Source organism: Bacillus cereus group sp. Bce041, from assembly GCF_052646455.1.
Window position 1 is genome coordinate 1 of record NZ_JBQXON010000012.1, and the last position, 57,671, is coordinate 57,671.

Genomic DNA, 57,671 nt, shown 5'->3' on the forward strand with positions numbered 1-57,671 from the left:
CATAAAAGAATTAAGGCAAAATTAAAGGGTATGAGCCCAGTACAATACCGGGCTCATACCCTAGAGGCTGCCTAATGAAACGACCTGTCTAACTTTCGGGGGTCACTTCATAAAAGGTGGCTTTTTATTATGAAAATAAAAATGTATGTAAATTCTGACTTTTCTTATTTACATAGGATGATTTTAGTTGTATCCTTCATAGTAACGGTTATATGTAATGGGAAAATATAGGGATAAGGAGATGAAGTTATTCATGGTAAAAATTCATCCGAAAACACGTATTGGTCATGTTGAATTTAAAGTGAAAGATTTAGAGCGTCAAATTGCTTTTTATGAGAATGTTGTAGGATTAGAGGTAATTAAGCAAGAGGGGAATAAAGCATATTTATCTGGAAAAGGTGGAAAGAATGCGTTACTTGTTCTTGAAAAGTTAGAGGACGGGGTACTGCAAGAACCGCGTACGACTGGTATATATCATGTAGCCTTTTTAGTTCCGACTCGTGAAGCTTTTGCTTCTGCGCTATTTGGGGTTCTTCGTAATAAGAATGTAATTGACAGCCCGGCTGAGCAAGAAGGGCGTTATACATATTCAAATGAAATTTTACCAATTTCAAGGTTTAATAGTGCAAGTGATCATACATATAGCGAAGCTTTTTATTTGCAAGATTTAGAGGGGAATGGTATTGAAATTTATGCAGACCGTCCGCGCGATCGATGGGGAGAAGGGCCAGGAGGAAGTACACCACTTGATTTAAAAGAATTGGCAACATTCGTTGATTATGAGTTTGATGGTTTGCCTGCTAATACTGTCGTTGGGCACGTACATTTACGAATAGCTGATGTAGAGAAATCACATGAATTTTATGTGGAAACAGTAGGTTTTGAAGTACAACAGCGTGAAGAGGATTGCTTATTTATTTCAGCAGGGGGATATCATCACCATATTGGTGCAAATACGTGGAATGGAGTAAACAATCCACACCCACCAGTACATGCAACTGGGCTAAAGGTGTATACGATTGTACTACCGTATAAAGAAGCGTTAGATGAAGTGAAAGAAAGATTAATAGAAAAACAACATGAAATAAATGAAACTACAAATGGGTTTGTGGTGGTAGATCCAAGTGGTATTACAGTGCAGTTTGAAATAGAAGCAGTGTAAAATAAGCGAGAAAGTGTATAATCACTTTCTCGCTTATTTGTGATCATTCATAGCTCAATCCAATATCTTCTTACTACATTCCCATCTTCCTCAGTGAAATCATCATCACGAAGCCCGCCGTTATGTAAAATCGTTTTTTCAGAAGCGGTATTCACTGCGTCGCAAACGACAAGTACTTTCGTGATGTCTAATTCCTTCGTTTTTTCTAATGATAATGCTAGTAACTTCGTAGCATAACCTTTTCTTCTTTCAGAAGGGCGAATGCCATAACCAATATGACCGCCAGCGTTAAATAAATGTTCGGTTAAACTATGACGTATATTAACAGCTCCCACAATTTTATTTTCATCTGTAACAAGCCAATATGTAGAGTCTGGTACCCAAGTTTCAGGGATATTTATTCCGTTATGCGCATCGAGAAGTTCTTGAACCATAGCTGGGAAGTTGGCAGGATTTTTTGAGATAACCCACGGGATCATTGTTTCACCGCTATCTTTCCATTCGTTATAGAAATCTAAGTATTCTTCTTGTAAATCAGTAGTAGGTGTAAGTAACGAGACGTTCATTGTTAGTAAGCTCCTTTATTTATGTATTTTTTATAAAAAATTATGAAACAAAATGAAAGCGTTTTCTAAAATTTCTCAACCTAATTTCATGCAATCCACCTTTGGTTTTTTAGAAAATTAGTGAAGGTTTAAAATCAGGAGTTATTTATTTTATGTTAATATTTAAAATATTAACATAAAACAGTCGGAGTATTAAGTGTATTTTAGTGGTATTCTTTCATGGTGATAAATGGATGTTTGTGATAATTTTTGTTTTATCTATCTATAATGAATGAAAGGGGGAAGTGCCCGTGAGTGTAGATTTTGATTTTATTATACGAATCGGTGTTGCTGGCTTGTTAGGAGCAATGATTGGTATTGAAAGAGAAATTCGATCGAAAGAAGCTGGATTAAAGACTCATTTCCTCGTAGCGGTAGGAAGTGCGTTAATAATGGTTGTTTCGAAATATGCCTTTTCAGATATTGTGTATGAAGAGCATACGTCTCTAGACCCAAGTCGGATTGCAGCACAAGTCGTTAGTGGAGTTGGTTTTTTAGGTGCAGGCACAATTATTATTCAAAAGCAGGCGGTGAAAGGATTAACGACCGCGGCTGGTTTATGGGCTACTGCCGGTATAGGATTAGCAATTGGAGCGGGAATGTATGTAGTAGGCATTGGAGCGACGATTCTCGTTTTAATTGGTTTAGAAATTGTAAGTCGTATTTTTAAGGTGCAATTTCTATTTCCACAAAATATAACAGTGCAAATGTTTGTAAATAAACATGAAGCGATACAACAAATATTAGAAACACTACAAGTGAAAGGCATCCCAATACTCTCATATGAGGTGGAAGCTTCACAGCAAGGTACAGAAACTGTTTATAAGGTAGGAATGCAGCTGAAAAATATATCGTCAGAAGAAAAGAATGAGTTTATTCAGCATATGCAAACATTACCGGAAGTTACGTTTATAAAGTTAAAATCATAGTGTTGAAAACGAGGATAGATGTAGCAGAAATTTTGCTATTATCTATCTTTTTTTGATCTAAAATGCACGGAAAGTCAAGCGTTAATTTTACATGAAATGAATATATGTGTGAACGTTACCTTATTTTTTCTCAATACAGGACAAAAAGTAAAAATAGTAAAATAATGGAGCGGGACACTAAAAATGTAAGGTAGGGGAGAGCATGAAAAGCTATTCAAAGAAAATGTTAGTAGGGGTAAGTTTTGCTAGTTTAATGTTAGGGAGTTTTCAAGGGGTCAGTTTGGCAGAAGATACTAAGGGAGAGCAAGTTTCTTATCGAAATGTGCTCAAAATGGAGCCAGTCGGTGTACAACTACCAGTACAAGAATTAGCTCATTCATCGAAAGTGCTCGAAAGCAAGTCTTTTGAGAAAAGGCTACAATTTGCCGATTTATCACAAAGACCACCTGAGGTGAAAAAAGAAAGTAAGCAATTAGCTGTAGCGAAAACTTATACAATTGCTGAATTAAATCAATTAAGCAATCAGCAGTTAGTAGATTTACTTGTAACAATTGATTGGGAGCAAATTACGGGGCTATTTCAGTTTAATACAGACAGTCTAGCATTCTATCAAAATGATAGTAGGATGCAGGCGATTATTGATAAATTGAAGCAGCAAGGACAAGCCTATACGAAGGATGATTCAAAAGGGATTGAGACATTAGTGGAGGTATTGCGTTCAGGATTTTATTTAGGATTTTATAATTCGGAACTTAGTAAATTAAATGAACGGAGTTATCATGATAAATGCTTACCTGCATTAAAAGCGATAGCTAACAATTCAAATTTCAAGCTGGGTACATTAGAGCAAAATAGAGTGGTATCATCATACGGAAAGTTAATAGGAAACGCTTCGAGTGATGTGGAAACGATAACATCAGCTGCAAAGATTTTTAAACAATATAATGATAATTTTTCTACATTAGTAGATAATCTTTCAGCTGGAAATGCTATTTACGATATTATGCAAGGTGTTGATTACGACATTCAATCGTATTTGTACGATACGAGGAAAGCACCGAAAGATACAGTATGGTATCAGAAAATAGATAGTTATATTAATGAACTAAGTCGTTTTGCATTAATGGGAACGATTACAGCAAAAAACGGTTGGCTTATTAATAATGGCATTTATTATACAGGTAGACTCGGTACATTCCATAGTACAGGAACGAAAGGGTTACAAGTTGTAACAGATGCGATGAAAATTTATCCGTATTTAGGGGAGCAATATTTCGTAGCTGCTGAGCAAATCGCAACGAATTATGGCGGAAAAGATGCAAATGGTAAAGTGGTGAATTTAGATCAAATAAGAGAAGATGGAAAGAAAAAATATTTGCCAAAAACGTATACGTTTGATGATGGGGCAATTGTTTTAAAAGCTGGAGATAAAGTGACAGAAGAAAAAGTAAAACGTTTATATTGGGCGGCAAAAGAAGTGAAGGCACAATTCCATCGTACGGTTGAAAGTGATCAACCTTTAGAAAAAGGAAATCCTGATGATGTACTAACGATGGTTATTTATAATAGCCCAGCAGAATATCAATTTAATCGTCAATTGTACGGTTATGAAACGAATAACGGTGGTCTTTATATAGAAGGAACAGGTACGTTCTTTACTTATGAGCGTACGCCAGAAGAAAGTATTTATAGTTTAGAAGAATTATTCAGACACGAGTTCACGCATTATTTACAAGGTAGATATGAAGTACCAGGGTTATGGGGACAAGGGAAAATATATGAAAATGAAAGATTATCTTGGTTTGAAGAAGGGAATGCTGAATTTTTTGCAGGGGCAACGAGAACGGATAATGTTGTACCGAGAAAGAGTATTATAGGAGGATTATCTTCAAATCCAGCAGAGCGTTATACGGCAGAGCGAACGTTAAATGCAAAATATGGAACGTGGGATTTCTATAATTATTCCTTTGCTTTACAATCGTATATGTACAATAAGAGATATGATATGTTCGATAAAATACATGATCTTATTAGGAAAAATGATGTAACAGCATATGATGCATATCGCTCTACATTAAGTAAAGATGCGAATTTAAATAAAGAATATCAAGACTATATGCAAATGCTAGTTGATAATCGTGAGAAGTATAATGTGCCATTAGTATCAGACGATTATTTAGCGAATCATGCATCGAAGCCAGTTTCAGATATTGCAGCAGAAATAACAGCGGAAGCAAAATTGAAAAATGTATCAGTGAAGAAAAATAAATCACAGTTCTTTAATACATTCACACTACAAGGAACATATACAGGAACTGCAGCAAAAGGAGAATATGAAGATTGGAAAACAATTACACAAAACGTTAATGATACGTTAAAACGTTTAAGTGTAAAGGAATGGACAGGCTATAAAACAGTAACAGCATACTTCGTAAATTATCGCGTGAATGCATCAGGACAATTTGAATATGATGTTGTGTTCCATGGTATTGATACGGAAGAAGGGGCAGAGAATAAAGCACCAGTTGCGGTTATAAACGGTCCGTATAGTGGAAATGTAAATGAAGCAATTTCATTTACAAGCAACGGATCAAAAGATGAAGATGGGAAAATTATTTCATATAAATGGGAGTTTGGTGATGGAGCAGTAAGTAATGAGCAAAATCCAACTCACGTATATACAAAAGAAGGAGCGTATACGGCTAAATTAACAGTAACAGACGATAAAGGAGCAACTAATACTGCTACAGCGACTGTAACTGTTCAAAAGAAAGAAGATAACAGTGTAGAAAAAGAACCGAATAACTCATTCCAAACAACAAACAAACTGCAGTTAAATCAAGTTTTACGTGCTAGTTTAGGAAATGGCGATACAAGTGACTTCTTTGAAATTAATGTGGAGAATGCTAAAAACCTTCAAATTAACGTAACGAATGAAAATAATATCGGAATGAACTGGGTACTTTATTCTGAAGCAGATTTAAATAATTATGTTACGTATGCTCAGCAACAAGGGAATAAACTAGTAGGTAGTTACTACACGTATCCAGGGAAGTATTATTTACATGTGTATCAGTATGGTGGTGGAACAGGGAATTATACGGTGGAAGTGAAGTAGTAAAAAGGGAGTTGTCTTTTTCAATGAATGGCACAAGGTCTGTACTTTAATGAAAAAACAACTGCAGGAAATGTCCCTAATGATAATAACAAATTAAGTATCGCGAGATATTATATTTACATTAAACAAATCTAATCAGTAAATGAGATAAAATCGATGAACTAGTATTTCATCACGATGTAAGAAAAGTTATAAATATTAAGTGTTTTTAATTGAATTAAACTAAAGGATCAGAGTATATCTGTAACAATAGATAAGATCTGATCCTTTTATGTAATTAACTAAATAGAAAATTGTTATCACGTTAGCAAGGGATACTAATAGAAAAACGTGTCCCTTTACCTAATTCACTCTCTATCTCTATATCTCCGTTTAATTCTCTAATAATACTATAAGCAATCATAGTACCAAGCCCAGTTCCTTTTTCTGTTGTTGAATAGAATGGCAAAGCAATTCGTTTTATTTGTTGAGATGACATCCCAATTCCTGAATCAATAATATCAATTATGATATTTTCTTTTACTTTTTGTATATTTATTTGTAATAATCCACCATTTTTCATAGCCTCAATTCCGTTTTGGATGATGTTGTTTAGACAGAGTTTGAATTTTTCGGGGTCCCCATTTATATAAAAGGAATCTGTACTATTTTGTTTGATTTCAACTTTGTATGACAGAGCGAGTGGTGAAATAGTATCTTTCACCTGATTTAAAATGTGATTAATATCTATTTTCTCTTTTAGGGTGTTCTGTGGTTTGGTTAAAGATAAATAGTTATTAATAGTAGATTGTATTTGCTGCATTTCAATTAACATGATTTCTAAGTATTGCTCCTGAGATAGCTTAGAGGCATGTTTTTCATTTAATAATTGAGTGAATCCATGTACCGTGGTTAGTGGGTTGTGGATTTCGTGTGCAATTGACGCTGCTAGTTCGCTAGCTATATAAAATTTTTCAGCCCGTTGCAGTTTTTCTTTCATTTTATATTTCTCAATCATTTCCTCTATAAAATAAACTGATAATAATACTGTGAAAATATTAATGACTATATAATTTAATAAAAATTCTATGAGAGTAGAGTCTATTTTACCTCCTGTATTTATTTGAGTTACAATACCGCAAATAGAAAGTGAAGCTGTACATACTAAAATAAGAAGTAAGCTTAATAATATCTTTTTTTCTTTAAAATACATAGGTAATAAGTAACGAAAGAGCATTGTTATACCCAAAATAATAGTGAAGATAATAAATGATGGAAGAACGCCATTTCCTCCTAAGTAAAACCGGTAAGAAAGATATAAAATTCCTATAAAAACAATGTTTTTTGTATTTCCATATAGAAAAACTAATATAATAGGAATAAAACGTAAATCATAAATAAATCCCACATGTAAATGAAAAGGAAAAGTCATACAAAAAATAATAGCAATGGAGGAAAGGATAGAAAATAACATATTATTACATGTTATTTTTTCTTTAAACTCTAGCCAGAGTACGTGATAGCTAAGGATACAAATTATTATAATAAAGGTATTTAATAAAAGAGTAGAAATTCCCATAGTTTTGCATCTCCGATAGTTTGTAAGTAGAATTATGTATGAGTTGGACAAAGATGTTTAGTATTAGTAGACTTTTTATCTAAAAAGGAAGGGTACTTGAAAAGTGCTGTTATATTACTCGTATTAAAATCGATAAGGAAAATAGAAAAAATAATAGATAAAAAATCTATTTAAATTCATGTGCATATGAAATTATAAACTAACTTTTGTATAGGTAAAATTGGGATTGAGTTACTGATAAAATAAGGTTCTTTAAGTATGAATATTCTGTGAAAATGATATGTGTGGTGACTCCTGTTTTGTAGCCTTCGTTATATTAACATGGAATATATCAAATTACAAAGTGAAATTTTAGAAAAATTTTATTAGTACATTTTATCTGAAATAGAAATGCTATTTATTTGAGTATTTTGGTACTTCCTCGTATAAAACTTTGTTAGAAAAAGATTTTAAAATTTATAAGTTTTTTATGAAGTGTAATATTGTAGCTTTATCTATGTGGCTTTCTCAATAACTATTAAGGCGGAAAGTTAAAATATATAGGTTTATAGATATGAATTATTACATAAAAACGCACTTAAAAAAGGATGTATGATGGTAATAGAATACAAACATCAAGGGGGAACTTAAAATGAAGTTAAATAAACTAGTGCTTAGTTGTGGAGTAGTTTCAGCATTAACACTTGGTGTGTTAGGGAATAATACTTATGCTGAAGAAGTACACAAAACGAATGATCCAATTCATGTAGTTGAACATGTTTCTGCAGACTTATTATTAACCCAAACAATGGATTATAGTGGCGAGGCTGTAACTTCTTTCGTATATGATGGGAGTACTGACTTAAGCTTTTCTATGAAAAATAATGGTCAAAATACAATGGGATATAGTGTAAAAGGTCCAAATACAGAGCTAATTGTTGGTGGTTATATAAAACCTGGAGAACAACAAATTAATGTTACAAATGTACGGAATGCTTTATCTCCATTGCCGAATGGAACATATAAAATTTACGTTTCAAATGATGATGGTTCTAAGGGGCAATTCCAAGTTTCAGTAAGATCTATGAATTAAATTTAAAACGCTTTGTTTTTAAGTTAATTTAATCTTTACTTATTGGAAAGAAGCTAAAGTGAATTGAGAATTACCGATAAAAATGAAAACGAGCACCTTATCTAATTGTGAGAGGGTGTTCGTTTTTTGCTATTAAACAGAAAATAATTATAAATATATTTTGATATTCCCATTGCTAACCTACTAGATTGTGTCAACTAGAGAATGTCTACTATAAAACATATTAAAATAAAGATGATGTAACATTCCGCTAAATTATATGGGGAGATAGAAAAACCACCCTTATATGAGTGGTTTTAGTAATTATTTTTAGGTTATACATTTAAAATTAGGCTAAGTTATAGAAATAATAAACATTTAATCCGTTGTTATTATTTTGGTTCTGGATAATGATTGTAGTATGAGATTCTAATAAATTCTTGGTAGACATTTGTTAATTTTGCATCTCTAAGAGCATCGTTGAATTTTTGAATACGTACACTCCCTTGAGCGTAGCCTCCACCTGGAGTATAAGGGTTTCTTGCTTCAAAGTCATCCAAAAATACTTTTAATTTTTTATAGTCTTGAGATTGATAGAAAGCCACGGCCTCTTCAGGAGTGACATCAAAGTAAGAGGATGACGTTGAGTTATAAGAAGCTGCTTGAGCAGTAGGTGCCTCTAGCATAGTTGCAGCTCCACCGAACATAGTAAGCGCCATAGAAGATACAATAATTTTTTTAAACATAATAAAACCTCCATGTAGAATATTGGATTAATAGTAACCATGTAATCATTATAGTTACAGTGAAAATGATTATCAAATGCAATATTGCATAATATATTCCGCTATTTTGGGGCAGTAAGACTCCCGCCCAAAAATTCAATGAAAGCAAGGAAGTTAGATGGGAATCGGGAGGATTAAAGTTTCACTTTATTCTTTGAACGAGAAGTCACCTTTATATTTAAATGGAGGAGTGTAATAGATTAGAAGAGGTGTATAAGTTACTCAGGTTAACAAGAAAATGAAGAAGATATTTTTAATAGGGGAAAGCTTAATAACTGGAGTAAAGGAATTGCTATTTATATATTTAACATACATATTTGTCTTTTAAATTGTAGGCGTGTTTTAGAATTTGTATATAGTAAATTCGTTAAAAAACTTGATAAATAATAAAATGTGTAAATTTTTTGACTATTTCATTAAAATTATTTAATATTTGTAATTTATTGTTTTATAATGATAAATGGGTCGATCGTGAATGTTTTAGATATTGCGATATATACTCGGATTAATTTATTCTAGGGAGGTTACAAAATTGGGTAAGAGAGTCATTATAAGAGTTTTTACATTATTATCAGTACTGGCATTATTCCTTAATGTATTTTTACCTAGGGCTAGTGCAGAGGTTATGACGCATGAGAAATATTCAATGGACTGGAGTTATAGTAATAGTCTAGGTAAGTACATTCGCACTGAAATGATTAAAAATTCAAGTGGTCAAATTGCTTATTGCTTAACCCTTGGATTAAAATCACCAAATGGTGAAGATCTTCCTGAAATGGGGAAAACAGATAATGTAGTATATAGAGTCTTATTAAATGGTTTCCCGCAAAAAAGTGCTGAACAGCTGGGAGTAGCTAATAAAAATGAAGCGCATTATGCAACGCAACTTGCGGTTTGGAATGCATTAGGTCAACTCGATGTAAATGAATTAAAACATGAGAATAAAAATGTTGAAAAAGCAGCTAAGGCTATTATTAGTAATGCTAATAATAGTGAAGAGACTCAAGATGTTTTTATGAATGTGATTCCTGCTGAAAAGCAAAAAGCAGAATTAAAGGGTGAATTCTTCGAAACAAATCTATATTCAGTACAAACAAATGCTAAGAGTGGTTCTTATAAGGTAGTAGCGAAAAATGCACCTAATGGAGTTAGAATTGTAAGTGAAAATGGAGAAGTGAAAGATCAGCTTTCAGTTGGAGAAAAATTTCGTATCCAAATTCCTAAGAATACAAAAACGGGTGAATTTAATTTAAGTGTTGCTGCTAATTTAACTAAAGTTCAAGCAATTGCTTACCGTGGTACGGATACTGTTCAGAATGCTACAGTACTATTAGAGAGAAATGAAGAAAAGCTTAGTAGTGATCTTGCAGTAAATTGGGAAGCAGCTGGTTCTTTAAAAATTAAAAAGGTTGGAGAAAATGGAGAAGTTTTAGCTGGTGCAGTATTTGAGGTCTTTAATGTAAATAATGAATCAGTCGGAAAAATCACGACTGGTGCTGATGGTATGGCAGAATTAAACAACTTACCAATTGGTACTTACACATTAAAAGAAATTAAAGCACCAACAGGCTATGTTTCAGATGATAAACCACAAACTATTGAAGTTAAGACAGGAGAAACAGGAGCTGTCCAAATAGTAAATAACAAAGTAAAAGGTAGCATCGAAATTAAAAAGCTTAGTGATTCAGGAAAGATTTTACCAAATGTTGAATTCACAGTCTTCACTGAAGATGGAAAAGAAGTGAAAAAAGTAGTAACAAAAGAAAATGGAATTGCAAACGTTGAAGGTCTTACGTATGGTAAATATTATTTCTTAGAGACAAAAACACCTAATGGATATATTGGAAATAAAACAAAGTATCCTTTTGAAATTAAAGAGCACAATAAAACACTTACTTTTACAGTGGAAAATACCGAAGTGAAAGGTAGTGTAAAATTACTAAAAGTAGATAATGAAGATATTAGTAAAAAATTAGAAGGTGCAGCATTCGAGCTAAAAGATGCAAGTGGAAAAGTAGTTGGGGAATATAAGACAGATAAAAATGGTGAGATTAACGTCAAAGATTTAGCGTATGGTAAATATTCATTTGTAGAAAAGGCTTCTCCAAATGGTTACGTTCTTGTTAAAGAACCAATTATGTTCGAAATAAAGGAACATGGAAAGATTATTGAGCTATTGGCAGTTAATCATCTTATCAAAGGTGATCTAGAAATTACAAAGGTAGATGTAGCTGATGGAAATAACAAGCTTCCAAATGCAGAATTTACGATTTATAACGAAGCAGGAAAAGAAGTAGTAAAAGGAAAAACAGACGATAAAGGAATTGCTAAATTTGAAAAGTTACCATTTGGAAAATACACATATAAAGAAACTGTTGCACCAAAAGGTTATGTATTAAATGAAGAAACGTTCTCTTTTGAAATTAAAGAGAATGGTCAAATCATTAAACACATTGTCAAAGATGAAAAGATTCCTTCAATAGAAACAAAAGCTACTGATAAAACAGATGGTACAAAAGAAATGCACACGTCTAAGTCTGTAACAATCCAAGATAAAGTGGAATTCAAAGACCTACAAGTAGGTAAAGAGTACACTTTAAAAGGTAAATTAATGGATAAAAAGACTAATAAACCATTCGTTGTAAATGGTAAAGAAGTAACAGCTGAAACGAAGTTTACACCAAAAGAAGCAAATGGTTCTATTACATTAGACTTCACATTTGATGCAACTGGTTTAGAAGAAAAAGAAGTAGTAGTATTTGAAGAGTTACTGAAAGACGGAAAAGTTGTTACGACACATGCTGATATCAATGATAAAGGTCAAACAGTTAAGTTCGTTAAGCCATCAGTAAAAACAACTGCTACAAACAAAGCTGATGGTGGAAAAGAGATTCATTCAAAGGATTCTATCACAATCCAGGATAAAGTGGAGTACACTAACTTAGTTGTTGGTAAAGAGTACACTGTAAAAGGAAAATTAATGAACAAAGCTATTAACAAACCATTACTAATTGATGGTAAAGAAGTAACAGCTGATACTAAATTTACTGCAAAAGAAAAGAACGGTTTTGTAACATTAGACTTTACTTTTGTTGGTGCTGAACAGCAAGGAAGAGAAGTAGTTGTGTTCGAAGACTTATTACATGAAGGGCAAGTAATTGCAACTCACGCTGATATTAACGATGTAGGTCAAACAGTTCGATTTGTAGAGCCTTCTATTAAAACGACAGCAACAAACAAAGCTGATGGTTCTAAAGAGTTAGACGCTTCTAAAACTGTAACAATCCAAGATAAAGTGGAATACAAAGACTTAATCGTGGGTAAAGAGTACGTAGTAAAAGGTAAACTAGTGGATAAAGCAACAAACAAGCCATTATTAGTTGATGGTAAAGAAGTAACAGTAGAATCTAAGTTTACTGCTAAAGAGAAGAATGGTTCTATCACATTAGACTTCACTTTCAATGCTTCTGCATTACAAGGTAAAGAAGTAGTAGTATTTGAAGAACTGTATCAAGATAATATATTAGTAGCTATTCACGCTGAAATTGAAGATAAGGGACAAACAGTGAAATTTAAAGAGGGAAAATCGGAACAACCAAAACCAGAACAGCCAAATTCAGGTAAAAATACGCCAACACCAGAGCAACCTAACGAGCAAGTAAAAGAACAACCACAACTTAAGAAAGAAATTCAATCTAAAATTGGATGGTTACCGCAAACAGGTACTAATCTTACAAGTTGGATCTCTATGGCTGCAGGAGCATTACTATTAATTGTTGGTGGAGTGATTTTCTTAAAACGTAAAAATGCATAGAAATTAAAAAATAAGCACATCTGTTTTTATAACAAGATGTGCTTATTTTTATCATTTTAGCCAAGAAGACTCCTATATTTAAGTGTGAATGGCATTTAAAATAGCAACTTTATTTGTAGTAAATAATACATAATTTTGTTTTACTGTTTTAATTAAAATACGGTCTGTTGTCCCATAAGCTGTTCCAATACGTATTACATCTATTTCTTCAACACCAGCATAGGTAGCATCTTCGGTAACCTCAATCACATCACGTAATGGAATTGTAATCTCCGCCAATTGCCATGAAATAATTAACTCTTCATTTGTTTTTTTTACATTAATGCCTAGCATTATACCAAGACCCTTCAATAATAATATGCTACACTTCTAATCTTATTATATAAATTTTTAGATTTTTTATCTATATGTAGGAATAGAATTTATTTATATCTGTGAGCATTTTAATGATGTCAAACAAATAGAAGGATATACAGTCTTTCTGTTAAGAACTATATATAAACAAAAACAGACTTTAGAAGAATATATGGATCTACAAAAATAGAATTGAAGAATTAAACTGGCTATCAATAGACGTGAGATTGTAAAGGGCAGGGGATATAAATTAAGGTGTTTTTTTATTTTTTTGGTGAAGAGGGAAGGTATCCCTCTTCTTTTTTCATTCCTTGTAAAATTTGAGGATGTCTTAAGGGGGTGAAAAGATGGATTGTGTGGGTGTATTAATAAAGGCTACTTTAGGTGGCTTCTAGAGATGTTTTTTGAGGGAATACAATATTATAAGTTGTAGTATTCATTGCAGCAATTGACTATAGTATAGGAGCATTCACGTTGGGATATAACAGAGAATTATAGAGTAAAGTAGGATTCAAAAGCATTGTTAAAAATGTGGTTATTATAAGTTGTTTTTCTATCAAAATAATTAGCTTTTGTTCAAAATTTAAGATTATTATTTTATTATATGTAGTAACTATTTATATTATTTAATAATTACTTGGTTTACTATTAAGGTGATTATCTTACAAAAGTGTAAGGTTATTTTAATTGACACTCATATATATAAGTAACTATACTGGTTACACGATGTTGGTAATTATATTTAATAATCTCTATCTATAAGTGTATGTCCGAGGATTATTTTTGGAGTAATAGTTCGATTTTAAATTCATTATCTGCTATATAGTAATGCGAAGAACTTAATCTATCCTTTATTCAAGGTCGTATTATTTAAAGATTAATTATAAATGATATATTTACCAAATTGTAATAACTTGATAGAGGTGTTACATTTTGAAATACAAATTAATTGCTACAGGAATTCTTGCTGGAAGTCTATTATCCTACTCATCTAATACATTTGCAAATACTCATAAGTTCCCAGATGTTCCTGCATGGGCGGACAAATCCGTTAATTATTTAGTTGATAAACAGGTATTGAATGGCTATCCAGACGGAACTTTCGGTTCAAATGACTCATTAGACAGAGCTTCGGCTACAAAAATTATGACAAAAGTTTTAGGTCTACAAATTGACTCTAATGCAAAACCATCATTTACAGATTCACAAAACCACTGGGCGACTCCGTATATTGCTGCTGCTGAAAAAGCTGGTATTGTTAAAGGTGAGGGTAATGGAATCTTCAATCCATCCGGAAAAGTAACTCGCGCTGCTATGGCTACGATGCTAGTAAATGCATATAAACTACAAAGCACACCAAATCATAATGAGCAGGTTAAATTTGAAGATTTAAAAGGGCATTGGGGAGAAAAATATGCCAATATTTTAATCGGTTTGAAAATTTCCAATGGTACTGAGAACGGTTGGCAACCAAATAGATTTATAACACGTGCTGAAGCTGCTCAACTTACTGCAAAAACAGATATGATGCAACATCGTCAAAAAAACCCATTAGAAAGCAAAACAATTATTATTGATCCTGGACATGGTGGCGAAGATCCTGGGAAATCCACAAAGGGATTACCTGAAAGTAAGATTGTACTAGACACTTCTTTACGTCTACAACAATTACTTGAAAAGCATACACCATTTACAGTTTTATTAACTCGTCAATCTGATAATAGACCAGGACATGATCAAAAAAGTTCTTTACAGGAACGTGTTAAATTTGCTAAGAAAAATCGGGGTGATATCTTTATAAGCGTACATGCAAATGCTTTTAATGGTAATGCAAAAGGGACAGAAACATATTACTATAAATCTTCTAAATCTGAAAAAACAAATCCTCATGTGGAAGAAAGTCGTGTTTTAGCGGAAAAAATTCAAACACGTTTAGTAGAGGCACTTCAAACACGAGACAGAGGAGTTAAACATGGAGACCTTCATGTTATAAGGGAAAATGACATGCCAGCTGTGTTGACGGAACTGGCATTTATAGATAATGGTATTGATTACAGTAAATTATCTACGGAAAATGGCAGACAAATTGCAGCAGAAGCCATTTATGAAGGAATTTTAGATTATTATGAATGGAAAGGAAATAATGTATCTGAATATAGGCTGTAATAAGTAATTGAAAATATAGTAATTCTCGAAATGAAGAATTCTATAATTTTTTTAATTTTTTTAAACAACAATTTTAAATTTGTATTTAAAATTGTTGTTTAAATCGTTATTTTATGTTTTAATAATGTTGATAATAGTTATCAATAATAGTGAGAGGAAGATTAGTGAAATATGTGTTTTTAGTTAGTGTCATAAAAGTTAATGAATTTCTATATTGTATGGCTATAAATCTATCTCTATTTTTGTGAACTAGAAATAATATATTTATATCTTTTAAATGTTTAAGAAGGAGTGGCTGTCTGTATGAAAAAAGCAAAAGAAATAGCTAAATGCGTTGCGGTAGCGTCCGTTATTATGTCTGGATCATTTGGTTTACAAGCAACATCTGCATTTGCAGATTCTAAAGGAACTGTAGAAAATCTTCAAAATGGTGGGAAGGTCTATAATAGTTTTAAAACTACTTATGACATGAAGCAAAATATCAAAAATTCAATAAAGGTTTCTTTTATTGAGGATCCTTACGCAGATAAAAAGATTGCAATTGTTACCACTGATGGTAGTAATATAGATGCTAAATATACAATTAATAGCGGATACTATAACGCAGGTTTAAAATGGCCATCAGCCTATCATACTGAAGCAGAAATAACAAGTGGTGATAGTGCTCAATTCCATAAAGCTGCCCCAGTTAATACAATGACTTCAGCAAAGGTCACTTCGGAGGTAGGGTATACACTTGGTGGAAGTGTTAAAGTAGGAGTAAATGATAAAGGGCCAAATGCCGATGCAAGTATCACAGGTAGCTTTGCTTGGAAAGAAAGTGTATCTTATGATCAAGTAGATTATAAAACGGTATTAGAGACCCACACAGATAAAAAATTAAATTGGAAAGTAGGATTCCAATCATTTAACTTCCCAGAGTGGGGAATTTATAATCGTGATTCATTCAATACTTTCTATGGTAATCAACTATTTATGAAATCACGTAGTTATAATGAAGGAACGAATAATTTTGTTTCAAAAGATACAGTACCAGCTTTAACAGGATATGGTTTTTCTCCAAACGTAGTAGCGGTTATTACTGCTGATAAAACAGAAACTACATCAGATTTAAAAATAACAAATCGTAGAATTTCAGATCAGTACAATATCGAATGGGTAAGTTCAAAATGGTGGGGAACAAATAATAAAGATACATATAATGAATTCTTTACGAACCACTATAAATTAGACTGGAAAAACCATCAAGTTACTCTTGATAACCAAAAAGCCCTTGAAGAACAAATGAATAGTATCAACAGCGTGAATGATAAACTTAACAAAGGAAAAGGGAAATTATCTCTTTCAATGAATGGAAATCAACTTAAAGCTACATCTAGCAATGCTGGTTATGGTATCAGTTACGAAGATAAAAATTGGGGTATCTTTGTAAATGGTGAAAAGGTCTATACTTTTAATGAAAAATCAACTGTAGGCAATATCTCTAATGATATTAACAAATTAAACATTAAAGGACCTTATATCGAGATTAAACAGATCTAGTCAGTAAATGATGGCCGATTGATGGATAATTATCTCATCAATATACGAGTTTATTTTAAATCTGTATAATGTAATGAAAGGACCAAAGTTTATCTATAAAATAGATAAACTTTGGTCCTTATTATTTTTTTGTTTGCACACGAAGTTAAGATAATATTAGATGTTTTTTGTCCAGACTTTCACTCGATTAGAAAAGAGCGTAAAGTATTTGAAAGCTATTGATATTACGCAAGGGGATATTGTTTAAAGTAATCAGAACTTCATCGGTTGTTAAGTTACCACTTTAAATATATAATTAAATTTCATTAAAAAGATACTCTATTCAAATTCCTTATTGGGTTTTTGAAGTGAAATATATACTATTTGAGGTGTGTGAAATGGGGAAATCTCGAGAGCAGACAATGGAAAATATTTTAAAGGCTGCTAAGAAAAAATTTGGAGAGCGTGGCTACGAAGGTACGAGCATACAAGAAATTGCAAAAGAAGCGAAAGTGAATGTTGCTATGGCCTCGTACTATTTTAACGGGAAAGAAAACCTATATTATGAGGTATTTAAGAAATATGGTCTTGCTAATGAGCTACCCAATTTTCTTGAGAAGAATCAATTTGATCCTATCAATGCCCTTAGAGACTATTTAACGGTTTTTACTACACATATAAAAGAGAACCCTGAAATTGGATCATTGGCATATGAGGAGATTATTAAGGAAAGTGCACGATTAGAAAAGATTAAACCGTATTTCATAGGTAATTTTGAACAGTTAAAAGAAATATTACAGGAGGGTGAAAAGCAAGGAGTTTTTCATTTCTTCTCCATAAATCATACGATACATTGGATCACTTCTATTGTTTTATTTCCAAAGTTTAAAAAGTTTATTGATTCTTTAGGGCCAAATGAAACGAATGATACAAATCATGAATGGATGCCAGAAGACTTAGTGGACAGGATTGTTACTGCATTAACAGATAAACCTAAAGTGTAAAATTATAAAGAAGTATAATGTATTCTTTTTATTGAAAAAATACAAACCTTTTGGAAGTGAACCTAGTAGTATTAATTTATAGATTTATATACTTTTATGAAAATAAATGAAGTAAATTCAATTTAATCTTATTTATCTTATAGGGATTATAAGTTATACTAAAAGTAGGTACAAAATGTACCATTTGAAAAAGAGTGCATTGCAAAAAGGAATCCGTAAAGGATTCCTTTTTTGTTTCTTTGAAAATGAAGCAATGTTCTAATAACTAGCAGTCCTTTTTGTATGGACTTACTGAGGTTATAATGAGAAGAAAAAGAACCCTATAGGGCTCTTTTTCAAGGCATATTAACAGTAAAGAGAATCATGAAATGCTACTTCAAATCTTTATTAGGGGAAAGATTTTGAAAAAGTTTAACATGTATTTATTTTTACATAAATGTAAGATGTAGTAAATTGATAATGTTTATACTTACTATTACTAATATTCAATTAAGATGGTTAATACTATTTATATAGTGTTAACTGGTGTATAGTACAGTATACATTTAGAGATTTAATATTAGATTTCATTTGTTAAAAAAGTTAATAGAAATATTATTTCAAATTCTAACTAACATTTAAACGATTTTAATTGAAATTGGTTGTGTATTAACCCTTATAAGCCAATAAAAGTAAATGAAATAAACAAAGACCCTGTAATAAATACAGGGCCGGATACAGGGTTAAGGGAACGCATAGTTTCTTAATATCATAGTAGCATATATTCTTTGTATAGCTACATGAGGATTTTGACAGAATTAAGAACAAGACAGAAAATCTGTAGGAAAGCAAATATAGTGCTGGAAATGTGATTTTAAATTAAGCTATAGGTATATTGAAATGGATGAAAACTCTTGAGTACCATGATTAAATTGCCTTTAATTATGAGGTTTAGGTTAGAGGGATAATTGGATCTTACTGAAAAGAAAAAATGTTTTTTAGATTAAAAGAAGAAAAGACACCTTTTGGGTGTCTTTTCTTTAGGTAAACAGTTCACATATTGCTGAATTAGATACGAAACTATAATTCGACTACGAAGTAAATCCTAACATAATCTGAACAGAAAAAATATGTAATATTACATTTTTAGTTTTTAATTATTTTATTCAATATAGAGAAGCAACGTAAATAAAAGGGCATGCAGTCGTATCTGCAGCCCTTTTTAGGAGGAATTCAAGACACCATTAGGACACGTATTGGTAAACAGGTTCAAAAATAGTATGTGTGAAAAGAAAAAGTCCTATACCAAAAGTAGACAGGACCTTATCTTTTTTAAATTTTAAAAAATGAAATTCTGTCCTTTTGAAATCAGTACAGCACACACTTGGTTTGAAATGAAATTAGAAAAAGTATACATGAAAATGGCAGACAACTATTTTGTTGCCTGCCGGTGCCAGTGGGTTGAATGAGTTAGTCAATTCAATAAATTGTGCTATCCCATTACCAGAAGAGTGAAGCCGCTAGTTCAAACGGCTTAGACATAGTTTGTCTAATAAAGAAAAAATTATGAGTAGAAATTTTGTTTGCTCTATATGAAAAGATAAATAGATATTCATCAGACAAGGATAATTTAGCATATCTTGAATAGGGTGTAGGAACGAATTAAAGAAAGGGATATTTGTTTAGGAAGGGACTGACTCAGGAGTGGGACTTTCGGACAGGGTTTGGGGAGCGGTGATTGCCTTTGGCATTGCGACTAATATCGTTGCTTGTATAATGGCAGTATACATTCAAAAATATGAGCTAATGATAAATCATCTTACAAATATTTTATTTTTAATAATTATCTCTTTAACGTTTATAAAGATGAAAATTAACAGATGGGTGGCTTTAGGATTTACATTAGTTGTAATAGAAAAAGGTATTAAAGCGGGCTATGACTTCTACACACATAATTATTATAGTGTCAGTTGGAGTTTAGCTATTATTGTCTATTGCATATACGAGATGGAAAAGTATCATATTGAAATAAACGAATAGGCGCAACAAAAAGGTGTTAGTAGGTGGAATTCTTTTTAAAATACTATAAAAAAGACACTACAAGAGTGTCTTTTTTTTGAAAATACTCTATAATTAACTTTGGGGAAGGTAATGTTAGAGTATTCGTTTAGCATTATCTTTATATTTGATAAACCATGAAATCGAAAGATTTTGTGGTTTATTTTATGAACAATAGATATTACAGTATTGGCAGTGAACTATTGATCATTTTAAGCATTAGGAAAGAATGGATTAAAAGTCTAACATCGAATAACGGTTCCGGAATATAGTGTTGCGAAATGATCTCCCATATCCCAAACGGTACTTGCCTGTATATAGCCTTTAAAGCCTTCTGAAGAATAATAAATCTCTTTTGGTATACTTTCTTTAGTTTGGAAATGTGCTTTAGAGTACTTTACATAATGGTTTTTAACAACTTTTGCTTCTGGAACAATAGTGTTTTTTTGTTCCAATTTTGGCCTAGCACTAGAAGGTGGTATGAATTTTACAGAATCTTGGTAATTAGTATCTAAGGTGTCAGCTTGTACACTGTGTGACGAAACAAAGGTGCTTAAACTACTTCCCACGACTAAAGTTGCAAATACTAACTTTGAGAATTTTGTTAATCTACTCATTCTATAATCTCCTTTTTATTATTTTGTAAGGTATCTCCTTACACCTCACAGTCTATATCCACTACAAAAGGGTGTACATACATATTGATAGACAAAATTCTACAAAATACCTCATGTTTTGGCGTTTATGTATAATAATCCAATGTATAATAATCTATCAAAAGTAAAAAGGTAGGCATTATATAAAAGAAAATGAATAATTTATGCAGAGTTTGTATATGAAATTATTGTTTAAATATTCTAAAATGAGTTGATAAAGATGTTGGTAGGTTTTTGGGAAAACAAATGATTCCCTAGGTGGAATTTGAAAGAAAGATTCTCTGTTAGAGTTTTTATAAGGGAATTCATTTTCGTAGATTCAAAATGTAAAAATAACTAAAGAATTAAGTAAAAGCACACATTTTAAATAAAAGCTCTGTTAAAAGTAAATGTTGATATTTGAAACCAATTCGAAATCTTAATATAATTTCATAAAAACTAACGTTCGATATGTATTGAGGTTGAGCAAAGCGTTCAGTAATCTATTGAAACATATTCGTGATTTGTCTCATACAGAGAGAGCAAGTGTTTCAATGGGGAAAAAGCTATGTTGAGTCTTTTTTCTCTGTCGGTGGTCGTCTAATCAATGAAATGACGGATGCTTATGATAGTTTGTGTCTAGCAACATTTGTGTATAAACGAATGAATTAAGAAAAGGGTGAAATATTGGATAACTCGAAATGGATGCCTTTAAGTAATGTTGATGATGATGAGGAAATTTGGGCAGGAGCAAGAGTTAGGTTGTACAATGTTGATATGAATAGAGAAGATAAAGAAAATAATTTCTATGAATATATTATTTCTTATATCTACGACAACACTAACTACTTACAACTAACTAATTTAACAACAGGAAAAGCAGGTTATATTATTTGTGTCGTTGAAAAAGAATTACCAAATAATTATGCTTTGGGCAGAACATTAAAGCAAAGAATAGGTTTAGAAAATACCTATTTTAGATTTGAATAATCAACAAATAAGGGAAGCACCAATTCTAAGGTGTCTTCCCTTATTTAATACTTTTTATCAATAATCAATATTAACAGAGCCTAAATAAAAAAGTGAGAAAAATGATAAACATTCTTCTCACTTTCATCAATTAGGGTGGCATATACATAAATATGCGTTTGGGTGGATTTTTGGATGAAAAATCCACATGCATAGTATAACAAAAAAATTATGGCTTTTCGCATGTAATATTGCATATGAAAAATAGTAAAGTTTTAAATTTTAATATCAACAACTTATATATATATGTTACAATGTAATTCTCTAATTTATTTTATTCTCCTATCTAGAATTTATAGTTTAGTGATTCAATAAAACAAAAGTGATTGTAATAAACAGATAAAACGATGAAGTAATACAGTTAGAATGGTTAAAAGGCAGTTAAATATAATTATTAAAGGAATAAATTTACTTAGTTATGTTTTGTGAATTTATTATGGTAAGGATTTCATCTGATTGGAATAGCGCTAAATCAAATTTTTATCCAAACGAATCCAATAATTATTTTTTAAATGAAGTATATGTTGCATCAAGTTTATTTGGAATAATTCGTAGTCTAATAATTGCTGAATCTAGAAAAATAACATATTTGAAAGGAGGACAGATAAAACTCTGTCTGTGAAAAGTAAATCTCTAAATTATAAAGTACGGATAATAGGATTTAATTGTGGTTTCATTTCGAATGGTACAATAAATGAATATGGAAAAGTAAAGGAGAAAAATTTAAATAAACTATATAAGTAGTAAAAATGAAAAGGAGAAGTATCTAGTGTTTAATATAAAAGAAAGATTGGGACAAATAAAGCTTAAAACGAAGTTGTCTATGGCATTTATAGCAATATTAATTATACCAAGCCTTATCGTAGGAGTATCATCTTATAATAAAGCAAAAACAGATCTTAATGAAACAATTCTACAATCAGCAAAAGATAATATAAGTATTTTAGATAAGATTGTTGATGATGAATTAGAAAATAAGCATACAGATATCACTCATTTTGCAAAGGTACTCACACAAGGGGATTATAATCCTGAACAATCGCAAAATGTACAGAATAAATTTGATCAATATATACAGTTACATCCAGAGATAGAAACGATTTATACGGCATCCAGTAACAATCAATTTATTCATGCACCTGTTGGAAAAATACCAGAAGGGTTTAATCCGCTAGAAAGTAGTTGGTATAAGGATGCAGTAAAAGCAGATGGAGAGATTATTGTTTCATCTCCATATAAATCAAAGTCTACAGGAAATATGGTAATTGCAATTGCAAAGCAGAATGCAGATAAAAGTGGTGTCATTGGCGTAGATTTGAATATTAAAGATATCGTAAAAACATCCAAAATGATAAAAATTGGGAAGCAAGGATTTGTATCTATAGTTAGTCAAGATAAAACTATAGTTGTTCATCCATCACTAAAGCCTGGAGAGAAATTAGAGAAAACTTTAGTGGATGAATTGTACAAGACAGAAGATGGAGTAATTACTTATAGCCTCAATGGCGAAGATCGAAACATAAGCTTTAAGACAAATAAAAAAACAGGTTGGAAAATAGCTGGCGTAATGCCTACGAAAGAAATTGAAGAAGCTACCAATCCTATTTTTTATAAAACACTCACTATAATAGGTGCTTCATTATTGTTAGGTGGAATTGTAATTCTATTCATACTCAAATCTATAATTACTCCACTAAGACAATTAGTCATGTCAGCTCAAAGAATTAGTCAAGGAGATTTAACCGAGAAAATAGATATTCGTTCAAAGGATGAACTTGGTCAATTAGGTGGTAGTTTCAATACAATGGCAGAGTCGTTACGTAATATTATTTCTCAAATTAACACATCTGCAGGACATGTAGCTGCGTCTTCTGAGGAACTAACTGCTAGTGTAGAGCAAGCAAGTGTTGCGACAGAACAAATTACAAAAGAGATGGAAGAAATCTCGAACAGTGCAGAGGTTCAAAATAATGAAGTTGAGTCTGGAGCTGAATTAATTGGTGAGGTAACACGAAATATTCAATACGTAGCTGAGAATGCTTCTGAAGTATCGACTTCCTCCATATACACTAAACAAAAAGCAAATGAAGGTGAACAATTAGTAGAACAAACTGTAACACAAATGCAGTCTATCCATCACTCTGTTTCTCAATCAGATAATGTCATAAAATTATTAGATAAGAAATCACAGCAAATTGGCAGTATATTAGAAGCGATTCAAAATATTGCGGAACAAACAAATTTATTAGCATTAAATGCAGCGATTGAAGCAGCAAGAGCTGGGGAACAGGGGAGAGGGTTTGCAATTGTTGCCGATGAAGTTAGGAAGCTAGCAGAGCAATCATCCGAATCTTCGATGGAAATTGGAAGCTTAATTAAGGAAATACAAGCAGACGTACATGAGACTGTAAAAGCTATGAATGAAGTGGGAGTAGAAGTACAGTCGGGAATTAAAGTTGCGAACGATACAAAACAAAGTTTTTATGAGATTTCAAAATCTGCAAATGATATTGTATCAAAAGTGCATGGTATGGTAGAACTATCAAATAAAATGACAACTGATGCAATGAAAGTTGATACATCGATTGATCAAATAGCTATGGCTGTAAAAGAAAATTCTTCAAGTATGCAAACGATAGCTGGTTCATCTGAGGAACAACATGCTTCTATGGAAGAGATAAATTCTTCAGCAATACAATTAGCACAGATGGCGGAAGAACTTCAAGAGTTAATTGGTGGATTTAAGATTTAAGTTGAGATTCTAGGAGAGAATGCTAGAATCTTGTTACAGAGTGGAAATGAAAAATCTTATAACATAGTAAATAAGTATTGTACTCTCTATGCGTATTGAACAAGCAGATAAGCCATTTAAAAACCCTCCATTTGGAGGGTTTTAAATACATGTACATTAAATTTGTGGTGGTGCACCACCATAATCGCCAACACTATATGAAGGAGCAGGATAATGCCCATGAGTAGCAAGCTGATCTGTTTTAGAAAACTGAAAAATTCCCACCGTTAATACCCCAATAAAAGCAATGCTTGATAATAATAAGCTAATTTTTTTCATTATTTTAACACTCCTTTTGCGATTGATTTTTGTCTTGCTTGATAACAAATATGGAAATAGTCACTTACTTTTTGGTGGTTCTCTAATTGTCTACATTTTGTGGCAAATAATTCGGCGTATTCGACAACATATTCCCATAATTCTTCTTCCTCAAAGTATAAGATTCCTTCTTGAATGATTTTTTCTAATTCTTCCAATGGAATATTTTCGTTTAATTTTTTTAAAATAGAGAAGTGGTGTGTATATTCTTCGTTATGAATCTCTCTGCAAATCTGTAGTCCCTTATCAATGAGTTGGCTGGCCGTTGATTGTTCTCCTAACTTATAATGTTCCTTAGCTTGTAGGAAGATGGCCTTGAAGTGTGTAGGGATTTTCTCTGTTACTTCTGAAAGGTGACGAATAGCTAAAGTAGACATACTTTGATCAGAATACAGCCACCCCATAATATTTTTTACGTATAACAAGGAATCTTCTTCCCTATTTTTTTGTAGTAAATCAATTGCACAATGTAGATATTCTTCTGCTTGTTCGTACTGTTTTAAATAGATGCAGCAACCACCTAGCAAACTATTACAAAAGGCTGTTTTTACTTCATAACCTTCGTACTTTGAAAAGATTGCTCTCGATTTATTTGCGTAGTCGATAGAAGCGAGATTGTTATAGGTATGGTGATAGAAAGTAGCAATTCTATAGTAAAATTCAGCATGTTCAATTTCATCTGGTATAGCTACCAATATTTTTTCTGCTAGTTTATAATGTTCCTCTGCCTCAGTATAATTTGATATAAAAGTGGAATGAATGGATTTGAAAAAATGATAATAGAATTGTAGAAATTGATCTGTAGGCATATCATAATCGCTAATAGTATCAAAACTATTTTGTTGAATACCAAGGCTATCTGTTAAGACCTTGTAACGAAATTCGAGTAGTGAATAGTATAGTAACAAATTTTGATCCTGATGTTCTTGATCCGGTTCAATGCTTAACTTATTAATTTTTTCATCAATTTTCTTTTTTAGATTAGTAGCTTTTATAACTTGTTGAGATAGCATAGCTCGATACCAGTCGTTCAATAGAGAGGTTAATTGCTCATTTCCCTTTACTGAAACACTCATAATATACGCCCCCATTTTCTAAAAAAATCCTAATCCAATTTAATTATAAACATCATAACAAAATAGAAGAAAAAATGGAGTGATATTACAATATTTTTCAAGAAAATTCATAAAAAACAATCAATTAGTGTCGAATATACTTAGAATAAAACATCCAAAAATTATCAAAAGATGATATGAGTCTTTGTATGTTCTATCAGGTGAACTTAGAAACTGTGATTGAAGATTTATGAAATTTCCTTTTCTTAAAACGGATCAATTACGTATTAATTTTAAAATTATTTTATCGGATACATATAGTATGTATCAACACCAAATATATAAATCTTGCGTATGTAAATAAGAAGAGAATAAAGAAAACAAAAAAAGAACTTGTAAGAATTCCTACAAGTTCTTTTTTTAGATAATGTAAAAAGGTGAAACAGACTATCTCATTATTTGTAATAGTGAAATTATCTTACTTATGGTTTTGTTTTATAGAAGATGTACTATATTGAAGATTTGTTCTTATTGTTGATTAAAGGCAAATTAAAGACTGGTAGGGAAGAAGTGCATAAAAGAGAAAGCCTTCTTTACTTATTCTGAAAAGATAATTCAAAAAGCAATTTTTGTATAGAATAAGCAATGCATGAATTCATCAACATTGGTGATAATAAATGAGAGAATCAATATATAAGCATGAAATTTAGTGGAATAGCTACAAGAAGGGGATAATTATAAAATTGTTAAAGCTCAGTATAATTCTATATAGTAGATATAATTATCAAAATTTTCATCTTAGTTACTTTTCGGGTAGGATAAGTAGAAGAAAATAGGAAGTTTTTCTTTGAAGAAAGCTCTTTTGACAGGAATAGATTTTTTCATAACTAGAACAAATAAATTAATAATCGCATATACTGTATTGTCGTTAAAGCAAGACATTATTTTCTCAGAACAAGGGAATCACTAGAAAAATACGTGATTCCTTTATTCTTCAATATAATGTCAATAGTTGATTTGAAATAACCGAAGAAATAAAATCTTTGTTAATGGACAATCACATAATTTTAGGTATAGTAGGTTTATAATTTAGACTATAAAAATTAATGTATCTTTTATTATTTTAACTAAGAAGACTCCCTCCATAAGGAACTCACAGCAAGTATGGGTAAGTGGGAGTAGTTCAAAGCATGCAATATTGTTTGATTTGGCTAATACATAGATTTATCATCTCAGAACTGGTGTAAGAATTATAATGTTTATACCATTCTATTGTATTTTCTAAAGTCTGTTGTAGGGACCATTTTGGCTGCCAATTAAGATTGAATTTTGCTTTGCTAATGTCAAGATTTAGTAAATTTGCTTCATGAAAATTTATTGGACCTATATTTTCTGCTGTCCAATCCCCGCAGCCCCAAATATCTAGTAAACTGGTTACTAATTTTTCAACTGGAACAATATTGCTTAGGGATGGCCCGAAGTTCCATGCTCCTGAATAAAGGATACCATTATTTATAATTTTTTCTGTAAGGAGTAAATACCCGCTTAAGGGTTCTAGTACATGTTGCCAGGGTCTAATAGCAGTAGGGTTTCTAATAATAATGTTTTTGTTTGATTCTAATGCTCGTATACAATCAGGAATAATTCTATCTATTGACCAATCACCACCACCAATTACATTACCAGCTCGAACGCTTGCAATTATTTTCTTGTGTTGAGAAAAGTTTTCTTCTGAAAAGTAAGAATTTCGATAGGAAGAAATTAAAAGTTCACAGCATCCTTTGCTTGAGCTATATATGTCATAGCCGCCTATAGGGTCAATTTCACGATAACCCCAAGGCCATTCTTTATTTTCATAGCACTTGTCACTTGTCACCATAATTCCTATTTTAGCTGATTCATGTAATCGAATTGCCTCTAGTACATTCATAGTTCCTACAACGTTTACCTCGTATGTTTCTCTAGGATATTCATATGAATACTTAACTAGAGGTTGGGCAGCTAAATGGAATACAATTTCAGGTTTATAATCTGTAAAAACCTTATTTAATTTATTAAAATCTCTAATGTCTCCACGAATATCAATTATATTATTTTGAAGGTTAGTAATGTTAAAGTTATCATTTTTATTTTTAGGATCTAATGAATATCCGATTACGGTAGCACCTAATTCATTCAACCATAGAGATAACCAAGAACCTTTAAAACCAGTATGTCCAGTAATTAAAATTGTTTTTCCGTAAAAAGCCTTATTAAAGTTTTGGTTTAACAATTAGTCCACCTCCTTTAGTACCCTATTTTTAGGGGGTTAGGTATAAATGTTTATTATTTTTATACCAATTAACAGTTTTTATAATTCCTTCTTCAATATTAATTCTAGGTTCCCAGGAAAGAGAGTTTTTTATTTTTTGCACATCTGCTTCAGGAACCCATCTTTCGTTTGTTCTAGAGGAAATTGCACCGTAATTTGGTCTGGAATTGGTTTTCAAATGTTTGAATAATAATTCTACATAATGTTTCAAGGGGTGAATAGTGCCGCTCCCAATATTAAAGATTTCATTTTGTACAGTAGTATTTTCTACTGCTAGGATACAGGCATCTATTACATTTTCTATATAACAATAGTCTCTTAATTGATTACATAAAGTTAAATTTACATCTTTGTTTTGTAATACTCGCAAGATTATATAGCTGAAAATTTTATGCGGCTCTTCGCCTTCTCCGAATATGCCAAAAGGTCTTAATGTTATAAGATTAATATTGTTTTCGCTAGCAATTTGATGGGCGAGTATAGTAGCAGCAGCTTTGGTACTTCCATAGATATCCACAGGAGTTAGTAACATATTTTCATGAATAGGTTCCATCTTGTTACCGTATTCAGAACTACTCCCAAAATTGATGATTTTTTTACAATTCACCAATTTCGCTGCTTGAATAATGTTACAAGTCCCTATAACATTTGTTTCTATAGCATGGATGTAATCTGTATGGGCAGAATTTACACCATAGGCTGCCAGGTGAAAGATATAATCGGGATTAATTTTCTTTATTGCATCTTGTACTTGTTTTTTATCTCGTATATCTATTTCATAGGTTTCAATATATTTTAGAATATCCTTTAGTCTCCAAGAGTTTGATGGTGTTCTTATGAAAAGAACAATTTTTGCTTGTAAATTTAAAAGTCTTCGTGCCAAGTGAGAACCAATAAAATCGTATCCACCAGTAATAAGGAAAGTTTTATTTTTAAATGAAGCAATCATAGTGATAATCTATCCTTTATTAAGATGTATTTTTAGTTGCTGAAATAAATAGATTTATTTTTAAATAAGGAAAGTATCAGTTTTAATTGTGATGAGGGGAGGGGTATTTAAAATGATTTTTTATTGTTGTTGTATCAATTTGGTCAGCAAATAAAGAAGAGGAAGGTTTTTGAAAAGTATTATGAAGGGTATGACATGTCTTATTCAATTGTTCAATATAAGGAATGTATATATAATCTAAAACTGCTGGAGGTAATTCTAAAGTTTCGTGTTTCCATAAATCGAACTCATTTGGATTAATAATTTGCATACTTCCAAAATGAAAAGCTATTAATTCATCTTGATCAATAAAAACTTTATTATCTGTTTTGGATATAGAACTGCTATTTAAAATGACATTCCATGGTGCTGCATCAATACCTCTATGAGTCATGATTTTTATATTAGAAAAGATGTTAGGAATGTGATTTAAATATTTTTGATCACCCCATCTATCCATTTCAACATCATAATGATTATTACAATATTCTAGGCATTTATCTTTCCACCATGTTAAAATTTCTTTACTATTTTGATCGTTTTTGAAGCCTACTAAACCAGCTTGGTATATACTGTGTATGCTTTCAATTTCAGTAGAGCTTCTTTGAGGGCAAAGGAATACAGAGTATTTCCACCACTCATCAAGAATGATATTAGGTGCTGTAAAGAAATACATATCAGCATCACAATATATAATGTGATCAACTTCCGGATAAAGACTAAGGACATGTAGACATAGGGGTGCTTTTAATGTCCAACAATATTCTTGTAAACTTCTATCATTTTTTATACTGAGGAGTTCATGATTTTCAATATCTTTTACCGGAATTAGGATGGCGTGCTTTAATTTTAATTTCTCTAATATTTGATAAGTTAAATCATCCATACAACAGATCCATACAGTAAATTTAGCGTTGAAATTTTCTAAGGAATAATAAGAGGTCAATCCTTGAATTAATCGTTCTTTACTTATAATCATGGAAAAGTTCATAAAATGATTGGATTGATTCATTTTTCTTCTTAATTGTGAATCTTTATATAAAGTTTGAGCTTTATTTATATCTTTTTTACTTAAAAATTGTTTAGTACCTTTATTGAATTTATCCTTTAATTGCTTTAAAATAAATTGAATTCTCTCTAAATACGGAGTGTAAATATGGTTTAATATATTATTGGGTATTGAAATTTCTCCCAAAGACCAAAGATCAAAATCATTTTCAGTAAAGATAGTAATACATGCAAAATGGTAAACAACTAGTTTGTCGTTTTCAATAAATATATCGTTTTTAGTCTTGTCAATTTTATAATCGTTATTATATATACAGTTCCAAGGCGCAGCATTTATACCTAAGTTATTTGAAATTTTTACTTTTGGAAAATAAATAGGGATATAATCTAAATACTTTTGGTCGCCAAATTTTCCCTCCTCAGCCTCGGCACTGCACCAATCTATACATTTATTTTTCCACCATCTTACACTTTTTAGTCCATAGAGGTCATTCTTAAATCCAATTAGACCAGCCTGATATTTTCCATACATTTTTTCTACCCAATCCCGATCTCTTTGGGGGGTTAGGAAAATAGAATGGTCACCCCATTCCTCAAAAATAATATTAGGGTCAGAGAAAAAACATAAATCACCATCACAATATAGAATAGATGGTAAATCATAATTGACCAATAAATATTCTATCAAGACAGATTTTAAAGTCCAACAATATTCATTTACTTTTCTTTTTCTCTTAATTGCTTTTAGTTCACGATCTTCTAATTCTTCAACTTGTAAAAGGTTTACATTAATTAAACTCATTTCTTTTAATAGTGAATATGCAAAAGGATCTATACAACAAATCCACAATGTGAATTTTTCTGAGTACTGCATTAATGATTGCTGTAAAGCAATCATTTTCAAGACATACTCACTACCTACAATGACGCAGAAATGATTATTTAGATTATGTTGTTGATTATAGAATTGGGGATTAATTCTTTTTTGAGTATTTTTTTTGGAGAGATTTGAAGCTTTAATTCCTGTTGAAAGTGGGTTAACTATTTTCTCATTAGAGGGGATGTACAATCGAGGTAAACTTATTTTTTTATCATTAGAGTTCAATGCTTATTCAGTCCTCTCCACTAAAATTTATTTGGATTCCAACTTTCATTTACAGTTTTTAAATCTTTAGGTGTATCGACACTAGCCCAAAAGTCATTGTGTTCATAGACGGCGAGCTCATTGTCTTTTATTAAATTTCGAAGAGGATCTTCTTCTAGAACACAATCATCATTATTACTTAAATAATTGAATATTTCTTTGTTAAATACAAAAAAACCGCCATTAATTACTTCATCAAGTAATGGTTTTTCTTTAAAATCAATAGCAATTCCATCTTCGACCGCCAATAGGCCGTATTGACTATTTTTTTAAATTCCAGTTAATGTAGCAATTTTTCCTTTTTCTTTATGGAATGCTATTAGTTGATCAATATCTATATTAGCTAATCCGTCACCATAAGTTAATAAAAAGGTTTCACCCTGTACAAAGGATTCAAGTTTTTTTAGTCTTGCCCCGGTCATTGTATCAATTCCTGTATCTATAAAGTGTATATTCCAATTTTCTAATTTCTGAAGTAGCGTATATTGACTGGTTTTAAAATTCAAACTAAAGTCATTCTCTTTCCAGCTAAAGTCCATAAAATATTCCTTAATTTTCTCACCTTTATATCCTAAGGGCAAAATGAAATCAGAATGTCCATATTTTCTATACCAATTCATTATATGCAAGAGGAGAGGCTTTCCTTGAACTCGAACTAATGGTTTGGGAATGTCCTCTAAAATTCCTTGCATCCGAAGCCCTTTTCCCCCACACAAAATTATGACTTTCATAGATTTATTTCCTTCCTCTCTATATGTTTTACTAATTTAAACTATGTAGTTTGTTTGGTAAATGTATACACGGTTGTACCATAATGACAATCAACTAAAAAAATATGTTAGATTTATAATTCAGATGCTGATTAAACGTGGAGAATACACATTGTAGTTTATCATTAATTATATGTAAATTAGGTTCTTTTAAAATCTATGCTTTAGTTTATTTAATATTAATGAAAGAAATTGTTTGTTCTTAAGATAAAAGAAGGGGAAGGAAATCAAGGGAATTGAAGAAGCTTATAATGAAATATCCAAGAAGACAAAATATAAGATAAAGTATGGAAGTAAGTAGTTGTGAATGCACTACATAAGCAGAATATGCTGATCGCATAAATGATTTTACAGAAATTAACAGAAGAATAACAAAAGGAATTAACCATTTGAAGGAAAATGGAACAACTATTTTTACATTTTATAAATTCAAAAAAGAGCACCGCATAAAGGTGCTCTAGTGATGGAACTAATTTTGTAAAGAACTATTTATTCAATAAAGAAGGACTTACGAATTATTATATGAACGTTTTGTTAATTAAGTGTGTATCAATTAGATAGGAATTTTATTTCTCTACACCTATTTGATTTTACGGGCCAAATCATGTTAAAAGTAAGAAGAAAATTATTAAGTTAATGTTATTTTGTTTAAAATAACATCCCAATCGGAATCATCACCTTCCCATCTATCCTGATAACGTGGGAGTTCAATTGAACAAACCCTCGATATTCCCCAATTTTGTTCAACAATATTAGATATACCCTCCTTGAAATTAACAATAAGAATATTAAAATCCTTATTTGTAATTTTAGATAATACGTTTTGTAATTCAACCGCTTCATCTCGATTTCCCCAAATTCTAATGAATAAAATGGATTCACTACTATTTATTTTTTCAAGGAATCGGTTAATTCTAGTGTCTAATTTAGCTTTAAAAGAAGGATAGGTTGATTTCAAATCCTTTTCTGAATTAATAGGAAAATCATGCATTGAAAAACAATTATAATAAGTGTCCTTTATACAGTAGGTAATTCGTTCTGCCCATTTAATTTGATTATCAAATTCTGATTCAATAAGACCGTAACTTTCTGAACCTTCTATAACCATATTTTCCAACTTCATAAATTTTTTAAATCGATTTTGAAGTAATCTGTTTACATCTGAAAGTGATGGATAATAAAACCAATCTAAAGGTCCAGAAAATGTTCTTAAATTGTGTCTTTTGATTTGGTTGGTGACTTGACACAATCCTCCTAAACTTACAATTACGCCATAGGATTTTTGTATATCTTCTAGGTTCATCCTCATCATCCTTTATAAAAGTAATTTAAATTATCTGTTCAGTATATGATACAATAACATATTGATGTGGACCTATATATCACAGTACATAGAGCTAAGACATTTGTATAAATTTAAAAAGTTAAATACCTAAGTTGAGGGATTTCATCTTTGACGTTATATCATGGAGTTACTATTGGAATGAAAGCTGGTAGGGATATTGCGCCAGAGTTATATTTTCTCCAGTGACTTAATTTAGAAAACTGTTCTTGATTACTGTAGTAAAATTGTTGTTTTTTAAACATTACTTATCCGGATTCATGAAAAGTATTTTAATGCATTATTTTTATTTTATATAATAATATATATTTTTAATATTAAAACTAAAATATGGAAGTAACATAGGGGATTTACGCATATAGTAATGTTGATGGTAAAATTAACAAAATTTTCATTTAAATCAGATAAAACTATGATGTTTTTAACTTATAATCATGTTACTACGATGAAAAAATGGCTACTAATTAGTTAATTTAAAAATCAATTTTAGATAGGAAGAGGATAATGAAGACCAGAGATAGTTATAAAATTATTGTAATTGGTGCTGGGACAGCAGGACTATCTTCTACTGCACATTTATTACGAAATGTACCCCTATTGAAAGAAAGTATAGCAATTATTGATCCATCAAAAAAACATTACTTTCAGCCACTATGGAGTTTAGTGGGGGGAGGAATTGTTTCAAAGGAAAGTACGATGTGTAATCAGGAATCGCTTATTCCAAAAGGGGCAACGTGGATCCCTAAAAGTGTTGTTGAGTTATTTCCATCTGAAAATAAGATACTTTTAGATGACGGACTGCTACTTGAGTATGAAATTCTTATTGTAGCAGCTGGTATCCAAATAAATTGGGACAGTATTAAAGGCTTAAAAGAGTCTATTGGCACTAATGGGGTATGTAGCAATTATTCTTATACATATGTTGATTCTACTTGGAGAGAAATCGAAAAATTTAAAGGAGGAAATGCGCTTTTTACCCACCCTAATACTCCTATTAAATGCGGTGGTGCTCCACAAAAAATTATGTACTTAGCAGAGGAGTATTTTTGTAATAGTGGTGTAAGAAACAGAAGTAAAGTAATATTTTATTCTGCAAACAATAACATATTTCAGGTTCCACGATATGCAAATACTTTAGAACAAGTACTAGAAAGAAAGCAAATTATAACGAAGTATAATAAAAATCTAGTGGAAATTATCGCCGAAAAGAGAGAGGCAATTTTTGAAGATACGCAAACACTAAAAAGAGAAACCGTACCATATAGTATGATACATGTTGTTCCGCCAATGGGGCCACCTAATTTTATTAAAGAGAGTGAGATAAGTGATCATCAGGGGTGGGTAGATATAAGCCCTTATACTTTGCAGCATGTGCAATATAAAAATATTTTTGGACTTGGAGATTGTACCAATTTACCTACCTCTAAAACTGGAGCAGCAATTCGAAAACAAATACCCGTCTTAAAACAAAATATTATGGACGTACTTAGCGGAAGAGATTTACAGGCTAAATATGATGGATATACATCATGTCCGATTGTTACAGGATATAAAAGTCTTATACTTGCTGAATTTAACTATGAACATGAACCTCAAGAAACGTTTCCATTTAATCAAGCGAAAGAACGGTATAGTATGTTTTTACTTAAAAGATATATGTTGCCATATATGTATTGGAATTTAATGTTGAAAGGGATTCTATAGGAGAAGATAAAAAGTGGTTACAAAAATTGAAAATTAATTTGAAATAACTAATTGGAGGGAATAGCTATGCTTTTAAAATATTTTTATGATGAAAAATTAGCACATGCTTCCTATTTAGTCGGTTGTCAGAAAGAAGGCGTAGCAATCGTTATTGATCCTAGTCGCTATATAGAACAATATATAGAATTTGCTAAGAAAGAGGGGATGGAAGTAATTGCTGCGGCTGAGACTCATATTCATGCTGATTTTCTTTCTGGTTCTAGAGAACTTTCTAATCTTTACCATGCAAATTTATATGTATCTGATGAAGGAGATTGTGATTGGAAATATCAATATCTTAACGAAGGTCGATACAAATTGGTTAGAGAGGACACAGAGTTTAAAGTAGGTCATATAAAATTTAATGTAATTCACACCCCAGGGCATACGCCTGAAAGTATTTCTTTTTTAGTAACTGATACAAGTCAAAATAATTATACGAATGATAAACCGATAGGAATATTCACAGGTGATTTTATATTTGTAGGAGATATAGGAAGACCGGATTTATTAGAAACTGCAGTCGGTATTAAAGATACTGCAAAAATAGGAGCGAAACAATTATTTGATTCTATACAAAAAATAAAAATACTTCCTGATTATTTGCAAATATGGCCATCACATGGTGCGGGAAGCGCATGTGGAAAAGCATTAGGAGCAATTCCAACTTCTACATTAGGTTATGAAAAGATGTTCAATTGGGCATTTCGGTGTAATGAAGAAAGTGATTTTATATCGACTTTATTGACGGGACAGCCAGAGCCTCCAATGTATTTTTCATTAATGAAGAATTTAAATAAGTATGGTCCGCCAATTCGTAAGAAGAGAAAAAGTACTGCTATTAATACAGTAGAAGAACTTCAAGAAATTTTGAAGAGCGTTTATCAAATAGTTGATATAAGGGATGTAGAGAGTTTTGCTGCAGGTCATATCGAGAAGTCAATTAACATACCTTATAACAATTCTTTCACAACTTGGTGTGGATGGTTATTAGATTATAAAAAAGAAACTTTAATAATTCTAGATGAGGAAAAGGTTAAAGTAGAGGCAGTTATTAGAGAATTTGAATCTATTGGGTTAGATAATATTATTGCTTTTGCACCCTTAAAAGTAATACAAAGACTTGATAGATTTGAAAGTTACAAAGAAAAAACATCGATTGAATTATATCCGCATATAAAAGGTGGAAGCGTTAAGGTTATCGATGTGCGTAGTAAAAAAGAGTGGGAGGAAGGACACCTTCATGATGCAATACATATCACTTTAGGTAATCTATTTGAACAACTAGATTATATACCGAAAGATTTTCCAATAGTTTTGCAATGTCGAACCGGATTACGTTCCGCTATAGCAGCTAGTATTTTACAAAGAGCTGGTATAAAGGAAGTAGTGAATTTAAAGGGAGGATTTCTTGCATGGAAAGAAGAAGGGCTTCCTTATACAACATGCAATCTCAATGTGTAGGAAAATATTATATGCTAGGTAAGAATAATTAAAAGAAGTTATAGATGACGTGTTAGAAAAGGGAATCATAATTGGCGCAGATTCAGGAAATACATTAGGATTATTAATTGATTATCCAGTTAAATATGAAAATGTAATATTTGTTTTAGCATTAAATAATTTAACATTGGATCCATCTTTTATGGAATGGCAGTGTTGGAAGTACTTAGGTATTATCAATAAGAACCCAATTTAAAATTCTCTTGGATGCAAGAGAATTTTTTTATTGGGAATAGTAAGGGGGAGGGGAGGTGCATTACATATGGGAAAAGGTAGAAGTAATAATGCTGGTAAAAAGCAACCGAATTTTGATGATTCATCTAATTTTGCTAAACAAAGCCAACCGACAGAAAAGAAGAAGAAATAAGAACAGGAGCTCTCTTGATAAAGGGAGCTCCTGTTAAAAGTGGACTGACGTTTCAGAATAACATATCGATGGATTAACCCAATAGCCATAAATACAAGGTTTTAATTTTTCGAAGGGCACCTAATTTAATATTATTGTCCCGCTTTTTTATACTTATTGACGCGTTAAATCCATTTAAAATGCTCCTTAATGGTGTTGGGCGTGACCTTCATTAAAATTTTTTTAACCTAATGGGACTTACCATTAAGAGGGCGAGGATTAAAGTAATCCATGCATTACTATATGAAAACAATGCCATACCAGCCAATGATAATCCTGCAGCTGGAATAGGTAATCCCTTAAAATATCCAATAGTTGGTTTAATACTAAATTTAGCTAATCTTAAAGCACCCATTGTTGGGAATAGGATAAATGCCAAAGAAGTTAAAATAGAAGGTGTTGCTATCGTATGAAATAAAAGCGCAGGAGCGACGCCGAAACTAACAATATCAGCTAAGGAATCCAATTCTACGCCAAACTCACTGTTCACTTTTAATTTTCTTGCAATTCTTCCATCAAGAAAATCTAAAACAGCTGAAAAGAAAATGAGAATGGAGGCTGCTCTTAAATATTCACTCATATTCAAGGTGATTGAGAAAACACCGCACAATAAATTTCCAATCGTAAATAAATTCGGTATAACTTTTACAAGCTGATTAAACAAGTTTGTTCCTCCTAAATTAATTAAACTTCACATTTCTGTAGCAATTTCTATATATTCTTCCGTTATTCTTAAAAATATATGACCACTGTATTACTGTAAGCTAATTAAATTTCGATAAGAGAAAAATTGATTTCTTAAATGTTCCACGGGTTTATAAAAATGTTTAATCATTTTCAGTACGCGTTATTGAATATTAGCACCTGATAGTTGATATTTCGAGTAGTCAGGGATTTTCCGGTTCTGGTGCAAAAAATTAAAGGTAATTAAAAATAATCTCTAAAAAGGAGACATAATGATACTATTATTTTAAAAAGGTTCGTGGTTGGTATCGAATATAAAAAAATAGAATTTTTATACAAAAATCACCCGAAAGGGTGCCTTTTGTACCTCTTAAAATGACTGAAGATGTGTTTACTTGAGTTCATTAGGTAGTTAGAGGTTGATAGACTATCTTTAACGAAAATGTTGAGTAGTTCATCTTCATTATATATCAATTTAATAATGATTGGGGATTTAGAAAGTTCCATGGAAAGTACATATCAACCTGATTGGAAGATTGGAAATTTAATAACTGGTGATACATTTTACTTAACACAACATTTTGGTGCGCAAATGAAAATTTTTAAAGTCCACACAAATGGTACCCTAGAACGATTCCAAACAATAGAACCAGAATTAAAATAAAATTTTTGTAGCATCAATTAAATTCATTTCTTTTTATGCAAACACACTTTCAGCGGAACTAACTTCTTCACTATTTTGCGCTGGAAAGACTGTATAAAAAATGGTTACGTTTTCTGATCTTGAAATAACCCTCTCAAATTGCAATCCTGCTTTTTCTAAAAGCTTTACTGCATCAACAATAGAAGTAATTGCTACAAAAGTTTTTCAAATAAAATTTATAAAAGCTTGATAGGTAATACCAAGGGAAAAGACCGTAGCTACTATATGTGCAGTCCATTTAGGCATATTTAAATTTAATACGGTATTGTACAACATTCCATATACGATACAAATGATTAATATGAATGCAATGAATTGAAGAACTAATAAAAATAGCGGTTGTTCCATTTATTCTCACTTCCTTTATTTGATATATTAATATAATTTATTTAAATGTGAAAGTTTTATTTCTATGAATTTCCAAAAAATGTGATATGAAAGGCATAGTAGTAATCACAAGAATTACTGCAAAACTATAAATGGAACTAAAAGTATTATGACGAGATCAGTAAAATAGTAAAGAAGGTCACCATTCACGGCGACCTTCTTTACTATGCGTTATACCCAAATAATTTTAAATCTTCTCCTGAATCTGAAATGATTTTCTCAAATCGTAATCCTACTTTTTCTAAAAGCTTTCCTGAGGCGATGTTATCTACAGAAGTAATTGCTACAATTCGTTTCATGCCGAGCTTTTGTACACCGTATTCGATTATCGCAGAAGCTGACTCGTAGCCATATCCTTTTGAACGGAATGTCTCTAAAAAGGCAAACCCGATATCAACGTCTTCTAATGAATCTCTTTTAATAAGGCCACACATACCAAGTGGAGTGAGATCTTTTTTTCGTTCTACTAAGTAAAGGCCGAATCCAAGTTTGTTATACATATCGATGGGACCGTTTACAATATAATTTTTTGCATCTTCTAAGTTACTAACTCCTTTGTCACCGATAAACTGAATCCATGCAGGATCGTTTACTAACTCAAGAATAAAAGGAGCGTCTTTTATATCAAACCAGCGAAGATTAAGACGTTCAGTTTCAAGAACTATCAATAATTACACCACCTTTAAAAAGTTATAACAATTAGTATGGATTGTGTAAAACAAAAGTGCAACATATTTTAATGGGGGTGTTTGTTCACATAAAGTTCGTTTGTTTTGTATAGAGAGATATCTTATAATTAGGATTGATTGTAAAGAGTGAGATGCTTATACAATGACTCCTAGGTGACTAGGAGTTTTTACTATATAACTATCATTATTACTAAATATGACACACTATACATTCTACTCAAGGAGGTACATAATGAAGAAATTATATAATGCATCGTTTACGTATTTGATTATCGGTTTATTATCAGGGATTTTCGCTAGGGAGTATGGTAAGTATAAAGGGATTTTAGGGTCTACTTTGTTAAATCTTTTGCATACGCATACACTTGTACTTGGCTTTTTCTTCTTTTTAATTGCTTTAGGATTAGCAAAAGTAATCGCGTTTCATGAAGTGCAAGGGTTTAATAAGTGGTTTGTTTTACATAATATTGCATTAACATTAATGTTAGGTTCGCTAGCAGCGAGAGGGCTTCTTCAGTTAAATGGAGCTGACTTTAAAGGGTTAACTTATATTGTAGGATTTTCTCATTCGTTGATGGCAGTTACTTTAATTTGGTTTATGTTGTTAATAAAGAAATCGTTTAAAATGTAGTGAAAAAGAACTTGTAGCGTGTGCTGCAGGTTCTTTTTTGTATGTTCAGGTTTAATAATCTTATTTTTCTAATTATTTTGTATAAAGATGGTATACTTGTTTTAAAATTAAAAAGGAGAGTTGATTATGGAAATAACAATTGAACATGTAGTAAATGAATTAAAAGGCATACTTCCTGAAGATCGAGTAGTAATAAATATGACAGTACGAGAGTTACATAGTAAAGATGAATCTTACCATAGTAGTAGTTTACCTGATGTAGTTGTTTTTCCAAAAACGACCGAAGAAGTTAGCGCGATAATGAAAATAGCGATTCAGCACGGAACAGCTGTCGTTCCATTTGGAGTAGGGTCCAGTTTAGAGGGACATGTAATTCCTTACGAAAAAGGAATTACAATGGACTTTTCTCTTATGAACAAAATACTTGAAATAAGAGAAAAGGATTTTCTTGTGAGAGTACAGCCAGGGGTGACGCGCTCTCAGCTTAATAAAGAATTGAAAAAGTATGGATTATTTTTTAGTGTAGACCCAGGAGCTGATGCAACGTTAGGAGGAATGGCTGCTACAAATGCGAGCGGAACGACAGCGGTAAAGTATGGGGTAATGCGTGATCAAGTTCGAGATTTAGAAGTCGTTCTTGCTGATGGAGGAGTAATACATACCGGGAATTTAGCGGCGAAGTCATCATCAGGTTATCATTTAAATGGTATTTTCGTAGGCTCAGAAGGAACACTTGGATGTTTCACGGAGTTAACTTTAAAAGTATACGGTATACCAGAACATGTTATGGCTGCGAGGGCATCGTTTCCAACTATAAATGATGCAGTAGAAGCTGTAATTAACATATTACAGGCAGGTATTCCAATCGCGAGAATTGAACTCGTTGATGAATTATCTATGAAACAAGTAAATCATTACAATGAAACAAGTTACAGAGAAGAACCGACACTGTTTTTAGAGTTTCACGGCAATGAAGCAGGGTTAAAGCAAGATATTGAATTTACGAAAGAAATCGTTCTTGATCATAAATGTATAGAAATTGCGTTTGAGATGGAAACAGCAGCGAGAAATAAACTGTGGGATGCAAGACATAACTTAGCGTACTCTTACGTGCATAGTTATCCTGGTAAAAAGCTAATGAGTACAGACGTATGTGTGCCAATTTCGGAATTAGCTGGAGCGATTCAACATGCGAAAGAGGTATTAGATAAAGTAGGGCTTATTGGCGGTATTCTCGGTCATGTTGGGGATGGGAATTTCCATGTACTCTTAATGATTGATACAAATGATAAAGAGGAAGTGAAGAAGGCAGACGAAATAAATGAAAGTATCGTTCAGTATGCTCTTAAACGAGGAGGAACGTGTACAGGAGAACATGGCGTTGGAATCGGAAAACGAAAGTATCAAGAAGAAGAGCATGGGGCAGCATTATTTGTAATGGAGAAAATAAAGAAAGCTCTTGATCCGCAAAATATTTTGAATCCGAATAAGGTGTTTCAATTAAAAGATAGGGGCTGAGTGGATGAAAGTACTAGAAGCGATAAGTAATGTAGCTGGAATGTATTTTGCATTTTGGACCGGCTGCTGCACTCCCAAGTGTATTAGTGGCAGTATGGCATAACATTGCAGGGCCAATATTAGCAACCATCTGGTCAAAAAATGCAAAAAATGAAAAGAATACTTTTAGCGATGAAAATGTATTAATAAATATAGAAAAATAGGAATGATAAATAATGCAAAAACGTATTGTACATTTTGAAGGAATGGTTGTATTTTTAGCCGCGATTTATATGTATTCGATATATGAGTTTAGTTGGATTATATTTTTTGTATTCCTTTTAGCGCCGGATCTATCAATGTTAGCATATGGGATTAATAATCACGTTGGTGCGAAAATATATAATGTATGTCACACATATATCATATCCATATTAATTGTTCTAATAGGTGTCTATTTTAAGATAGATACCGTTATAATGATTGGCTTAATATGGACAGCACATATTGGAATGGATCGAATGTTTGGATATGGATTGAAATATGAGACGGATTTTAAGGATACTCATATTCAGAGGTTATAAGAAAAAGTATTCATATTTACAGCGGATTTATTAAAATATTGAACGAAATTCAGTGAATGAATTTCGTTCAATTGTTGAGAAATATATATATAGATAGATATAAATAATCGAATTATGTTATTTTTATGATAATTAAAAGAAGGAGAGTGGATTTGATGAATATACAAATCACTGGCAATGAATTAATTACTAAGATGCTGAATGATTGGTATCGAGATATTAGAGCTCAACGTATAAGTGAAGCAAAAAAATTAAAAGGGGAGATCGATAAAAAGCTTTATATTATCGAATCAGATGTAAAGGTTTCATTTCACTATTATCTGTTAGAATTTCGATATAAAGTGTTAATAGTTGGTTTAGGTAATTTGAAAAAAGCTTTTGATAAAATAGATGCATTGCCTAAACCAAATGATGAATATTCTAATTATTATTATTATTTATTCAAAGCCATTCATTATACAATTCTTACTAATTATAGTGAAGCTAGCAACTATTTTGAAAAAGCTGAAGGGTTATTAGAGCATATTTCAGATGAAATTGAATATGCAGAGTTTAATTATAGAGTTGCTATATTAAAATACCACTTGCATTACGCATATTCAGCTATTGAATACGCTTCAAAAGCAAGAGATATCTTTGTTAAACAAGCAGGGTATGAAGTGAACATAGCGCTGTGCGAAAATATATTAGGATTATCTTTTTCGGAATTAAAGCAGCATGATAAAGGTGAGGAATATATTGCGTCAGCAATAAACATTTTACAAAAAAATGATGCTGAAATGTTAGTATTAAGAATCAGACATAATTTAGGTTTATTGTATGCGAGTCAAAATCTTTCAGTTTTAGCAATTAGACACTTATCTGAGGTTTCTAAAAAAATGCCTACTCATTATAAGGCAATCTTTTTAGAGGCAAGAGAATATTATAAATTAGGTGAAATAGAAAAAGCGAAGGAATTAATTGAAAGTGGATTGAAGGTTTGTGAGGAATTAAAAAATGATGAATATAGATATCACTTTTTAATTCTAAAGGGATTTTGTCAGCATTTAGAGGTAGAAAAAATAGAAAAAATTATTCTCGAAGGTTTTTCTTACTTTGAAAGAAAAAATTTATCGGAGTATATTCACGAATATACTGAAAGTCTGGCATTAGAGTTTCATAAAGTAGGTAATTTAGAAAAAGCAGAAAAGTATTTTTTTATGAGTTATGAAATAAAAAAGAGAATACTTGAAAAAGAAGCATTGAAATAAAGAAAAAACTTGGATTATCTATAATGGGAATAGCAGCTGGAGTTATGGGGTTTTATGGTAGAAGGTCTTTGTAATAAATTAGCTCAAAGTGGATATGGTGGAACGTTTATAATTATAAAACCTAATGAAAATCCATATGCTGTCTCTGAAGATACAACGATGCCTGCAAAACAAATCTTCTATTGAACGTGGGTAATTAAACAAGTCACAAATTATAATTTGTGACTTGTTTAAGGTTGGATACTAAATGTGTTGCTTTCAATATTGAAAGCAACTTTTAAGTTTGTGATTAATAGTTAACTTAATAAATTTTTGGGTTAAAATAAAAACAAATTTTTAATCAAGTGCCACAAAAAGTACGATAAGGGCGATTCGTCGGTGCAGGCGGAGCGCAGTATTCTTCTTGATCTGTAGAATACGCATAAGGGTTTGATAAAGCTTCAAGAAGTTTCTCCATTACGCTATAGTCGTCATTTGTAACAGCTGCTTCTAATGCTTCTTCTACACGGTGGTTCCTCGGGATGATTGATGGGTTATTATTTTTCATCATCTCGTAGGCGTTTTCTTTCGATTGTTCTTGTCTGTCTAATCGAGATTGCCACAGTTTGTACCATTCTTTAAATTCAGGACTTTCAAATAGAGCTGTATTTTCGATAGCATCAAGAGTTAATGAACGGAATGTATTTGTGTAATCCGCTTTATATTTCTCCATCATTTTTAAAAGTTGCTCAATAAGTGAGTGATCTTGTTCTTCGTTGCTAAATAGTCCTAATTTCTTTTTCATTCCAAGGAACCACTGTTTTTCATACTGTACGCTAAATTTCGAAATTTCGTCTTGAGCGATTTTTAATGCTTCTTCTTCATCTTCGTGCAGAATTGGTATTAAAGATTCAGCTAGTCGTGCTAGATCCCATGCGGCCATATATGGTTGATTTCCATATGCATAACGACCTTGTGTGTCAATAGAGCTAAATACAGTTCCTTGGTCGTAATTGTCCATAAATGCACAAGGACCGTAATCAATTGTTTCGCCACTGATCGTTATATTGTCAGTGTTCATTACGCCATGAATAAATCCAACAAGTTGCCATTTTGCGATAAGACTGGCTTGTCTTTTAATGACTTCTTGTAGTAATGCAGTATATCGGTTTTCATGAGATTCAATTTCTGGGTAATGCCTTTTTATCGTATAGTCAGCTAGTGATTTCAGGTCCTCTATTGAACCACGAGCTGCAGCATATTGAAATGTACCGACGCGAATATGGCTACTAGCTACTCTAGTTAAAATTGCTCCAGGTAACTTTGTTTCACGATAGGTTGGTTCACCGGTTGTGACAACTGCTAAACTGCGGGTAGTTGGAATATCGAGTGCATACATTGCTTCGCTAATAATATATTCACGTAGCATCGGACCGAGTGCAGCACGGCCATCTCCTCGGCGTGAATAGGGAGTAGGGCCAGAACCTTTCAGTTGAATATCGAAACGCTCACCTGAAGGAGTAATTTGTTCGCCAATTAAAAGAGCACGACCGTCGCCTAACATATTAAAATGTCCGAATTGATGACCAGCATATGCTTGAGCTAATGGATGAGCTCCTTCTGGGAGTGCATTACCAGCGAAAATAGCAATTTCAGCTTCCTTTTTCAGTTCTTCAGGGGTCAAGCCAAGAGATATCGCTAATGAATGGTTTAGTTTAACTAACTCCGGTGAACTTACGGGAGTAGGGGGGATTTCTGTATAAAATGATTGTGGTAAAGTCGTATAACTATTATCTAAATTCCAACCTGTTTCATTATTTTTAGTCATTGTATCTCCTCCTTTTTGTATTTTAAGTTATGTATTTGTACGTATGTATTCTTTGTAAAGTTAACTAAAAGTATAATATAATATTTCCCCTTGCAATCTATTGTAAGGACTTCATTGCACTATGTCTATTTAACAGCAAATTTAAAACCTCCATTTTAAGAAAATGGAGGTTTTATTATTATTTAATTTTTACAATTATTTTTCCTTTTGCTCTTCCAGACTCTGAATATTCCATTGCTTTTTGCGCATCTTCAAAAGGGAAAACTCGATCGATTACCGGTTTAATTTTTCCGGCTTCAATATAGTTTGCAATAGTACGTAATTGATCCCCGCTTGGCTTCATAAATAAAAATGAATATTGAGCATTATGCTTTTTTTCAAGTGCAGTAAGTTTTTTGCTGGCTAATGAAAATAAGAGAGTTTTAAAGAATCCTGAACCAAATTCTTTACCGAAGCGAGCATTCGGCATGCCTGAAACGGAAACAATGTTTCCTCCCCTTTTTATAATATTGAATGATTTTTCAAGTGTTGCACCGCCGATTGTATCAAATACGGCATCATAATTTTTTAGTATATCTTCAAATTTCTCTGTTTTGTAATTAATAATTTCATCTGCGCCAAGAGACGTTACTAAATTCGCACCAGCTTCACTAGCAGTCGTTGTAACAATGGCACCCATTATTTTTGCTAGCTGAATAGCGAAAGTACCAACACCACCGGATCCGGCGTGAATTAAAATCTTTTGTCCTTTTTGTAATTGCATGATGTCATGTAATGCTTGATATGATGTTAAGCCAACGAGTGGAATCGAAGCAGCTTCCTCAAAACTTAAATTTTTCGGTTTTAAAGCTATATCATCTTCATGAATGGCTATATACTCCGCGAAAGTACCAATCTTATTTTTTCTTGGACGAGCATATATTTCATCACCAACTTTAAAACGAGTTACTTTTGATCCAACCTTCGTGATGACACCGGCAAAGTCGTTACCAAGGATTAGGGGCATTTCATATTTCAGTAACATTTTTACTTTTCCGTCGCGTATTTTAAAATCAATTGGGTTAATGCTAGCTGCATGAATTTCTGCGAGCACTTCATACTCATTTATTTCAGGAGTAGGTACCTCTGCCATACGCATTGGGACTTTTCCATATCTATCAATTATCATTGCTTTCATTTCTTATACCTCCAAGTTTTAATAAAAGTTTTGCAATAGCTTCTCAATATCTAATACAAGATTTTTTAATAAACCTAATTTTGTACGTATATCAATATAATAAAAATTCTTTGTACCTTCTTTTCTCATTAAAATAATGCCAGCTTCTCGTAAAATCTTAAGGTGATGTGATACTGCTGGACGGGAAAGGTGTGTTTGCTTCGTGATTTCTCCTACACGTAATCCTGTTTGACATTCCGTTTCCATTAGCACTAATAAAATAGCTTGACGCGTTTCATCACCAATTGCCAATAATACTTTTTGAGAATCAATAAAATCTTTTTTTATAATATTTAATTGTTCTTGTTTATTCATTTCAATCACTTTGCCTCCAGGTAATTAGTCGAAAGGTTTAAGATGATGAACCATTACTTCGATACGGTAATGCTACATGATTGTTGTATGAGGTGCAATATTGAGAAAGAAAATCGAGACGAATGAATTTTTTATTGTTGAAAATTATAGGGAGATAGAAAAGGGATTGGAAGGACTACATAACACAATAGATGAGGTTTTAAAAACAAAAAATGATGTAACAATAAAATAAGCGGTCGTAACCTTGTATAATCCATAAGGTTACGACCGCTTATAATGTTTGTATTATTTTTGAATTTTACGATAGAACATGGTTCAACGTAAAGTACGTTCTTTTGTTTTACACTTTCATACAGACACAATTCAGGTGGATTATAGATGTATGAAAAGGTAAAAGGAATTTTGGGGCGTAATCTATCTATATGATAATTCAAAATGAAATATAAGTCTATATTTTAATGTTTTTTTTGATTATATTTATGTCACTGAGCTCAGAACAATGATTTGGAGGGGAAATATATGAAATCGAATTATGTACCAGTTTTAATTGTTGGAGGGGGATTATCTGGGTTAGCGTCTGCGTTATTTCTTGCAAAACATAACATTGAGTACTTACTTATTGAAAGGCATCCGTCTACTGCCATTCATCCGAAAGCAGGCGGTCTTACTTTACGTACAATGGAGTTATTTCGAGAATTAGGCTTGGAAAAAAGAATTAAATTGGCAGGTAAAGCATTAGAGAACTGCCGAGGAAGAATAGCGGTTTATACAATAGCTGAGGCGAATAAAGAAGAATTGGAACAAATGAGAGCGACACAATACGGAAACGATGAAGAGTTACTTCAAAAAATAGAAAAGATTAGTCCATCAAAACAAACTGCGTGTTATCAAATTATTTTAGAAGAGATGATGTTACAAGAAGCGAAAACATTAGGCGGGCAACTATCTTTTTATCATGAATTAGTTTCATTTGAACAAAATAAAAACGGGGTAAAAGCAAAGATTCGAAATCGTGAAACAGAAAAAGAAAGTGTCATACATTGTGACTATGTAATTGCAGCAGATGGAGTGAAAAGTAAAATACGTGAGCAGTTAGGGATTAAAACTGAGGGGCGTGGAACCATTGGTGGCTATTATATGAATATTTATTTTGAAGCAGACTTAAGTGAGTTTATACAAGGAGACGCATTCGGTTTTTCTATGGTACTTCATCCAGAGGTTCTTGGTGCACTGATCCCAGTAGATAACGTGAAAAAATGGATTTACCATGTAGCCTACGATCCATTAAAAGGAGAGGGACCAGAGGATTTCACGATGGAACGTTGTAAACAAATTATTGAAATAGCAATTGGAAGTACAAATGTTGAGTCAGAAATATTAAGTGTTTTACCGTGGGAAGCGGCCGAAAGTACAGCAATGAAATTTCAAGGAAATCGAGTCTTTCTAGTTGGAGATTCAGCACATATTATGCCGCCAACAGGCGGATTTGGTTCAAATACAGGAATACAAGATGCGCATAACTTAGCTTGGAAATTAGCGGCTGTTATAAAAGGGAAGGCAAAACCAAAATTGTTAGAAACATATCATGAAGAGAGACACTCTGTTGCAAAATTAACGACAGCTTATGCAAGTAGTTTACTGTTTCGTGCTGCGAAGAGAGAGAAAGGCAGTTTGAATAATATGGATGGTTTAGCTGTTACAGTTGGATATCAGTATTGTTCAGAGGCGATTATAGATAATTCAGTCACTCCACATAGAATGGATAGCATAGAGTTGAACGGAAGACCTGGAACGCGAGCGCCACATTTATGGGGAACGTATGAAGGGAAGAAAGTTTCTACATTAGACTTATTCGGTAACAGTTTTGTATTACTTACAGGAGTAGAAAATAGTTCTTGGGCTGAGGCAGCACATACTGTTTCAGCTAAATTAGGAATACATATAAAAGGGTATCGTGTTGGCTTAAGTGGAGACTTTATTGCTCCAGAAGATATTTTTAGCAAATTATATGGTATAGAGAATGGAGGTGCTGTATTAATTAGACCAGATGGCTTTATCGGATGGCGTTCGGAAAAAACGGTAGTAAATCCAGATATAGTATTGGAAGAGGTAATGAGAAATTTATTATGTGATTTTTAAGTAACTAAAGAAATATTGTTTTATGCGCTTCACTGTACTGAAAAAAATATTCACAAATTTCAATAGGTTTGATATGATTAAATTCGACAAGTTAATAGAGGCCGGAGATATTTGAGAAAAGCCATAAATTTATTTAGGGACACAGGAGTGTATTCTAAATAATTTATGGCTTTTTTTATTGAATGAACCGTACAAAATAGGGAGTTACATGTGAAAAGGAGGGCTATAGAAATTAAATAGGATAATACTAGTTTTCTATATTAATAATATAGAAAACATTTGTAAGATTGGAATTTTAATATAGGTTTATAAAAATAATGAAAGTGTGTCTTCTGTTTCGTGTAAATCTCATTAGCTTGTTGAAATTTGCAACGTAGGAAGGGTTAGAAGAATGAGAAAGATTATTAGCGTTTTAGTTATTTTCTTTATGACTGGAAGTATCTTTGCTGGGGGAGCTGTTCATGCGAAAGCAGAAGGAAAGCATGAATGGAATACGAATAAGCTTTTAAATATTGCACATCGCGGAGCAAGTGGACATGCACCTGAGCATACTTTTGCTTCTTATGATTTAGTGAAAAAAATGAAAGCGGATTATTTAGAGTTAGACATTCAATTAACAAAGGATGGCCAATTAATTGCAATGCATGATACAGCAGTTGATCGCACTACAAATGGAACAGGCGAAGTACGCAATAAAACGTTAAGTGAAATAAAGAGTTTAGATGCTGGATCATGGTTTAATAAAGCGTATCCAGAAAAGGCTAAGCAAGAGTATGTTGGGCAAAAGGTTCCAACTCTTGAAGAAATCTTCCAAAAGTATGGAAGAAGTATGAAGTATTATATTGAAACAAAATCACCAGATGTGTATCCAGGAATGGAAGAGAAATTGTTGGCGTTGTTACAAAAATATAATTTAGTAGGCCAAAACATGTCTTCTAGCCGTGTTATGATTCAATCATTTAGTAAAGATAGTTTGAAAAAGATTCATAGTATGAATGAAAATATTCCGTTAGTTCAATTGCTTTGGTATTATCCAAATGAAAACAATGAAATTGTTGAATGGTCTGGCATTACACATGAACCGAAAAGTGTAACAAATGATGATTTTCAAGAAATTAAAAAGTATGCAGCTGGTATTGGACCAAACTTACGTAATGATAACGGGGAACTAATTATTGATGAGTCCTATATGAAAATGGCTAGGAAAAATGGACTGTTAATTCACCCTTATACAATTAATGAGAAACCAGATATGAGACTGTTAATCAAATGGGGTGCTACAGGAATGTTTACAAATTATCCGGATCGATTACATAGTGTATTGAAGGAAAAATAAGTGGAAAAGGGTATACCAGTGTTTTAGGTATACCCTTTTTAATCTAACTCTCCGATAAACAGAATCTCTTTTTCATAGCATTCATCTGCATCATAAATAATTTCTTGAAAGTGAAGCGTTTTGAAGGAATGACAAACTGACATTTCCCATGTCTCCCAAAAATCAATTTCATTTGAAAGAAGAATCCATTTTTGAAATTCACTATCTCTATTAAAGAAATTATGAAAGTAGTCCTCATTTTTAAATATAATGATTTGCGAATCCCACAAATTATTTATAGAAATCAAAACAACAACTCGATATGTATGTGTATCGCTCGGTTTCATATTTATTAAATGATTTGCTTGATTTAATAAGGTTTGAATACATAACCGTTTTACTTTTCTAGGTGTTTTACGAGAGTCAATAAAAGCTTGCGAAACTGGCAATAGCATATTCCAATATTCATCGTTATAGAAAGTAGAAGGGAACGTTTTTGTATGTTCCTCAATTCGCTTTATCATAGTGTTTGTTTTTCGGTTTATACCACGTATTTTCTTTTCACGCATTGTGAGTCATCTCCATAAATTTTTGTAATGCAGCAGAGTGATATATATCTTTTCTAGTAATAAAAGTAGTAGGAACTTTTTTGAAGCTATTTGGTAAAGGATTGAATGATACGTCATGTTTATGACCACTTAAAATAGACTTCATCATAATTGCTATGCCCATACCTGATTTTACACATGCGAGAATCGCTTCAATTGTTCCAAACTCTAATACTCGCTTAGGTGAAATTCCTTCTTCTTGAAGCCAATCTTCTAATAAATTTCTATAATAGCACCCATGACTAAATGCAAGTAAATTCATGTCTCCTATGTCTTTAAAGGAAGATAAAGGCTTTTTGCTAATGAGAACTAATTCTTCTTCACGAAATATATTTGTATGAAGTTCAGCATGCTGAGTAGAGCCAGCTATAAACGCTCCGTCCAGTTTTCGTTCTAGTACAAGCCTAATCAATTGTTCCGTCGTATTTGATTCTAAAATCAATTCGACTTTTGAGTATTTCTCATAATAGGCTGTTAATATAGATGGAAGTCTTACAGCGGTTGTAGATTCTGTACATCCAATTTTTAAAGTGCCTCTTGGTTCGATCCCATTACTTTGAACTGCTTTAACAGATTGATCCATTAAGTAGATAATTTGTTTGGCGTATGTTAATAAAATCTCACCGTTAGAAGTTAAAGTTACACCTTTTCCGTTTCGGTAAAATAAAGGCACACCTAATTCGTTTTCTAGTTGTTTCATACGCATTGTTACGCCAGACTGTACATAGTTTAAATTTTTAGCTGCGTGAGATATGTTTTTTTCTTTCGCAACTTCGTAAAATACAGTTAAATCTTTTATATCCAAGTATCATCCCTCCAGAAAAGGTATCATTTTTTTTGATGAATTACATGATAAATCTTTATTTTATATGATATCAGAACTTTCATACAATGGAAGGGGATGGAGGGATTATTGTGTTAATGGAAGAAAGGGTGAATAGTACTTATAAGTGGGTTATGTTAATTTTTGCGACGGTTGCTCAAACAACAGCGACACTTATAACGTATGGTGTTGGAGCGTTTGCTTTATTTTGGAAAGAAGAATATGCACTTACGAATACGGAGATTGGATTGTTAGTAAGTGTTGTAAATATAGGACCGCTATTTTGTATACTTTTTGTCGGGCGGCTACTTGATCAATACAATGAAAAGTTGTTAATTTCGATAAGTTCATTTTTACTAGGAGGTTCGTTTTTACTGACTAATATGGTCAATGGATTTAATGGGTTACTCTTTGTACTTTTATTAGTAGGAACGTTTTATAGTGTTTCGCAGCCAGGAGGAAGTAAGGTGATAATGAAGTGGTTCTCAAAAGAAAATCGCGGGTTAGCGATGGGGATTAGACAAGCCGGTATACCGATTGGTGGTACATTAGCGGGAGTATTGATCCCGTTTCTTACAATAAAATATAATATGGCCTATGCGGTAAATAGTATTGCATGTATTTGTATAATTGGAGGGTTTTTATTTTTTATATTTTATAAGGAACCATATATTCAAGAGAAAGTTAAACAAGAACGTAGTAAACTTTCTTTTTGGATGCAGTTAAAAGAAGTGATGTGTAAAAAAGAGTTATATGCAATTTATATAACTGGCATTTGTATGATTTCATTGCAAATGGTGTTAGTTGCGCACTTTATAAAATTTTTAGTATTGGAACAATCAATCACGCCAATTTTAGCTGGAAAAGTATTTTCCGTTATGTTCTTTTCTGGAATGGTTGGTAGGGTTATATTAGCAGCTACTAGTGATTTATTTTATAAGGGGAATAGGCGTACCCTCTTATTTATAACTGTTTGTATTTCTATTTTCTTCATTCTAATATTAGTAATGAGCATACATACAATAACGAATGTATTGTATGGTGTAAGTGCATTGTTAGGGTTCTTTGCAATTGGATGGTTTAGCCTTTTCATAACTGAAGTTGCGGAATCAGCAAGTGAAGAATCGGTAGGGATGACAGTGAGTTTTGCACTTACATTAAATCAAATTGCCATTATTGCTGCGCCTGCTTTATTTGGTTATATTGTAGATAAGAAGGGATATACGTATGCGTGGTTATGCATAGTTGTATTACTAACTATTTCAGCGGTTAGCTTATATAGGAAGTATAGAAAATGAAGGAATGTTAGCAATGTAAATTTTTTATGAAGAAAGTCTAAAGAAATGTTGAATGAGCGACATTTCTTTTTTATTTGTTGTATAATCAAAATGTAAATGAGATTCGTTTTCAATTTCGTTCATTACCTCTTTTGAAATTACCTGTAATTTTAGCCATAATTAGCTGTTTTTCTTTATCGTTATTTGCATGATTTATTTTATTTAAAAATTTTTCAGCATCATTTCCTTTTAATACCATAATCTGTTTTCCGTAATATTCAATTAATACCATGTTTTTTTTTGTTATCCGATAATGAAACATCTTATCATCTAAACGATTGCGTTTATCGGTGTTTTTCATATTACATCTCCATTCTTTTTAGTATGTAACAAATGTTACAAAAGAATTTGAAATTATAGTGTAATGCATCCGATTGTATGTTGGAAATTTTGCAAGAAAGAAATACAATAGAGAGTAGTCAAAATTGAAAATGAGAAAAAGGAATCTAGTTTTAACAGAGTGAATATTAAATAATATTATAATATACTTGATAATTAAAAGATATAAAATAGAATGGATGTACGTTAAGTGAAACTAGATAAAAGAGGGTTCCTAGTATGTTAAAGAAATGGTTAATCGTTTTCTTTATTTTTGCTGTTTTTTGTGGAAGTGTTGTTACACTAATACATGCAAATAAAGGAAAAAAATATGATACAAAGGCATTTTCTAATGTAAATAGTAAGCAAAAAGATGTTAAGCAGGAAGTTGATGCGAATGAGAAAAAGCGTTATGAAATTGCAGCTGGAAAACTAGATCAGTACTTAAAAGATAAAGGATTTAATGGGAGTGTTCTTGTAGCAAGTAAAGGTCATGTAATTTTACGAAAAGGCTACGGTTATGCGAATGTGAAAGATCAAGTATTAACAACGCCAAGAACGAAATATCGCATTGGGTCTATTACGAAAACAGTAGTTGCAATATCTATTATGCAACTAAAAGAAAAAGGGAAGTTGAACATTGAAGACAATGTAAATAAATATATCCCATCGTTTCCAGCAGATAAAAATATTACGTTACGAAACTTGTTAACACATACGTCTGGATTACCAGAACAGGGACAAGGTAGTGTTGACGCAGCATCACGGTTAAAATTAGTAACGTGGATTGGGGCACAAACGTTACAATTTCCAGCAGGGACAGGATGGAAATATACAGATTATAATTATATGGTGCTTGCATATATTGTAGAAAAAATATCGAATAAACCACTTGCTGAATATGTGAAAGAAAATATTTTGACTCCCGTTGAAATGAATGAATCTGGAATGGGCGCAACACTTCCAGAAGATATTTTCTTAGCAGAAGGGTATACGAAAAAAGATAATAAGTTAATAGCCACGCCGCGCTTAAAAATGAACTGGCTGTATGGTTGTGGTGAAATGTATACGACTGTTGAAGATATGAAAAAGTTAGATGAAGCTATTATGGATGGTAAACTACTTTCTAAACAAAGTGTATCAGATATGTTTTCTGCATCACCTGCAAGAAAATATGGATTTAGTTTCTATATTTACCCAGATTATTATCATAACCACGGTGTATTAGCTGGCTGGAACACTTTTAATAATTTTAACTGGGATAAACGAACGTTTGTCATATTATTTTCTAACGTCCAAAATGGTATGAATGACGCATTTAATCAAGAATTCAGGAAAATGGCGAATGATTTAATAGAAGGAAAATAATTATAAAAAATCGGTATTGATATGTAATTATCAATACCGATTTTTTTATTTTGTAAAGTTTTACTTACTGAATAAAGTGAAACTTTATTCAGTGGAGGGGCTTTGTTCATCCCCACTGAGTAGAAGCCCTCATCAATCGGGCTTTTACGGACAGCAGGGCCCCCACCTAACTTTTTTGCTTCCGCTGAATTTTGAGGTGAGGGTCTTACTGCACATAAATAGCGGGATAAATAGGTAAGAAAGGTGATTGACATATGAATAAATCTAAATAGGTAGTTAAATGCTAAGTAATGCAAAGAACAATTGGTAATTTTTACATTGATAAAAAAGCTTGAGCTTCACACTATGTGAAGCTTTATATTATTGGAGACAAGAACAGGAGGTTGAAAAAATGAAAAAAGCAATAAAGTTTTGTTTAATAGCTACATTATCTACAACAATTATTAGTGGATGCTCTTTTGAGGGTAACAATGAAAATGTTAAAGGGAAAGAAGGGGAAAAAGTAGAGGTACAGAAAAATGCTGGGAAATATACGATGCCAGATGAAAAAGATAAACATGAAGGTACATGGCTGCAATGGCCACATGAATACACATATGGTGAAGAGTATAAGAAGGAAGTTGAACCTATTTGGGTTAAGATGGCAAGTGCTTTAACTGAGGGTGAGAAAGTCCACATTGTTGCATATGACCAGGAAGAAAAAGAAAGAATCAATAACCTTTTAACAGATGAAGGGTTAAATATGGAGAAGATTGATTTCTTTATCGCGCCTACTGATGATGTATGGGCAAGGGACAGTGGACCAATTTTTGTTTATGACAGCAATAAAAATCTCAAAATATTAGATCCAGCATTTAATGGTTGGGGGAAGAAAACACCTTATAAAAATGATGCTCAAATACGTAAGAATGTGAGTAAACAATCAGGAATTGAAAGAATTGATTGGGGGAAATTTGTCCTTGAAGGCGGCGCAATTGAATTAGACAGCAATGGGACTGCGTTATTAACTCGAAGTGCGGTAACGAATAAAAATAGAAATCCTGATTTATCAGAAAAGGAGATTGAAAAATATATAAGTGATCTTGGGGTATCAAACTTTATTTGGTTAGACGGAGTACCTAATTTAGATATTACGGACTTTCATATTGATGGATTTGCTAAATTCCATAATAAATCTACCATTGTAACGATGAAAGAAGATGACCTAGCTGAATGGGGTTTATCCAATAAAGATATGGATACATTGTTAGATGCCAAAAATGCTTCAGGACAGAAATATAAGTATGAATACTTGCCGCTTAGTAAAGAAAAGGTTGCTTTAGAGAATGGAAAAACTCTCGATTATAAGGGATCGTATATCAATTATTATATTGGGAATACAGTTGTATTAGTGCCTAATTATAATGATCCGAATGATAAAATCGCAAACGATACGATTCAGAAGTTATACCCAGATCGTAAAGTAGTCGGTATTGATGTGAGGGAGTTGTATAAAAACGGCGGTATGATACATTGTGTGACACAACAACAACCAATTGCATTGAAGTAATTAATTGTAATTTCGTTGTGCTGCTATATAGACAAAATAGGTGGAATCTTATTACCTATTTTGTCATTCCTTATTATTTATAAAAATAAATTTAAATATAATGATGAATGAATTGTAGTGTATATTCGCTTTTCGTTTTATATGGTAAAGGAGAAAAATGTTTGTGTTAAAGAATTTTAAAATAGTGTTTTCGTATTTCCCTATCGTTTTACAGTACATTTTAAATGTAGCTTTAATTTGCTTAGGGGTTGTTCTAAGTGTGTTTCTTATGAAAGAAGTCATTCAGTTTATGCAAGAACTGAAATTGGATGGTAATGAATCTAGTTATCATTTAATTGATAGTATCGTCGTATTCTTTCTGTACTTCGAGTTCATCGTAATGATTATAAAGTATTTTCAAATGAATTTTCATTTTCCATTACGATATTTTATATATATAGGTATAACAGCTATTGTGCGTCTCATCATTATAGATCACGATAGTCCGTTAGATTTATTGTTATATGCCTGTGCAATCTTTGTATTAATTAGTGCATTGTTCATTGCGAATTCTAAAATGATGCGTCGGGATTTAGAATAGTAAACATTTGTTGTTGAATTAAATAAGATATTTTATCTTTTTGCAAAAAAGGAGTAACGGTATTGAAAGAAATAATCTTAACCAGCCTCATAATGATAGGGTTTATGATTCTATTATTTAATTGTATACTTTCATGATTTAAAAGAATAAAAGGTTAATAGAGAAAGAGGTTTTTGTAAATATGGTTCATTACAATAATCAAAATAGTTTACATCAAATATTTACATTAAAAGGGACAATTATAAGAGATATTTTCCCACAAATCGTATTATATACGTGTATTTCAACGATAGTAGCTGTGATTAATTATTACTATACAGAAATAAATATAAATCAGACTCCTTGGGTAATCGTCGGAGGAGCTTTAGGATTACTATTAGTGTTTCGTACGAATACTGCCTATGATCGGTACTGGGAAGGTAGAAAGCTGTTTGGCGCGATTGGTGCTTGTACTAGAAATTTAGCAATTAGTTTTTTGTGTCATTGGGATTCTAAAGGGAAGAGTATGGAGCAGGAAAAAATAAAATTTTTACATCTATTAATTGCATTTCCAAAGTTAGCGAAAGGACACTTGAGAGAGGAAAAAGATTTATCTGAAGTGAAATCATTGCTTGCTGTCTGTTCTGAGAAGGAAAAAGCATTTTTGGTTGAGTCCAATCATTTACCGATTAGTATAGTTTTTATGTTGAAAACTATACTATCAAAAGGTTTGAAAACGGGGCAA

The 57,671-nt window shown here is 32.0% G+C and carries 49 protein-coding genes and 2 pseudogenes (1 of these 51 running past the window's edge); 30 read left to right on the top strand and 21 right to left on the bottom strand.

All coding sequences use genetic code 11. From position 1 onward, the window contains the following. Positions 1 to 75: IS3 family transposase (locus ACUN13_RS25505; RefSeq protein WP_142309144.1), on the top strand; the 75-nt coding region annotated here is incomplete at its 5' end. Positions 76 to 217: 142 nt separating this feature from the next. Further along, on the top strand, positions 218 to 1,162 hold the full coding sequence (locus ACUN13_RS25510; RefSeq protein WP_139256967.1) for a VOC family protein: 945 nt from the start codon (positions 218 to 220) through the stop codon (positions 1,160 to 1,162). Positions 1,163 to 1,209: 47 nt separating this feature from the next. On the opposite strand, the gene ACUN13_RS25515 is transcribed toward ACUN13_RS25510, so the two are convergent. Continuing rightward, on the bottom strand, positions 1,210 to 1,728 hold the full coding sequence (locus tag ACUN13_RS25515; protein ID WP_001103118.1) for a GNAT family N-acetyltransferase: 519 nt from the start codon (positions 1,726 to 1,728) through the stop codon (positions 1,210 to 1,212). Positions 1,729 to 2,018: 290 nt separating this feature from the next. On the opposite strand from ACUN13_RS25515, the gene ACUN13_RS25520 reads away from it, so the two are divergent. Both ACUN13_RS25520 and colA read left to right on the top strand, forming a co-directional pair. After that, the gene (locus ACUN13_RS25520) at positions 2,019 to 2,696 is read left to right on the top strand and encodes an MgtC/SapB family protein (protein ID WP_000109728.1); all 678 of its coding nucleotides are present in this window, start codon (positions 2,019 to 2,021) and stop codon (positions 2,694 to 2,696) included. Between the two features lie 202 nt (positions 2,697 to 2,898). Beyond that, on the top strand, positions 2,899 to 5,814 hold the full coding sequence (gene colA / locus ACUN13_RS25525) for a collagenase ColA (protein WP_257115607.1): 2,916 nt from the start codon (positions 2,899 to 2,901) through the stop codon (positions 5,812 to 5,814). Between the two features lie 304 nt (positions 5,815 to 6,118). Here the strand turns inward: colA and ACUN13_RS25530 are convergent, their stop codons facing one another. Beyond that, positions 6,119 to 7,372, bottom strand: coding sequence for a sensor histidine kinase (locus ACUN13_RS25530; RefSeq protein WP_000513034.1), 1,254 nt, complete (start codon positions 7,370 to 7,372; stop codon positions 6,119 to 6,121). Between the two features lie 631 nt (positions 7,373 to 8,003). Between ACUN13_RS25530 and ACUN13_RS25535 the strand changes: the two genes are divergently transcribed. Further along, complete coding sequence (locus ACUN13_RS25535; protein ID WP_000773522.1) at positions 8,004 to 8,444, top strand: hypothetical protein; 441 nt, start codon at positions 8,004 to 8,006, stop codon at positions 8,442 to 8,444. A gap of 371 nt (positions 8,445 to 8,815) precedes the next feature. Here the strand turns inward: ACUN13_RS25535 and ACUN13_RS25540 are convergent, their stop codons facing one another. Then, positions 8,816 to 9,169 carry a hypothetical protein gene (locus ACUN13_RS25540; RefSeq protein WP_000473482.1) on the bottom strand — a complete coding sequence of 118 codons (354 nt, stop codon included), beginning with the start codon at positions 9,167 to 9,169 and terminating at the stop codon, positions 8,816 to 8,818. Positions 9,170 to 9,740: 571 nt separating this feature from the next. Here ACUN13_RS25540 and ACUN13_RS25545 point away from each other — a divergent pair. Beyond that, positions 9,741 to 13,022 (top strand): VaFE repeat-containing surface-anchored protein, encoded by a 3,282-nt coding sequence (locus tag ACUN13_RS25545; protein WP_000520164.1) that lies wholly within the window; start codon positions 9,741 to 9,743, stop codon positions 13,020 to 13,022. Positions 13,023 to 13,100: 78 nt separating this feature from the next. Here the strand turns inward: ACUN13_RS25545 and ACUN13_RS25550 are convergent, their stop codons facing one another. Continuing rightward, positions 13,101 to 13,355: a SunI/YnzG family protein gene (locus ACUN13_RS25550; protein WP_000900694.1), complete on the bottom strand. Its 255-nt coding sequence runs from the start codon at positions 13,353 to 13,355 to the stop codon at positions 13,101 to 13,103. 954 nt (positions 13,356 to 14,309) lie between these two features. Between ACUN13_RS25550 and ACUN13_RS25555 the strand changes: the two genes are divergently transcribed. The 4 genes from ACUN13_RS25555 to ACUN13_RS25570 all read left to right on the top strand — a co-directional run bounded on the left by ACUN13_RS25555 (position 14,310) and on the right by ACUN13_RS25570 (position 20,086). Next, positions 14,310 to 15,542, top strand: a complete 1,233-nt coding sequence (locus tag ACUN13_RS25555; RefSeq protein WP_000875660.1) for an N-acetylmuramoyl-L-alanine amidase — start codon at positions 14,310 to 14,312, stop codon at positions 15,540 to 15,542. Positions 15,543 to 15,845: 303 nt separating this feature from the next. Continuing rightward, on the top strand, positions 15,846 to 17,084 hold the full coding sequence (gene hlyII / locus ACUN13_RS25560) for a hemolysin II HlyII (RefSeq protein ID WP_000709367.1): 1,239 nt from the start codon (positions 15,846 to 15,848) through the stop codon (positions 17,082 to 17,084). A 377-nt stretch (positions 17,085 to 17,461) separates the two neighbouring features. After that, positions 17,462 to 18,067, top strand: a complete 606-nt coding sequence (gene hlyIIR, locus ACUN13_RS25565) for a hemolysin II regulator HlyIIR (RefSeq protein WP_000520484.1) — start codon at positions 17,462 to 17,464, stop codon at positions 18,065 to 18,067. 1,683 nt (positions 18,068 to 19,750) lie between these two features. Beyond that, positions 19,751 to 20,086 (top strand): hypothetical protein, encoded by a 336-nt coding sequence (locus ACUN13_RS25570; RefSeq protein WP_000524431.1) that lies wholly within the window; start codon positions 19,751 to 19,753, stop codon positions 20,084 to 20,086. 260 nt (positions 20,087 to 20,346) lie between these two features. On the opposite strand, the gene ACUN13_RS25575 is transcribed toward ACUN13_RS25570, so the two are convergent. After that, the gene (locus ACUN13_RS25575) at positions 20,347 to 20,721 is read right to left on the bottom strand and encodes a hypothetical protein (RefSeq protein ID WP_000088971.1); all 375 of its coding nucleotides are present in this window, start codon (positions 20,719 to 20,721) and stop codon (positions 20,347 to 20,349) included. A gap of 500 nt (positions 20,722 to 21,221) precedes the next feature. Here ACUN13_RS25575 and ACUN13_RS25580 point away from each other — a divergent pair. The 3 genes and pseudogenes from ACUN13_RS25580 to ACUN13_RS25590 form a co-directional block, all read left to right on the top strand. Further along, positions 21,222 to 21,360: pseudogene (locus ACUN13_RS25580) on the top strand (IS1595 family transposase); the annotation flags it as partial. A gap of 84 nt (positions 21,361 to 21,444) precedes the next feature. Next, complete coding sequence (locus tag ACUN13_RS25585; RefSeq protein WP_002041583.1) at positions 21,445 to 21,729, top strand: hypothetical protein; 285 nt, start codon at positions 21,445 to 21,447, stop codon at positions 21,727 to 21,729. Between the two features lie 808 nt (positions 21,730 to 22,537). After that, positions 22,538 to 24,520 carry a methyl-accepting chemotaxis protein gene (locus ACUN13_RS25590; protein WP_025687841.1) on the top strand — a complete coding sequence of 661 codons (1,983 nt, stop codon included), beginning with the start codon at positions 22,538 to 22,540 and terminating at the stop codon, positions 24,518 to 24,520. 156 nt (positions 24,521 to 24,676) lie between these two features. Here ACUN13_RS25590 and ACUN13_RS25595 read toward each other — a convergent pair whose 3' ends face one another. The 7 genes and pseudogenes from ACUN13_RS25595 to ACUN13_RS25625 all read right to left on the bottom strand — a co-directional run bounded on the left by ACUN13_RS25595 (position 24,677) and on the right by ACUN13_RS25625 (position 33,456). Then, entirely contained in the window at positions 24,677 to 24,838 is a 162-nt protein-coding gene (locus tag ACUN13_RS25595; protein WP_000724116.1) for a hypothetical protein, read from the bottom strand. Then, complete coding sequence (locus tag ACUN13_RS25600) at positions 24,838 to 25,953, bottom strand: Rap family tetratricopeptide repeat protein (RefSeq protein ID WP_000116952.1); 1,116 nt, start codon at positions 25,951 to 25,953, stop codon at positions 24,838 to 24,840. Before ACUN13_RS25600 ends, ACUN13_RS25595 begins: the two co-directional genes overlap by 1 nt. Before the next feature lie 1,162 nt (positions 25,954 to 27,115). Beyond that, the gene (rfbG, locus tag ACUN13_RS25605; protein ID WP_409532504.1) at positions 27,116 to 28,204 is read right to left on the bottom strand and encodes a CDP-glucose 4,6-dehydratase; all 1,089 of its coding nucleotides are present in this window, start codon (positions 28,202 to 28,204) and stop codon (positions 27,116 to 27,118) included. Between the two features lie 28 nt (positions 28,205 to 28,232). Beyond that, complete coding sequence (locus tag ACUN13_RS25610) at positions 28,233 to 29,192, bottom strand: NAD-dependent epimerase/dehydratase family protein (RefSeq protein ID WP_409532505.1); 960 nt, start codon at positions 29,190 to 29,192, stop codon at positions 28,233 to 28,235. Between the two features lie 82 nt (positions 29,193 to 29,274). Further along, a complete protein-coding gene (locus ACUN13_RS25615; RefSeq protein ID WP_445424014.1) occupies positions 29,275 to 31,344 on the bottom strand; it encodes a glycosyl transferase in 2,070 nt (689 codons plus the stop codon). 20 nt (positions 31,345 to 31,364) lie between these two features. Further along, positions 31,365 to 32,114: pseudogene (locus ACUN13_RS25620) on the bottom strand (sugar phosphate nucleotidyltransferase). A 667-nt stretch (positions 32,115 to 32,781) separates the two neighbouring features. Beyond that, a complete protein-coding gene (locus ACUN13_RS25625) occupies positions 32,782 to 33,456 on the bottom strand; it encodes a papain-like cysteine peptidase (RefSeq protein ID WP_001047153.1) in 675 nt (224 codons plus the stop codon). A 543-nt stretch (positions 33,457 to 33,999) separates the two neighbouring features. On the opposite strand from ACUN13_RS25625, the gene ACUN13_RS25630 reads away from it, so the two are divergent. Both ACUN13_RS25630 and ACUN13_RS25635 read left to right on the top strand, forming a co-directional pair. Next, the gene (locus ACUN13_RS25630; protein ID WP_409532507.1) at positions 34,000 to 35,199 is read left to right on the top strand and encodes an FAD/NAD(P)-binding oxidoreductase; all 1,200 of its coding nucleotides are present in this window, start codon (positions 34,000 to 34,002) and stop codon (positions 35,197 to 35,199) included. A 66-nt stretch (positions 35,200 to 35,265) separates the two neighbouring features. After that, positions 35,266 to 36,702, top strand: coding sequence for an MBL fold metallo-hydrolase (locus ACUN13_RS25635; protein WP_409532508.1), 1,437 nt, complete (start codon positions 35,266 to 35,268; stop codon positions 36,700 to 36,702). Between the two features lie 617 nt (positions 36,703 to 37,319). Here the strand turns inward: ACUN13_RS25635 and pssA are convergent. Next, the gene (gene pssA / locus ACUN13_RS25640) at positions 37,320 to 37,811 is read right to left on the bottom strand and encodes a CDP-diacylglycerol--serine O-phosphatidyltransferase (RefSeq protein ID WP_409532509.1); all 492 of its coding nucleotides are present in this window, start codon (positions 37,809 to 37,811) and stop codon (positions 37,320 to 37,322) included. 501 nt (positions 37,812 to 38,312) lie between these two features. Between pssA and ACUN13_RS25645 the strand changes: the two genes are divergently transcribed. After that, positions 38,313 to 38,495 (top strand): DUF5065 family protein, encoded by a 183-nt coding sequence (locus ACUN13_RS25645; RefSeq protein ID WP_002000399.1) that lies wholly within the window; start codon positions 38,313 to 38,315, stop codon positions 38,493 to 38,495. A 204-nt stretch (positions 38,496 to 38,699) separates the two neighbouring features. On the opposite strand, the gene ACUN13_RS25650 is transcribed toward ACUN13_RS25645, so the two are convergent. Then, positions 38,700 to 38,882 (bottom strand): hypothetical protein, encoded by a 183-nt coding sequence (locus ACUN13_RS25650; protein WP_000437513.1) that lies wholly within the window; start codon positions 38,880 to 38,882, stop codon positions 38,700 to 38,702. Positions 38,883 to 39,085: 203 nt separating this feature from the next. Next, the gene (locus ACUN13_RS25655) at positions 39,086 to 39,589 is read right to left on the bottom strand and encodes a GNAT family N-acetyltransferase (protein WP_000636208.1); all 504 of its coding nucleotides are present in this window, start codon (positions 39,587 to 39,589) and stop codon (positions 39,086 to 39,088) included. Positions 39,590 to 39,842: 253 nt separating this feature from the next. Here ACUN13_RS25655 and ACUN13_RS25660 point away from each other — a divergent pair, with 253 nt between their 5' ends. From ACUN13_RS25660 to ACUN13_RS25685, 6 genes are all read left to right on the top strand, one after another. After that, the gene (locus ACUN13_RS25660) at positions 39,843 to 40,241 is read left to right on the top strand and encodes a DUF2871 family protein (protein WP_409532510.1); all 399 of its coding nucleotides are present in this window, start codon (positions 39,843 to 39,845) and stop codon (positions 40,239 to 40,241) included. Positions 40,242 to 40,367: 126 nt separating this feature from the next. Next, positions 40,368 to 41,759 carry an FAD-binding oxidoreductase gene (locus tag ACUN13_RS25665; protein WP_000406570.1) on the top strand — a complete coding sequence of 464 codons (1,392 nt, stop codon included), beginning with the start codon at positions 40,368 to 40,370 and terminating at the stop codon, positions 41,757 to 41,759. Positions 41,760 to 41,806: 47 nt separating this feature from the next. Continuing rightward, positions 41,807 to 41,962 carry a hypothetical protein gene (locus tag ACUN13_RS25670; RefSeq protein ID WP_000545396.1) on the top strand — a complete coding sequence of 52 codons (156 nt, stop codon included), beginning with the start codon at positions 41,807 to 41,809 and terminating at the stop codon, positions 41,960 to 41,962. 12 nt (positions 41,963 to 41,974) lie between these two features. Then, on the top strand, positions 41,975 to 42,322 hold the full coding sequence (locus ACUN13_RS25675; RefSeq protein WP_001172057.1) for a DUF4260 domain-containing protein: 348 nt from the start codon (positions 41,975 to 41,977) through the stop codon (positions 42,320 to 42,322). A 155-nt stretch (positions 42,323 to 42,477) separates the two neighbouring features. Further along, positions 42,478 to 43,572, top strand: coding sequence for a response regulator aspartate phosphatase (locus ACUN13_RS25680; protein WP_409532512.1), 1,095 nt, complete (start codon positions 42,478 to 42,480; stop codon positions 43,570 to 43,572). Positions 43,573 to 43,626: 54 nt separating this feature from the next. Beyond that, positions 43,627 to 43,758, top strand: coding sequence for a hypothetical protein (locus ACUN13_RS25685; protein WP_000229167.1), 132 nt, complete (start codon positions 43,627 to 43,629; stop codon positions 43,756 to 43,758). Positions 43,759 to 43,912: 154 nt separating this feature from the next. Here the strand turns inward: ACUN13_RS25685 and ACUN13_RS25690 are convergent, their stop codons facing one another. The 3 genes from ACUN13_RS25690 to ACUN13_RS25700 form a co-directional block, all read right to left on the bottom strand. Next, positions 43,913 to 45,379 (bottom strand): protein adenylyltransferase SelO, encoded by a 1,467-nt coding sequence (locus ACUN13_RS25690; RefSeq protein ID WP_088346236.1) that lies wholly within the window; start codon positions 45,377 to 45,379, stop codon positions 43,913 to 43,915. Between the two features lie 178 nt (positions 45,380 to 45,557). Beyond that, positions 45,558 to 46,556, bottom strand: a complete 999-nt coding sequence (locus ACUN13_RS25695; protein WP_000646438.1) for an NADP-dependent oxidoreductase — start codon at positions 46,554 to 46,556, stop codon at positions 45,558 to 45,560. Between the two features lie 18 nt (positions 46,557 to 46,574). Beyond that, a complete protein-coding gene (locus ACUN13_RS25700) occupies positions 46,575 to 46,919 on the bottom strand; it encodes an ArsR/SmtB family transcription factor (protein WP_000571870.1) in 345 nt (114 codons plus the stop codon). A 91-nt stretch (positions 46,920 to 47,010) separates the two neighbouring features. Here ACUN13_RS25700 and ACUN13_RS25705 point away from each other — a divergent pair, with 91 nt between their 5' ends. The 3 genes from ACUN13_RS25705 to ACUN13_RS25715 all read left to right on the top strand — a co-directional run bounded on the left by ACUN13_RS25705 (position 47,011) and on the right by ACUN13_RS25715 (position 50,385). After that, the gene (locus ACUN13_RS25705; RefSeq protein ID WP_001227549.1) at positions 47,011 to 47,142 is read left to right on the top strand and encodes a hypothetical protein; all 132 of its coding nucleotides are present in this window, start codon (positions 47,011 to 47,013) and stop codon (positions 47,140 to 47,142) included. A 287-nt stretch (positions 47,143 to 47,429) separates the two neighbouring features. Then, complete coding sequence (locus tag ACUN13_RS25710) at positions 47,430 to 49,049, top strand: FAD-dependent oxidoreductase (RefSeq protein WP_409532513.1); 1,620 nt, start codon at positions 47,430 to 47,432, stop codon at positions 49,047 to 49,049. A gap of 391 nt (positions 49,050 to 49,440) precedes the next feature. Next, complete coding sequence (locus ACUN13_RS25715) at positions 49,441 to 50,385, top strand: glycerophosphodiester phosphodiesterase (RefSeq protein ID WP_001226350.1); 945 nt, start codon at positions 49,441 to 49,443, stop codon at positions 50,383 to 50,385. A 38-nt stretch (positions 50,386 to 50,423) separates the two neighbouring features. On the opposite strand, the gene ACUN13_RS25720 is transcribed toward ACUN13_RS25715, so the two are convergent. Together ACUN13_RS25720 and ACUN13_RS25725 are read right to left on the bottom strand one after the other, a co-directional pair. Continuing rightward, complete coding sequence (locus ACUN13_RS25720; RefSeq protein WP_001208320.1) at positions 50,424 to 50,933, bottom strand: DUF3916 domain-containing protein; 510 nt, start codon at positions 50,931 to 50,933, stop codon at positions 50,424 to 50,426. Beyond that, a complete protein-coding gene (locus ACUN13_RS25725; RefSeq protein WP_000351693.1) occupies positions 50,926 to 51,777 on the bottom strand; it encodes a LysR family transcriptional regulator in 852 nt (283 codons plus the stop codon). The genes ACUN13_RS25720 and ACUN13_RS25725 overlap by 8 nt, the downstream gene beginning before the upstream one ends. 86 nt (positions 51,778 to 51,863) lie before the next feature. Between ACUN13_RS25725 and ACUN13_RS25730 the strand changes: the two genes are divergently transcribed. Beyond that, positions 51,864 to 53,093, top strand: coding sequence for an MFS transporter (locus tag ACUN13_RS25730; protein WP_033689829.1), 1,230 nt, complete (start codon positions 51,864 to 51,866; stop codon positions 53,091 to 53,093). A 109-nt stretch (positions 53,094 to 53,202) separates the two neighbouring features. On the opposite strand, the gene ACUN13_RS25735 is transcribed toward ACUN13_RS25730, so the two are convergent. Further along, a complete protein-coding gene (locus tag ACUN13_RS25735; RefSeq protein ID WP_174766965.1) occupies positions 53,203 to 53,433 on the bottom strand; it encodes a hypothetical protein in 231 nt (76 codons plus the stop codon). A gap of 257 nt (positions 53,434 to 53,690) precedes the next feature. Between ACUN13_RS25735 and ACUN13_RS25740 the strand changes: the two genes are divergently transcribed. The 4 genes from ACUN13_RS25740 to ACUN13_RS25755 all read left to right on the top strand — a co-directional run. After that, the gene (locus ACUN13_RS25740; RefSeq protein WP_134207868.1) at positions 53,691 to 54,818 is read left to right on the top strand and encodes a serine hydrolase domain-containing protein; all 1,128 of its coding nucleotides are present in this window, start codon (positions 53,691 to 53,693) and stop codon (positions 54,816 to 54,818) included. A gap of 391 nt (positions 54,819 to 55,209) precedes the next feature. Next, positions 55,210 to 56,367: an agmatine deiminase family protein gene (locus tag ACUN13_RS25745; RefSeq protein ID WP_000709178.1), complete on the top strand. Its 1,158-nt coding sequence runs from the start codon at positions 55,210 to 55,212 to the stop codon at positions 56,365 to 56,367. Between the two features lie 163 nt (positions 56,368 to 56,530). Continuing rightward, entirely contained in the window at positions 56,531 to 56,947 is a 417-nt protein-coding gene (psiE, locus tag ACUN13_RS25750; RefSeq protein WP_000916574.1) for a phosphate-starvation-inducible protein PsiE, read from the top strand. A gap of 181 nt (positions 56,948 to 57,128) precedes the next feature. After that, positions 57,129 to 57,671: the 5' portion of a bestrophin family protein gene (locus tag ACUN13_RS25755; protein ID WP_000233820.1), read on the top strand. The gene runs 390 nt beyond the window's last position; the window shows 543 of its 933 coding nt (coding positions 1-543); it begins with the start codon at positions 57,129 to 57,131; its stop codon lies off the right edge, out of view.

Excerpts from the sequence above, each read along its gene's own strand:
- ACUN13_RS25635 (WP_409532508.1), top strand. The coding sequence starts at position 35,266 with ATGCTTTTAAAATATTTTTATGATGAAAAATTAGCACATGCTTCCTAT.
- ACUN13_RS25540 (WP_000473482.1), bottom strand. The coding sequence starts at position 9,169 with ATGTTTAAAAAAATTATTGTATCTTCTATGGCGCTTACTATGTTCGGT.
- ACUN13_RS25550 (WP_000900694.1), bottom strand. The coding sequence starts at position 13,355 with ATGCTAGGCATTAATGTAAAAAAAACAAATGAAGAGTTAATTATTTCA.
- ACUN13_RS25595 (WP_000724116.1), bottom strand. The coding sequence starts at position 24,838 with ATGAAAAAAATTAGCTTATTATTATCAAGCATTGCTTTTATTGGGGTA.
- hlyII (WP_000709367.1), top strand. The coding sequence starts at position 15,846 with ATGAAAAAAGCAAAAGAAATAGCTAAATGCGTTGCGGTAGCGTCCGTT.
- ACUN13_RS25650 (WP_000437513.1), bottom strand. The coding sequence starts at position 38,882 with ATGGAACAACCGCTATTTTTATTAGTTCTTCAATTCATTGCATTCATA.
- ACUN13_RS25535 (WP_000773522.1), top strand. The coding sequence starts at position 8,004 with ATGAAGTTAAATAAACTAGTGCTTAGTTGTGGAGTAGTTTCAGCATTA.
- ACUN13_RS25715 (WP_001226350.1), top strand. The coding sequence starts at position 49,441 with ATGAGAAAGATTATTAGCGTTTTAGTTATTTTCTTTATGACTGGAAGT.
- ACUN13_RS25690 (WP_088346236.1), bottom strand. The coding sequence starts at position 45,379 with ATGACTAAAAATAATGAAACAGGTTGGAATTTAGATAATAGTTATACG.
- ACUN13_RS25630 (WP_409532507.1), top strand. The coding sequence starts at position 34,000 with ATGAAGACCAGAGATAGTTATAAAATTATTGTAATTGGTGCTGGGACA.
- ACUN13_RS25625 (WP_001047153.1), bottom strand. The coding sequence starts at position 33,456 with ATGAACCTAGAAGATATACAAAAATCCTATGGCGTAATTGTAAGTTTA.
- ACUN13_RS25515 (WP_001103118.1), bottom strand. The coding sequence starts at position 1,728 with ATGAACGTCTCGTTACTTACACCTACTACTGATTTACAAGAAGAATAC.
- ACUN13_RS25720 (WP_001208320.1), bottom strand. The coding sequence starts at position 50,933 with ATGCGTGAAAAGAAAATACGTGGTATAAACCGAAAAACAAACACTATG.
- ACUN13_RS25680 (WP_409532512.1), top strand. The coding sequence starts at position 42,478 with ATGAATATACAAATCACTGGCAATGAATTAATTACTAAGATGCTGAAT.
- ACUN13_RS25665 (WP_000406570.1), top strand. The coding sequence starts at position 40,368 with ATGGAAATAACAATTGAACATGTAGTAAATGAATTAAAAGGCATACTT.
- ACUN13_RS25745 (WP_000709178.1), top strand. The coding sequence starts at position 55,210 with ATGAAAAAAGCAATAAAGTTTTGTTTAATAGCTACATTATCTACAACA.
- ACUN13_RS25575 (WP_000088971.1), bottom strand. The coding sequence starts at position 20,721 with ATGAGTAGATTAACAAAATTCTCAAAGTTAGTATTTGCAACTTTAGTC.
- ACUN13_RS25530 (WP_000513034.1), bottom strand. The coding sequence starts at position 7,372 with ATGGGAATTTCTACTCTTTTATTAAATACCTTTATTATAATAATTTGT.
- ACUN13_RS25510 (WP_139256967.1), top strand. The coding sequence starts at position 218 with ATGGGAAAATATAGGGATAAGGAGATGAAGTTATTCATGGTAAAAATT.
- ACUN13_RS25610 (WP_409532505.1), bottom strand. The coding sequence starts at position 29,192 with ATGATTGCTTCATTTAAAAATAAAACTTTCCTTATTACTGGTGGATAC.
- ACUN13_RS25710 (WP_409532513.1), top strand. The coding sequence starts at position 47,430 with ATGAAATCGAATTATGTACCAGTTTTAATTGTTGGAGGGGGATTATCT.
- colA (WP_257115607.1), top strand. The coding sequence starts at position 2,899 with ATGAAAAGCTATTCAAAGAAAATGTTAGTAGGGGTAAGTTTTGCTAGT.
- ACUN13_RS25675 (WP_001172057.1), top strand. The coding sequence starts at position 41,975 with ATGCAAAAACGTATTGTACATTTTGAAGGAATGGTTGTATTTTTAGCC.
- ACUN13_RS25585 (WP_002041583.1), top strand. The coding sequence starts at position 21,445 with ATGCCTTTAAGTAATGTTGATGATGATGAGGAAATTTGGGCAGGAGCA.
- ACUN13_RS25645 (WP_002000399.1), top strand. The coding sequence starts at position 38,313 with ATGATTGGGGATTTAGAAAGTTCCATGGAAAGTACATATCAACCTGAT.
- ACUN13_RS25685 (WP_000229167.1), top strand. The coding sequence starts at position 43,627 with ATGGTAGAAGGTCTTTGTAATAAATTAGCTCAAAGTGGATATGGTGGA.
- ACUN13_RS25660 (WP_409532510.1), top strand. The coding sequence starts at position 39,843 with ATGAAGAAATTATATAATGCATCGTTTACGTATTTGATTATCGGTTTA.
- ACUN13_RS25695 (WP_000646438.1), bottom strand. The coding sequence starts at position 46,556 with ATGAAAGCAATGATAATTGATAGATATGGAAAAGTCCCAATGCGTATG.
- ACUN13_RS25735 (WP_174766965.1), bottom strand. The coding sequence starts at position 53,433 with ATGAAAAACACCGATAAACGCAATCGTTTAGATGATAAGATGTTTCAT.
- ACUN13_RS25600 (WP_000116952.1), bottom strand. The coding sequence starts at position 25,953 with ATGAGTGTTTCAGTAAAGGGAAATGAGCAATTAACCTCTCTATTGAAC.
- ACUN13_RS25740 (WP_134207868.1), top strand. The coding sequence starts at position 53,691 with ATGTTAAAGAAATGGTTAATCGTTTTCTTTATTTTTGCTGTTTTTTGT.
- hlyIIR (WP_000520484.1), top strand. The coding sequence starts at position 17,462 with ATGGGGAAATCTCGAGAGCAGACAATGGAAAATATTTTAAAGGCTGCT.
- ACUN13_RS25730 (WP_033689829.1), top strand. The coding sequence starts at position 51,864 with ATGGAAGGGGATGGAGGGATTATTGTGTTAATGGAAGAAAGGGTGAAT.